At 72.7% G+C, this 56,164-nt stretch carries 52 protein-coding genes, 1 tRNA gene and 1 pseudogene (1 of these 54 cut by a window edge); 31 read left to right on the top strand and 23 right to left on the bottom strand.

From position 1 onward, the window contains the following. The 6 genes from glp to AB0G74_RS03625 all read left to right on the top strand — a co-directional run. On the top strand, positions 1-478 hold the 3' portion of the coding sequence (gene glp / locus AB0G74_RS03650; RefSeq protein ID WP_361140434.1) for a gephyrin-like molybdotransferase Glp. It extends 845 nt beyond the left edge of the window; the window shows 478 of its 1,323 coding nt (coding positions 846-1,323); its start codon lies off the left edge, out of view; the stop codon is at positions 476-478. Positions 479-625: 147 nt separating this feature from the next. Then, positions 626-1,108, top strand: coding sequence for a cyclic pyranopterin monophosphate synthase MoaC (gene moaC, locus AB0G74_RS03645; RefSeq protein ID WP_361140165.1), 483 nt, complete (start codon positions 626-628; stop codon positions 1,106-1,108). Then, entirely contained in the window at positions 1,105-1,761 is a 657-nt protein-coding gene (locus AB0G74_RS03640) for a MogA/MoaB family molybdenum cofactor biosynthesis protein (RefSeq protein WP_361140162.1), read from the top strand. The genes moaC and AB0G74_RS03640 overlap by 4 nt, the downstream gene beginning before the upstream one ends. Next, positions 1,758-2,381, top strand: coding sequence for a GNAT family protein (locus tag AB0G74_RS03635; protein WP_361140432.1), 624 nt, complete (start codon positions 1,758-1,760; stop codon positions 2,379-2,381). Before AB0G74_RS03640 ends, AB0G74_RS03635 begins: the two co-directional genes overlap by 4 nt. A gap of 139 nt (positions 2,382-2,520) precedes the next feature. After that, positions 2,521-3,648 (top strand): gephyrin-like molybdotransferase receptor GlpR, encoded by a 1,128-nt coding sequence (glpR, locus tag AB0G74_RS03630; protein ID WP_361140159.1) that lies wholly within the window; start codon positions 2,521-2,523, stop codon positions 3,646-3,648. A 61-nt stretch (positions 3,649-3,709) separates the two neighbouring features. Then, positions 3,710-3,783, top strand: a tRNA-Ala gene (locus AB0G74_RS03625). Here AB0G74_RS03625 and AB0G74_RS03620 read toward each other — a convergent pair. The 3 genes from AB0G74_RS03620 to AB0G74_RS03610 all read right to left on the bottom strand — a co-directional run bounded on the left by AB0G74_RS03620 (position 3,775) and on the right by AB0G74_RS03610 (position 6,360). Continuing rightward, the gene (locus tag AB0G74_RS03620) at positions 3,775-4,329 is read right to left on the bottom strand and encodes a hypothetical protein (RefSeq protein WP_361140156.1); all 555 of its coding nucleotides are present in this window, start codon (positions 4,327-4,329) and stop codon (positions 3,775-3,777) included. The two genes, AB0G74_RS03625 and AB0G74_RS03620, sit on opposite strands and share 9 nt — an antisense overlap. A 16-nt stretch (positions 4,330-4,345) precedes the next feature. Next, positions 4,346-4,672 carry a hypothetical protein gene (locus tag AB0G74_RS03615; RefSeq protein ID WP_361140154.1) on the bottom strand — a complete coding sequence of 109 codons (327 nt, stop codon included), beginning with the start codon at positions 4,670-4,672 and terminating at the stop codon, positions 4,346-4,348. Positions 4,673-5,445: 773 nt separating this feature from the next. Further along, on the bottom strand, positions 5,446-6,360 hold the full coding sequence (locus tag AB0G74_RS03610; protein ID WP_361140151.1) for an aminoglycoside phosphotransferase family protein: 915 nt from the start codon (positions 6,358-6,360) through the stop codon (positions 5,446-5,448). A 436-nt stretch (positions 6,361-6,796) separates the two neighbouring features. On the opposite strand from AB0G74_RS03610, the gene AB0G74_RS03605 reads away from it, so the two are divergent. Continuing rightward, positions 6,797-7,237 carry a hypothetical protein gene (locus tag AB0G74_RS03605; protein WP_361140148.1) on the top strand — a complete coding sequence of 147 codons (441 nt, stop codon included), beginning with the start codon at positions 6,797-6,799 and terminating at the stop codon, positions 7,235-7,237. 83 nt (positions 7,238-7,320) lie between these two features. On the opposite strand, the gene AB0G74_RS03600 is transcribed toward AB0G74_RS03605, so the two are convergent. Further along, on the bottom strand, positions 7,321-7,455 hold the full coding sequence (locus AB0G74_RS03600) for a hypothetical protein (RefSeq protein ID WP_361140458.1): 135 nt from the start codon (positions 7,453-7,455) through the stop codon (positions 7,321-7,323). A gap of 55 nt (positions 7,456-7,510) precedes the next feature. Beyond that, positions 7,511-8,479: a LysR family transcriptional regulator gene (locus AB0G74_RS03595; protein ID WP_361140145.1), complete on the bottom strand. Its 969-nt coding sequence runs from the start codon at positions 8,477-8,479 to the stop codon at positions 7,511-7,513. 96 nt (positions 8,480-8,575) lie between these two features. Between AB0G74_RS03595 and AB0G74_RS03590 the strand changes: the two genes are divergently transcribed. Further along, the gene (locus tag AB0G74_RS03590) at positions 8,576-9,742 is read left to right on the top strand and encodes a nuclear transport factor 2 family protein (RefSeq protein ID WP_361140142.1); all 1,167 of its coding nucleotides are present in this window, start codon (positions 8,576-8,578) and stop codon (positions 9,740-9,742) included. Positions 9,743-9,802: 60 nt separating this feature from the next. Here AB0G74_RS03590 and AB0G74_RS03585 read toward each other — a convergent pair whose 3' ends face one another. The 4 genes and pseudogenes from AB0G74_RS03585 to AB0G74_RS03570 all read right to left on the bottom strand — a co-directional run bounded on the left by AB0G74_RS03585 (position 9,803) and on the right by AB0G74_RS03570 (position 12,102). After that, positions 9,803-10,156 carry a hypothetical protein gene (locus AB0G74_RS03585; RefSeq protein WP_361140140.1) on the bottom strand — a complete coding sequence of 118 codons (354 nt, stop codon included), beginning with the start codon at positions 10,154-10,156 and terminating at the stop codon, positions 9,803-9,805. Continuing rightward, positions 10,153-10,632: a hypothetical protein gene (locus tag AB0G74_RS03580; RefSeq protein WP_361140137.1), complete on the bottom strand. Its 480-nt coding sequence runs from the start codon at positions 10,630-10,632 to the stop codon at positions 10,153-10,155. The genes AB0G74_RS03585 and AB0G74_RS03580 overlap by 4 nt, the downstream gene beginning before the upstream one ends. Positions 10,633-10,909: 277 nt before the next feature. Beyond that, positions 10,910-11,404 (bottom strand): annotated as a pseudogene (locus AB0G74_RS03575) (S1 RNA-binding domain-containing protein); the annotation flags it as partial. A gap of 311 nt (positions 11,405-11,715) precedes the next feature. Then, positions 11,716-12,102, bottom strand: a complete 387-nt coding sequence (locus AB0G74_RS03570) for a MerR family transcriptional regulator (RefSeq protein WP_361140134.1) — start codon at positions 12,100-12,102, stop codon at positions 11,716-11,718. Between the two features lie 98 nt (positions 12,103-12,200). Between AB0G74_RS03570 and AB0G74_RS03565 the strand changes: the two genes are divergently transcribed. Further along, positions 12,201-13,055, top strand: a complete 855-nt coding sequence (locus AB0G74_RS03565) for a polysaccharide deacetylase family protein (protein WP_361140131.1) — start codon at positions 12,201-12,203, stop codon at positions 13,053-13,055. A 12-nt stretch (positions 13,056-13,067) separates the two neighbouring features. On the opposite strand, the gene AB0G74_RS03560 is transcribed toward AB0G74_RS03565, so the two are convergent. Beyond that, positions 13,068-13,907: an aminotransferase class IV family protein gene (locus AB0G74_RS03560; RefSeq protein ID WP_361140128.1), complete on the bottom strand. Its 840-nt coding sequence runs from the start codon at positions 13,905-13,907 to the stop codon at positions 13,068-13,070. A 43-nt stretch (positions 13,908-13,950) separates the two neighbouring features. On the opposite strand from AB0G74_RS03560, the gene AB0G74_RS03555 reads away from it, so the two are divergent. Then, on the top strand, positions 13,951-14,403 hold the full coding sequence (locus AB0G74_RS03555; protein WP_361140125.1) for a MerR family transcriptional regulator: 453 nt from the start codon (positions 13,951-13,953) through the stop codon (positions 14,401-14,403). 162 nt (positions 14,404-14,565) lie between these two features. Here AB0G74_RS03555 and AB0G74_RS03550 read toward each other — a convergent pair whose 3' ends face one another. After that, on the bottom strand, positions 14,566-15,552 hold the full coding sequence (locus tag AB0G74_RS03550) for a methyltransferase (RefSeq protein WP_361140429.1): 987 nt from the start codon (positions 15,550-15,552) through the stop codon (positions 14,566-14,568). A gap of 324 nt (positions 15,553-15,876) precedes the next feature. Beyond that, positions 15,877-16,362 (bottom strand): GNAT family N-acetyltransferase, encoded by a 486-nt coding sequence (locus tag AB0G74_RS03545; protein ID WP_361140123.1) that lies wholly within the window; start codon positions 16,360-16,362, stop codon positions 15,877-15,879. A gap of 83 nt (positions 16,363-16,445) precedes the next feature. Between AB0G74_RS03545 and AB0G74_RS03540 the strand changes: the two genes are divergently transcribed. From AB0G74_RS03540 to AB0G74_RS03530, 3 genes are all read left to right on the top strand, one after another. Then, positions 16,446-17,246: an exodeoxyribonuclease III gene (locus AB0G74_RS03540; RefSeq protein WP_361140120.1), complete on the top strand. Its 801-nt coding sequence runs from the start codon at positions 16,446-16,448 to the stop codon at positions 17,244-17,246. 242 nt (positions 17,247-17,488) lie between these two features. Next, the gene (locus AB0G74_RS03535; protein WP_361140117.1) at positions 17,489-19,114 is read left to right on the top strand and encodes an NAD(P)/FAD-dependent oxidoreductase; all 1,626 of its coding nucleotides are present in this window, start codon (positions 17,489-17,491) and stop codon (positions 19,112-19,114) included. Then, positions 19,111-20,013: an alpha/beta hydrolase gene (locus AB0G74_RS03530; RefSeq protein ID WP_361140114.1), complete on the top strand. Its 903-nt coding sequence runs from the start codon at positions 19,111-19,113 to the stop codon at positions 20,011-20,013. Before AB0G74_RS03535 ends, AB0G74_RS03530 begins: the two co-directional genes overlap by 4 nt. Positions 20,014-20,022: 9 nt before the next feature. Here the strand turns inward: AB0G74_RS03530 and AB0G74_RS03525 are convergent, their stop codons facing one another. Both AB0G74_RS03525 and AB0G74_RS03520 read right to left on the bottom strand, forming a co-directional pair. Beyond that, a complete protein-coding gene (locus AB0G74_RS03525) occupies positions 20,023-20,904 on the bottom strand; it encodes a TIGR03620 family F420-dependent LLM class oxidoreductase (RefSeq protein ID WP_361140111.1) in 882 nt (293 codons plus the stop codon). Positions 20,905-20,932: 28 nt separating this feature from the next. Further along, positions 20,933-24,610 carry a S41 family peptidase gene (locus AB0G74_RS03520; RefSeq protein WP_361140108.1) on the bottom strand — a complete coding sequence of 1,226 codons (3,678 nt, stop codon included), beginning with the start codon at positions 24,608-24,610 and terminating at the stop codon, positions 20,933-20,935. A gap of 332 nt (positions 24,611-24,942) precedes the next feature. On the opposite strand from AB0G74_RS03520, the gene AB0G74_RS03515 reads away from it, so the two are divergent. Continuing rightward, positions 24,943-25,518, top strand: a complete 576-nt coding sequence (locus AB0G74_RS03515) for a TetR/AcrR family transcriptional regulator (protein WP_361140105.1) — start codon at positions 24,943-24,945, stop codon at positions 25,516-25,518. 383 nt (positions 25,519-25,901) lie between these two features. Further along, positions 25,902-28,133 carry an MMPL family transporter gene (locus AB0G74_RS03510; protein WP_361140102.1) on the top strand — a complete coding sequence of 744 codons (2,232 nt, stop codon included), beginning with the start codon at positions 25,902-25,904 and terminating at the stop codon, positions 28,131-28,133. Positions 28,134-28,216: 83 nt separating this feature from the next. On the opposite strand, the gene AB0G74_RS03505 is transcribed toward AB0G74_RS03510, so the two are convergent. Next, entirely contained in the window at positions 28,217-28,651 is a 435-nt protein-coding gene (locus AB0G74_RS03505) for an SsgA family sporulation/cell division regulator (RefSeq protein WP_361140099.1), read from the bottom strand. A gap of 473 nt (positions 28,652-29,124) precedes the next feature. On the opposite strand from AB0G74_RS03505, the gene AB0G74_RS03500 reads away from it, so the two are divergent. The 5 genes from AB0G74_RS03500 (at position 29,125) to AB0G74_RS03480 (ending at position 33,249) form a co-directional block, all read left to right on the top strand. Beyond that, positions 29,125-30,309 carry a serine hydrolase domain-containing protein gene (locus AB0G74_RS03500; protein WP_361140427.1) on the top strand — a complete coding sequence of 395 codons (1,185 nt, stop codon included), beginning with the start codon at positions 29,125-29,127 and terminating at the stop codon, positions 30,307-30,309. Positions 30,310-30,406: 97 nt separating this feature from the next. Beyond that, positions 30,407-31,183 carry an SDR family NAD(P)-dependent oxidoreductase gene (locus AB0G74_RS03495; protein WP_361140096.1) on the top strand — a complete coding sequence of 259 codons (777 nt, stop codon included), beginning with the start codon at positions 30,407-30,409 and terminating at the stop codon, positions 31,181-31,183. A gap of 185 nt (positions 31,184-31,368) precedes the next feature. After that, positions 31,369-32,568, top strand: a complete 1,200-nt coding sequence (locus AB0G74_RS03490; protein WP_361140093.1) for a helix-turn-helix transcriptional regulator — start codon at positions 31,369-31,371, stop codon at positions 32,566-32,568. 161 nt (positions 32,569-32,729) lie between these two features. Then, entirely contained in the window at positions 32,730-33,020 is a 291-nt protein-coding gene (locus AB0G74_RS03485) for a hypothetical protein (RefSeq protein ID WP_361140090.1), read from the top strand. Then, a complete protein-coding gene (locus tag AB0G74_RS03480; RefSeq protein WP_361140087.1) occupies positions 33,013-33,249 on the top strand; it encodes a hypothetical protein in 237 nt (78 codons plus the stop codon). Before AB0G74_RS03485 ends, AB0G74_RS03480 begins: the two co-directional genes overlap by 8 nt. A 194-nt stretch (positions 33,250-33,443) precedes the next feature. Here the strand turns inward: AB0G74_RS03480 and AB0G74_RS03475 are convergent, their stop codons facing one another. From AB0G74_RS03475 to AB0G74_RS03460, 4 genes are all read right to left on the bottom strand, one after another. Next, complete coding sequence (locus AB0G74_RS03475; protein ID WP_361140085.1) at positions 33,444-34,742, bottom strand: penicillin-binding transpeptidase domain-containing protein; 1,299 nt, start codon at positions 34,740-34,742, stop codon at positions 33,444-33,446. Positions 34,743-34,836: 94 nt separating this feature from the next. Then, positions 34,837-35,970 (bottom strand): NADAR family protein, encoded by a 1,134-nt coding sequence (locus AB0G74_RS03470; RefSeq protein WP_361140083.1) that lies wholly within the window; start codon positions 35,968-35,970, stop codon positions 34,837-34,839. 91 nt (positions 35,971-36,061) lie between these two features. Continuing rightward, positions 36,062-37,123 carry a DUF5954 family protein gene (locus AB0G74_RS03465; protein ID WP_361140080.1) on the bottom strand — a complete coding sequence of 354 codons (1,062 nt, stop codon included), beginning with the start codon at positions 37,121-37,123 and terminating at the stop codon, positions 36,062-36,064. 277 nt (positions 37,124-37,400) lie between these two features. Further along, positions 37,401-38,417 (bottom strand): MarR family transcriptional regulator, encoded by a 1,017-nt coding sequence (locus tag AB0G74_RS03460; RefSeq protein WP_361140077.1) that lies wholly within the window; start codon positions 38,415-38,417, stop codon positions 37,401-37,403. Between the two features lie 336 nt (positions 38,418-38,753). Between AB0G74_RS03460 and AB0G74_RS03455 the strand changes: the two genes are divergently transcribed. Together AB0G74_RS03455 and AB0G74_RS03450 are read left to right on the top strand one after the other, a co-directional pair. Continuing rightward, a complete protein-coding gene (locus AB0G74_RS03455; RefSeq protein ID WP_361140424.1) occupies positions 38,754-39,641 on the top strand; it encodes an ABC transporter ATP-binding protein in 888 nt (295 codons plus the stop codon). After that, positions 39,638-40,528, top strand: coding sequence for an ABC transporter permease (locus AB0G74_RS03450; protein ID WP_361140074.1), 891 nt, complete (start codon positions 39,638-39,640; stop codon positions 40,526-40,528). The genes AB0G74_RS03455 and AB0G74_RS03450 overlap by 4 nt, the downstream gene beginning before the upstream one ends. 116 nt (positions 40,529-40,644) lie before the next feature. Here AB0G74_RS03450 and AB0G74_RS03445 read toward each other — a convergent pair whose 3' ends face one another. The 4 genes from AB0G74_RS03445 to AB0G74_RS03430 form a co-directional block, all read right to left on the bottom strand. Next, positions 40,645-41,046 carry a helix-turn-helix domain-containing protein gene (locus AB0G74_RS03445; RefSeq protein ID WP_361140071.1) on the bottom strand — a complete coding sequence of 134 codons (402 nt, stop codon included), beginning with the start codon at positions 41,044-41,046 and terminating at the stop codon, positions 40,645-40,647. Further along, complete coding sequence (locus AB0G74_RS03440) at positions 41,030-41,530, bottom strand: YbaK/EbsC family protein (RefSeq protein WP_361140069.1); 501 nt, start codon at positions 41,528-41,530, stop codon at positions 41,030-41,032. Before AB0G74_RS03440 ends, AB0G74_RS03445 begins: the two co-directional genes overlap by 17 nt. A gap of 678 nt (positions 41,531-42,208) precedes the next feature. Further along, complete coding sequence (locus tag AB0G74_RS03435) at positions 42,209-43,867, bottom strand: penicillin-binding transpeptidase domain-containing protein (RefSeq protein WP_361140066.1); 1,659 nt, start codon at positions 43,865-43,867, stop codon at positions 42,209-42,211. A 199-nt stretch (positions 43,868-44,066) separates the two neighbouring features. After that, positions 44,067-45,794, bottom strand: coding sequence for a phospholipid carrier-dependent glycosyltransferase (locus AB0G74_RS03430; protein WP_361140063.1), 1,728 nt, complete (start codon positions 45,792-45,794; stop codon positions 44,067-44,069). A 616-nt stretch (positions 45,795-46,410) separates the two neighbouring features. On the opposite strand from AB0G74_RS03430, the gene rsmI reads away from it, so the two are divergent. From rsmI to AB0G74_RS03385, 9 genes are all read left to right on the top strand, one after another. Continuing rightward, a complete protein-coding gene (rsmI, locus tag AB0G74_RS03425) occupies positions 46,411-47,283 on the top strand; it encodes a 16S rRNA (cytidine(1402)-2'-O)-methyltransferase (protein ID WP_361140060.1) in 873 nt (290 codons plus the stop codon). 665 nt (positions 47,284-47,948) lie between these two features. After that, positions 47,949-48,422: a hypothetical protein gene (locus AB0G74_RS03420; protein ID WP_361140057.1), complete on the top strand. Its 474-nt coding sequence runs from the start codon at positions 47,949-47,951 to the stop codon at positions 48,420-48,422. 180 nt (positions 48,423-48,602) lie between these two features. Next, on the top strand, positions 48,603-49,475 hold the full coding sequence (locus AB0G74_RS03415) for a TatD family hydrolase (RefSeq protein ID WP_361140054.1): 873 nt from the start codon (positions 48,603-48,605) through the stop codon (positions 49,473-49,475). A 152-nt stretch (positions 49,476-49,627) separates the two neighbouring features. Beyond that, positions 49,628-50,827: a ubiquitin-like domain-containing protein gene (locus tag AB0G74_RS03410; RefSeq protein ID WP_361140051.1), complete on the top strand. Its 1,200-nt coding sequence runs from the start codon at positions 49,628-49,630 to the stop codon at positions 50,825-50,827. Between the two features lie 883 nt (positions 50,828-51,710). After that, positions 51,711-52,544: a 16S rRNA (adenine(1518)-N(6)/adenine(1519)-N(6))-dimethyltransferase RsmA gene (gene rsmA / locus AB0G74_RS03405; protein ID WP_361140421.1), complete on the top strand. Its 834-nt coding sequence runs from the start codon at positions 51,711-51,713 to the stop codon at positions 52,542-52,544. Between the two features lie 11 nt (positions 52,545-52,555). Then, positions 52,556-53,455 (top strand): 4-(cytidine 5'-diphospho)-2-C-methyl-D-erythritol kinase, encoded by a 900-nt coding sequence (locus AB0G74_RS03400; protein ID WP_361140419.1) that lies wholly within the window; start codon positions 52,556-52,558, stop codon positions 53,453-53,455. Between the two features lie 217 nt (positions 53,456-53,672). Next, positions 53,673-53,942 (top strand): hypothetical protein, encoded by a 270-nt coding sequence (locus tag AB0G74_RS03395; protein ID WP_358826807.1) that lies wholly within the window; start codon positions 53,673-53,675, stop codon positions 53,940-53,942. Positions 53,943-54,174: 232 nt separating this feature from the next. After that, a complete protein-coding gene (locus tag AB0G74_RS03390) occupies positions 54,175-54,642 on the top strand; it encodes a hypothetical protein (protein WP_361140048.1) in 468 nt (155 codons plus the stop codon). Positions 54,643-54,757: 115 nt separating this feature from the next. Beyond that, on the top strand, positions 54,758-55,633 hold the full coding sequence (locus AB0G74_RS03385; protein WP_361140045.1) for a glycosyltransferase: 876 nt from the start codon (positions 54,758-54,760) through the stop codon (positions 55,631-55,633). Positions 55,634-56,164 lie beyond the last annotated feature (531 nt).

Below are 56,164 nucleotides of genomic sequence, written 5' to 3'. Positions count from 1 at the left end.
CTCGGACGTCGGCGCGGACGGCGCGGACGGCTCCGGCGACGGCGGCGACTCCGTGGCGTCCGGCAGCGGGGTCGACTTCCGCACCCTCGCGATGCAGCCGGGCAAACCGCAGGGGTTCGGCACGGTCGGCCCCGACCACACGCCCCTGCTGGCCCTGCCGGGCAATCCGGTCTCCTCCTATGTCTCCTTCGAGCTGTTCGTCCGGCCCGTGGTGCGGACCCTGATGGGGATGGCGGAGATCCACCGGCCCCGGGCCCGGGCCCGGCTGGCGGCGGACGCGCCCCTGCGCTCGCCGGAGGGCCGCCGCCAGTTCCTCCGGGGCGCGTACGACCCCGGGGCGGGGACGGTCGCCCCGGTCGGCGGCGCCGGTTCGCATCTGGTCGCGGCGCTGGCCCACGCCGACTGTCTGATCGTGGTGCCGGAGGCGGACACCTCCGTGGCGCCCGGGGACGAGGTGGAGGTGGTCCTCCTCGGCTGACCCGCACGTCCGGGGGGTACGGTGGCTGCGCACACGCGCCCGTACGGGCCGTGACGAAGTTCTTACAGGTGCTTACGGGTTCTCACGGGTGGCACGGTCCTGCGGACCGCCGCCCGGCCCGGAGCGGACCGGAGCGGCGAGCGGCGGATGAGTACAGAAGCGGGCGGACTGACGCATATCGACGAGGCGGGGGCGGCCCGGATGGTCGACGTCTCGGGGAAGGACGTCACCCGGCGGACCGCACGGGCCACCGGCCGTGTCCTGGTGTCGCCCCGGGTGGTCGGACTGCTGCGGGGCGAGGGCGTACCCAAGGGGGACGCGCTGGCCACCGCGCGGATCGCCGGGATCATGGGCGCCAAGAAGACGCCCGAACTGATTCCGCTCTGCCATCCGCTGGCGCTCTCCGGGGTGAAGGTCGACCTCGCGGTCGCCGACGACGCCGTGGAGATCACCGCGACCGTACGGACCACGGACCGTACGGGGGTGGAGATGGAGGCCCTGACCGCTGTGACGGTGGCCGGGCTCACGGTCGTGGACATGGTGAAGGCGGTCGACAAGGCGGCGGTGATCACCGACGTACGGGTGGAGGAGAAGACGGGCGGGAAGTCCGGCGACTGGAGCCGCCCGTGAGCCGCGGCGGCGAAGTCCACAGCCATACGCACGGCGGCCCCGCTCCCGAGGACGGCCCGGCCGCCCCTGCGGCGGCGGCCCACACGGGCGCCCCGCCGCCCTCCGGACCGGCCATCGGCCGCGCCCTGGTGATCACGGCCTCCAACCGGGCATCGGCGGGCGTCTACGCCGACCGGGGCGGCCCGCTGCTCGCCGAGGGCCTGACCGCCCTCGGCTTCACCGTCGAAGGCCCCCTCGTCGTCCCCGACGGCGACCCGGTCGGCGCGGCACTGCGCGCGGGCGTCGCCGCCGGATACGACGTGATCGTCACCACCGGCGGTACGGGCCTGTCGCCCACCGACCGCACCCCCGAACAGACCCGGGCCGTCCTCGACTACGAGATCCCCGGCATCCCGGAGGCGATCCGCGCCCACGGCGCCCCGAAGGTCCCCACGGCGGCGCTCTCCCGGGGCCTGGCCGGAGTCGCGGACGGCACCCTGGTGGTGAACCTCCCCGGTTCGCCCGGTGGCGTACGGGACGGACTGGCCGTCCTCGCCCGGCTGCTGCCGCACGCGGTGGACCAGCTGCGCGGCGCCGACCACGCCCCCGCCGGGGAACCCGCCCACCGGGACGGCACCGGGCGCGGACCCGGATCCCCGGGGAGCCCGAACTGAACGCCCCCTGGCCGGTGGTCCTGGCCGACGGAGATGTGGTCCTCCGCCCGATAAGGCTGCGCGACCAGCGGGCCTGGCGCGAGGTGAACCGCCGCAACCGCGACTGGCTGCGCCCCTGGGAGGCCACCATCCCGCCCCCGGCGCCCGGCGCGCCGCCCGCGCAGCGCCCCACGTACCGCCAGATGGTCCGCCATCTGCGGGCGGAGGCGAACGCGGGCCGGATGCTGCCCTTCGTCATCGAGTACCGGGGGCGGCTGGTGGGTCAGCTCACGGTCGCCGGGATCACCTGGGGCTCGATGTGCTCGGGACACGTCGGCTACTGGGTCGACCGGGAGGTCGCCGGGCGCGGGGTGATGCCGACCGCCGTGGCGCTCGTCACCGACCACTGTTTCCGAACCGTCGGACTGCACCGGATGGAGGTCTGCATTCGGCCCGAGAACGGGCCGAGCCGCCGGGTCGTGGAGAAACTCGGATTCCGTGAAGAGGGCCTGCGTCCTCGATATCTCCACATCGACGGCGCATGGCGCGACCATCTGGTGTTCGCCCTGACCGCGGAGGAAGTCCCCGAGGGCCTGCTCCCCCGCTGGCGGCGGGCCCGGCCCGAGACCCCACAGAAATAAGAAATATGTTCGAATACTTTCCCCATGGTCATGTGATGATCGGAACAATCGCAAAAAAAGTCCGTCATATCAGCGGGATCGGGCGACACACCGGCCCAATTGGCGGATGTCCTTGCGAGAATCCCTCTACGGTGTGACCGTGAGCAGCAGCGGCCTCATCTACGCAGTCATCGTCGGGGCCTGGGCCGCCTACCTGGTGCCGATGTGGCTCCGCAGGCAGGACGAGCTGAACGAGGCACGTCCGACGGAACGCTTCTCCACCGCCATCCGGCTGTTGTCCGGCCGTGGCGCGATGGAGCGCCGATACGCCAAGGAGCTGCGGGATCGCGACCCGGAGCGGCCCGACTCCGACATCGACCCGGACGCCGTCACGGAGCATCTGAGCACCGTCGACGTCCGGGCCTTCGCCGCGCCCCGCACGGAGGTCCGCCCCCCGGACCAGGTGCGCGCGCCCGCCCCGGCCCGCCCCGGCCCCGGCGGTACGGCACACGGCCCGGCGGCGCCCGGAACCGGCACGGCCCAGGCCGAACCGCCCGCCCCCGGCTCGCTCCGGCAGCGCCGCCAGCGCCCGCGCCCCGGCGGCACGGCCGCCGAGCGGGCCCGCCGCAGCAAGGTGCTGGCCCGTCGCCGCCGTACGACGGTGATGCTCTTCCTCACCTTCACCGCGGGCTCCGTGGTGGCCGCGGTCGGCGGCCTCGGCTTCCTCTGGGCCCCCGCGGTACCCGCCGTACTCCTCAGCGCCTACATCGCCTATCTGCGCGCCCAGGAACGACGGCGCTTCGTGGTCGTGATGGACCGCCGCAGGGCGGAGGCGGCCGCGGCCCGGCTCCGGGAGACCCGCCGCCGCCCCGCGCCCCCCGCGCCCCGCCCGGAACCCGCCGCCGAACGCCCCGACCCCCTCCCCGAGCCCGAACCGGCCCCCGTCTCCCCGCAGGAGGCCGGCCGCCGCGCCCTGGTCGAGCAGACGGACCACGCGGAATGGGTCGACCAGCAGCGCGACCGCGGCCCGGCCTCCGGCGACAGCTGGGACCCCGTCCCGGTCCCCCTCCCGACCTATGTGACGGCCCCGGTCGCTCCCCGCGCCACCAGCGGCATCGACATGAACGACCCGGAGACCTGGAGCTCGGCCCGCTCGTCCGCGGCGGACCCCACCCCGCCCCCGCCCCGCCAGTCCCCACCCCCGCGCCGCACCCCCCGCGACCGCGGCCGCACCCCCCTCTTCGACCAGTACGCGGACGAGGACCGCCCCCGCGCCGCCAACGAGTGACCTGCGCCGGAACGGATTAACGGGCACTCCGGCCGAGGTGCTAAAGTTTCACTCGTTGCAAGGGCCTGTGGCGCAGTCCGGTAGCGCACCTCGTTCGCATCGAGGGGGTCAGGGGTTCGAATCCCCTCAGGTCCACAAGCAGCTCAGAGCCCCTGGCGGGGATTCCCGCCAGGGGCTCTTTGGCTGTGCAAGCCGCAAAGTACAGCAACTACTTCGGATCTTGAGCGCGCCCAGGTGTTTACCGAGCCGCCGGAGCGCCCGGCTCGTCTCCTGTGACGGCACGTGGGTGTACACCTTCATCGTCACCGCGATCTTGCTGCTGTGCCGGAGGATCTGCATGGCCACCCGGGGATGCACACCCAGCGCGCCAAGCAGTGGTTCGCAGGTGTGCCGGGTGTCGTGGAGCCGGATCGTTCGTACGCCCGCGCGAGCGCAGGCAGCGGCAAAGGACCGGTTGAGTTCCGCGGCTCGACCGGTGCCCCGTAGCACGTGGTGAAGACGGAGTTCCGACACCGTCCACAGATCCCCGATGGTCTGCCGAGTCGCCGCCTGAAGCTGTTGCCGCAGCCGCAGCGCCGTGACGGCGATCTCGGGAACAGGAAGCGTGGCAACGGAGGCTTCCGTCTTCGCGCCGTCGTGCACCAGCCGCCGCTTCAAACTGTCAGGATCGCTGATTCCCAATCTCAGGTCCCGTCCCTTATTCGAGCGCGAAGCCCGCAGATCGGTCGAGGTGGAATGGGCGGCCCGGAACGGTTGGGACCCACCCCGCACCGAGGGCCAGTCCAATCGCCTCGGCAACATCGGACGGCAGTACCGGCTCGGCGCCTCTTCCCAGCCAGTTGCTCGGGTGGGGTTGGTCGGTGGTAACCACGAGCGTCGTGCCTGGGGCGTCCGCGTGCTCGACTGCGAACGTGCACGGAGACCAGAGCAACCCTTGGGAGTACGTGGGTCGGCCGCGCAGCCGCCAGCGGTAGGCCGTGCCGTCGACAACGATGCGTCGTGATCCCTTGCGGACCATTGCCACGACTCCCCCTCAACAAGGTTGACGCTGATGAGACCGGCCCAAGGCGGCCCGTCTCGGTTTCCTCTCATCCAACGCCGTTCACGGCCTTTCAGACGAGACCCAAGACGGTATTCGCTCCCACGCCCGAACGGCCATGAACACAGGTGGACGCCCCCGCACACCCCCACCAGCCCGCCAGCAGACTTGGAAAGAGTGTTGGCGACGCAGAACTTCAGCCACCATCTGCGGGTGCCGAGCGCGGCCGTGTCTGTCGAACGCCGGTACACGCAACCAGTGCGCTGCCGCCCTCGTCGAGGAACAGGACGAAGACCCACGATCCGTCGGCAGCCCTGATCTCGCCCAGTCGAACCGGTCGGCCGTGCAGGTCGAGGCGTTGCACGGCCTGGGCCAAGCCGGAAGTCTCGGTGCCTCTCCGAAGAGTGAGGCGGAGTCGGCGCCCGTAGATCTTCGCAAGTGACTCGGCCGGCGCCGTCCCGTCCCAGACGATGTGAGAGGCGCCAGAGCGGAGAGCAGACAAGGCAGCCGACGAAGTTTCGTCGCCATTGCTCAGCAGCCGTTCGAGCTGTTCCCGCTCCATGGCCTCACCCCTGGTCAGGATCCTGCTGTACAGCAGGGAAGCACAGCAACCCCAGCCCCTGGCAGCGTCCAATGCCACCACAAGTGACCCTGCCGCAGCCCGTACGACCGATCTGGCTAGAGCTACGGACCTGAGGGTCACGAGCTGGCCGTCGAAATCCGGCTCTGGCGCGAGGCAGCGGGCACGGGGTGAGCGGTCAGAACGCCTGCCAGTCCTTGCGGCTTCCGCCAGTGCGCAGGGCATGCACCCGCCGGGCGAACTCTTCCGCCGCCGTTCCGCTCGTGGTGGCCTGATGGCCGATCCACAACGTCATCTTCAGCTCTCGCAGATCTGCGAGGACCGGGTAGCCGGGCCAGTTCATCAGATCGAAGCCGTAGTGGTGGACGAACGACTCGTACTCGGTACGGGTGTGCCAGCCGAACCGCTCGTAGTAGAGCGACGTCAGTACGAGGTCCCATTCGCGCTGCCCCAGGGAGAAGCCGTCCAGGTCGATCAGCAGCGGCTGGCCGTCCCGGTTCCGGATCGCGTTACCGACGTTGGCATCCCCGTGGATCATGCCGAAGTCGAGTACCCAGTCCAGCCGGTCGTACTCCTTCTGTATCCGCTCCGCCCGCTCGTTCAGAAACGCCACATCGTCGCCGGAAAGGTCCCCCAGAGCGCGGAGGGTGTCCCACACCTCCTGGAACGGGTCGTAGTAGGGAAGGGCCAACGAACCCGGCTCCTCCAACCGGTGCAACCGTCGGAGCAGGTCACCCAGTTCGCGCGGGTCGGCGTAGACCACCGCGTCCTGCGCGCTGACCCAGAACGTCACTACCCGGCCGTCGACCAGGAGCGGCTGCTCCAGTCCCGCAACCACCCGCGTCGCCGCGAACCCCTCACCCTCCAGCCACCGGGCCACCCGCACCGTACGCGTCATATCCGCCAGCGAACCGGGATCCCGGGCGATACGGACGATCACCGGTGAGCCGGCCAGCCGGTATACGGCGTTGGACCCGAGGCGCAGCAACTCCGCGCCAACTGGATCGAATCCGGCCGTCCGGCACGCCGACACCAGGACCGCCTCCGCCGCTTCCTCCGTGAACACACCGCCAACGACCGCGCCCGAAGTCATACTCCGACGCTACAGGCACCATCCACGCGGTCTGCCGTACAGCGACGAAGTACAGCAACCAGCCCGATCGGTGCCGATCTGCGGAGACCCTGGGCACCCCTCTGGCCAGGTGCGGAGACGATCGCGAGCGTATGGCCTGTAGTTCGTATCGAGGAGGTCAGAGACATCTCCCGCCCGGCCCGTCGAGCACGGCGTGCGGTGGGCGGGCATACGCGTCCCGGCCGCACCACTCGTGTCGGGACAGCTGTCCGCGCATGCGTATTCGGCCTCAGCCGCGGGCGAGGGATGGCGGATAACCGACTTCGCGGCGGCCACCCCTGCCGCCACCATCGAAGGGCAGCACTCCAGGCACACCACGCAACCGGATCCAACCGTCCGGGCAACCGCATGCCCACCTGCCGGGGGCGGATCCGCCTACCCCCGAAGGGCTCACTTCATGGCCGGGACCACGCACAAGTTCCTCCTGCCCGCGGTGCTCGCGCTGGCGGCCATCGCGCTGCCGGCACCCGCCACCGCCGCACCCGCCGAGTCGACGGCCCCCCTGGCAGGCAGGTGCCTGGCCGAGAGCAATCTCGGTGAGGTCTACGTCAACACCTGCATGGACACCGGCAAGCAGCGCTGGACCATCGAGGGAGAGAAGATCAGGCGCTCCGGCAGCTCCTGGTGCCTGGCCGAAGGGAATCTCGGCGCGGTCGTCGTCAATACCTGTATGAACACGGGCAAGCAGCGCTGGACCATCGAGGGAGAGAAGATCAGGCGCTCCGGAAGCTCCTTGTGCCTGGCCAGCAATGGCACCTCGGCCGGCCTCAACACCTGCATGAACACCGGCAAGCAGCGGTGGCTCATCCAGGGGGAGAAGATCATCCTCAACAACTGACCGCCAGGCCCGGCGGCCGATCCCACTACGCACGCCGTCGGCAACGGGCCGGGAAGGGCTGGCCGACCCCTCCCGGCGGGCCGTCACGCTTTCGGGCCCACCTTCGACAGGCCGTTGATCATGCGGTCCATCGCGTCGGAGCCGGTCGGATCGGTGAGATCGGCCAGCATTTGCCGACCCGACCGTCGGGGCGTCAGCAGGCCAAGGGCGAGGGCCACAAGGACACTTGCGAAGGACACAACCAGCGGACACCGGATCACTTACGGTCGCCTCTCATACCGTGGGGCGTTGGCCGACGGGCGCGGGGGGTTGGGCGGTGCTCGTGCCGTCCGGCTGGTGGGCGGGCTGGGCCGGACAGCCCGACGCGAACACGCTGGCGAGCTGGTCGTGCAGAGACGCTGCGCGGGGGTGGGCATCGCGGCGTGGTGTGATCGTGTAGATGCCGCGGGTCGGCGGATCCACAAGGCCGATCGTGGTGACATCGGCCCGCAGCGCGCTCGTCAGTACCCCGGGGATCAGCGCGATGGCATGACCGGTGGCGACCAGGGCCAGCTTGCCGGGCAGATCGGCCGCGGTGAGGTCGATACGGGCATCGGCTCCGGCGCGGGCGGCGTGCCGGCGAAGGAGCGCCGCGGAGCCGTCGTTGTCCTCGGCCCAGGTCTCGTCGGCCAGCGCCTCAACGCGTACCGGCCCGCACCCGGCCAGGGGATGGCCGACGGGCAGTACGACGACCATCTCGTCCAGCCCGAGGAACCGCCGGTCGACCCGCGGGTCGACGGCCAGTCCCGGCGGAGCGTCGGTGACGACTGCGATATCGAGATCGCCCGCGATCACTCGGCCGTGCAGCTGTGCGCTCAGGCCGGGGAGCAGGCTCCACCGGAGGGATCCGGCCTGCCTCAGCAAGCCCCGGACAGCCTCAGGGACCATCCCGGCCGCGAGGGACGGCGTCGCTCCGATGGCCAGGGGCCGATCAGACACCCCGTCGCGAACATCCCGTACCGCGCGAACGGCGCGGTCGGCCTCGTTGAGCGTGGCCAGCGCATGGCGCCGGAACACCTCACCGGCCGGTGTCGGACGCACACCACGCGCGTGCCGCTCCACCAAAGGCACGCCGAGCTGCCGTTCCAGCCCGGCGATCTGCCGCGAGACGGCCGACTGCGTGTGATTCAGCTCGGCTGCCGCCGCCGACAGCGAACCGACCCGGCACACCGTCACGAAGGCCCGCCACACGGTCAGATCCATGGCGGGCAGTATGCCCAGTCGATATGCGAGTCCCGCAGGGCGGGCATGCCGAATCTGCGCTTGTCGCAGTCATCGCGGTGCGCCACTGTGGCGATCATGACCACACCGCAGACAATCGCCGTACTCGGTCTGGGGCGCATGGGCGGCGCGATCGCGAACCACCTGGCCACCCAGGGCTGGGACGTCGTCGGCTGGACCCGCTCAGGGCGCACAGCAGGCACCGTCAAAACGACCGGCGACCCGAAGGAGGCGGTGGCCCGGGCGGACCTCGTCCTGCTGGCACTGTTCGACGGCCCGGCCTGTCAGCAGGTCCTCGACGACGTCCGTGACTCGCTGCGCACCGACACGATCGTGCTCAACACCAGCACCATCGCCCCCGCCGAAGCGGCGAGGCTGGCCCGGCAACTCGGCCCGTCGTACGTCCACGCGCCCCTGCTCGGCTCGGTGTCGGCAGCCGCCTCCGGCGCCCTGCGGATCCTTGCCGCCGCCGACCAGGACGCACTCGACCGAGTCCGGCCGGTTCTGGAAACGCTGGGAACCGTACGGCTCGCGGACGACGCCTCCACCGCCGCCGCCCTCAAGCTGATCGCCAACAGCAGCCTCGCCGGAGCCGTCCTCGCGCTGCGTGACTCACTGCGGCAGGCCGACGCCCTCGGCCTGCCCCGTACCCAGACGCTGGACGTACTCGAACTCGGCCAGCTCGGCGCCCTCGTGACCCGCAAGCGACGCTTCCTCCTCGACGAGCCGACCGACGCCATGGCCGCCATGGCCGAATTCACGATCGGCGCGCTGGCCAAGGACATGTCGCTGCTGGCCGCCGCGTCGGACGCCCCCTTGCGCAGCGCGACCGGCCTGACCGACCCTTCGGCCGCCCCCGAGGCCGATATCGCCGTCGCCGCCACGGTCCCCGCCGCGAACGACGCCGTACTCGAACCGCTCCGCGCCTATATCCGCGGGCACGCTACCGGCGACTCCACCCACTTCCGCGACGCGTTCCTTCCCACCGCCCACATCGAAGGGATCCGGGACGGCGCATTCGTCTCCTGGCCCTTGGACGAGTACTGCACCCTCTTCCGAGGCCGGCCGGCCCCCGACGAACCGACCCGCACCCGCCGCATCGACACCATCGACATCCACGGCACCGTCGCGACCGCCACCATGACGCTCTCGCACGGCGCGGACACGTTCACCGACATCTTCCTGCTCATCCGCGCCGACGACGGATGGCGCATCGCCAACAAGGCGTATCACCGCCACACCTGAGATCGGGAACCGATTCCCGTCCCCGGGGGACGATCACTACCCGGCTGTACGGGTTCAGCGTCAATCCGTGGCTCGCGGATGCCCCGTACCTGCGAAGGTGATCCAGCAAGTCTCCCGGGCGGTGTCGAGGAGGTACCAGATACGACCGCCGCCGGTCACTTCGATCTGCCACTGCTCGCAGGTCTGCCCGCGGTGGGTGCCGTGCGCCAGACCGCCCTTGAGGCGGTGGTGCCGGGGAGTCCCGGTGGCCGGTCTGGGGGCGGTGCGCATGGTGATCCAGGCGCGGTAGGTGTTCTCCCGGGCCTGCTGCGCGAGGCTCTCCCAGCCCTTGGCCGCCGCTGCGTCGGCGAAGCGGACCTCCCAGTGGCCGTCCGGTGCCGGGGGTGCGGCGCGGTCGCCGCGACCCGTGGTCATACGGCGTCCCGCGGGTCGGGCGCCGGGCCGTAGTCTTCGCCGTGGTCATGGGTCAGTGCGGCCAGAAGCTCGGGGTCGGAGTAGACCTCGGCGGTGTGCTGCCAGGCGATGAGCAGTTGGGCGACGGACGCGCTGTTGCCGAGGGAGTCGGCGGCACGCATGGTGTCGACCAGTTCGACGGCGAAGGCGTGCAGATCGGGCTCGGGCAGGAAACGGACCCACGGGAACGCGTCCGGCAGTATGTCCAGGAGCAGCTCCATGCTCCCGGGTTCCCGTCGCGCCATCGCCACCAGCATCCGGGTGGCTGCCGACACCACGGTCTGGTCCTGCTCCGCCCGCACCGCGGTGGTGAGGACCAGATCCTCGCCGTCTCTGCGGTGCAGGAGCAGTCTCGGCGATTCCTGGAGCCGGGCAAGCGTCTGCTTGTTCTTGTTCACCAGCTCGGAGAAGTTCACGGCGGCGCTCTCGGTACCCATGACTTTGAAATTACTTCGAAACTCACCCCGGGCGCTATCGCCCGAAAGGGGGGCGCGGGGCAGTGGGTCGGCTACTCGCCTCGCGAGTGGCCAGCGGCGGCGACCGGTTCCGTTCTGGAGGCTGGGGGACGATCTTCGACACCGCGAGGAACGATCTTCAGGGCCTCTTGTCGGCGCAAGCTCATCAGTACTCGTGCACACCCCCGGCCCCAGGACTCGGCTTCCGTCTGGGAATCCTTCTGGCTGCTGGACGATCGCGAGCGGACATAATTCTTCACCGCCTCAGGGCCAATGAGACCCTACGAAGCGAGAGGTTGATCCCAGTGATCTCGACGACGACTTCGTCGCCCACCTGCAACTCATTTCTGGGTGTGCCGATGGCCTGCTCGATGAGCTGGGATGAGTGGATCAGTCCCTCGATGCCGTCCTGAACGCGGACGAACACCCCGAACGGAACGCGCTTGGTTACTCGGCCCGGCAGCACCCTGCCAAGATGTGTATGGGCGAATCCCTTGAAGGGGTCGGGCTGCAGAGCCTTCAAGGAAAGAGACACGCGCTCACGGTCAAGATCGACGTCCAGTACCACGACGGTGACTTCGTGCCCCGTCTTCACCACTTCCGTCGGGTGGTCATAGCGCAGCCAGGACAACTCTGCCGCGTTCACCAGACCGTCGACGCCTCCGCCAATGTCGATGAAGGCGCCGAAGCCGACGACGGAAGAGACCACCCCGTTGCGCACCTCACCTCTCTCCAAGGTCTTGAGAAAGGCGCGGAGTGGATTGCCGGTTGCGTCGTCCGTACTGCTCATCCTGTCCCTCCCGTTCATATCTGCCGCAGGTTACTGCCCGGGTGGATCGCCGCCCTTTTCACGCCGTTGGTTCGTCCTGGATCGTGTAGCCGAGGTTTCGGGCCTGCGAGGCAACCCATTGGAAGTCCGCAGTGGCGGACAGCGACGCGACCGTTCCACGGGTCAGTCTGGGTCGAACACCACTGCGTACTGGTCGCCGGAGCCGTCGGCGCAGGGCCGACGGGTGTCCACCCGTGCAGTCCGGCTCGGCGGAATGGCCGCGCCGACCGGGCGGTTCAGTCCTCCGGCGGGGCGGGGATCCGGGCGCGGGTGCGGACCGTGGTGACGTAGGTGGAGATCGCGTCGCGGTTGCGGGTGAGGACCTCGATGCGGGTCGTCATGCGGTCGCGTTCGTGTTCCAGGGTGGCCAGCATCTCCGGGGTGGGGTTGGGGAAGTAGATCGTGGTCGGCTGGTCCAGGCAGGGGAGGATCTGTTTGATGATGCGGGTGGGGAGGCCCGCGTCGAGGAGGCCGCGGATCTGGCGGACGCGGGCGACGTTGCGGGGGTCGTAGTCGCGGTAGCCGTTGGGGGTGCGGGCGGCGGCGATCAGGCCCTGGGTCTCGTAGTAGCGCAGCAGTCGGCGGGATGTCTCGGTGAGGCGGGAGAGTTCGCCGATACGCATGTGATCCACCTCATGTCGGGGCGCGTTGACCCTCACACAGATGTGAGGGTTCGAGTCTAGGAGGGCCGAGTCGGCGGATCACACGAGGGGTTATGACGATGGATCAGACGCTCTACGACTACAGCCCGATCACCGAGCGGGAGCCGCTGCGGTGGCCCGGTGGGGCGAGGGTCGCGTTCTATGTGGGGCTCAATGTGGAGCACTACCGGGTCGACAAGCCGTCCACCAGTACGTTCGCCGGGACGGCCGGGCTGACGCCCGATCCGCTGAACTACGGGTGGCGGGACTACGGGCCCCGGGTGGGGATCTGGCGGGTGATCGAGAGCCTGGACCGGTACGGCGTACGGGCCAGCGCGCTGCTGAACTCGGCCGCTGGGGAGCGGTATCCGCAGATCGTCCGGGCCGGGCGGGAGCGGGACTGGGCGTGGCTCGCGCACGGGCGGGACAACTCGACCTTTCAGGCGGGGATGGAGGTCGAGGAGGAGCGGCGGTATCTGACGGAGGTGGTGGAGTCCATCGAGCGGACCACCGGGCAGCGACCGCGCGGCTGGATGGGCCCCGCGCTGACCGAGACGTTCCGGACGCCGGAGCTGCTGGCCGAGCTGGGGCTCGGGTACGTCCTCGACTGGACCAACGACGACCAGCCGTACCGGTTGAACGTCCCCGGGGTGATCAGCGTGCCGTACTCGGTGGAGCTGAACGACATCGGGATCTTCGTCGGCAAGGGCACCACCGGGCCCGACTTCGTGCGGATCGTCAGGGATCAGCTCGACCGGCTGTACGCCGACGCCACACCCGACAGCGGGCGGGTGATGGCGCTGGCGCTGCACCCCTTCGTGATCGGGCAGCCGTTCCGCAGCCGCTATCTGGACGAGGCGCTGGAGTACGTGACCAACCACCCCGGGGTCTGGGTGACCACCAGCGACGAGATCGCCGGGCACTACGCGGGCTGAGCCCGCCGGGTCTCAGGGGGCGACCGGGGGTTCCGTCGCGTGGGCGCGGTGGAGTACGTCGAGGAACTCCGGGGGTGTGGGGATCCCGGTGGTGTCCACGCGGTGGACCGCGACCCCGGGGGTCCAGGAGTTCAGTACCGCGACGCCCGTCAGGGACGGCAGGTCGGCGGGGGTGACCTCGCGGTCCTCCTGGGGGATGCCCAGCCTGGTCAGGCCCCGGCGGACCGTGCCCATCATGGTGCCGCGCAGTATCTCCGCCACCGGCCAGATCACGGTCCGGCCGTCCCAGAAGACCAGATTCCAGATCGACGCCTCACTGAACCGGCCCGCGCGGTCGACGAAGGCGACGTCGTCGAAGCCCCGGGCCGCGAGCTGCCGGGGGTAGTACGTCTTGGCGATCTCGCCGACGTGCTTGATGCCCGCGACGGGTCGCTCGTAGGGGACGACCGCCAGGGACAGCGGGCCCTCGGGGCCGGTCGCGGGCGGGGCCGTGGAGATCAGCAGATCGAGGGTGGCTTCCGGGTCGGCGGGGGTGAACTCGCCGTCCCGGGAGTAGACCGTCGCCTTCAGCGACAGGTCGGCGGGGCCCGCCGCCAGGGCGTCCCGCAGGAGTTCGCGGATCCGTTCGTCGGGCAGCGCTCGGCCGAACAGCTCGTCCGACGCGTGGCGCAGCCGGTCCAGATGGAGGTCCAGGCCCCGGATCCGGCCGTCGCGGACCTGGATGGCGGTGAAGTGGGCATAGCCCGCGAACGCGAGCGGGGCCAAGTCGTCGGCGCCGGCCGGGTGTCCGTTGAGCCGGGTGATATACGGCGAGGCCGGGGCGGGGGTGGAATGGTGGGGTGCGGTGGTCATGTTGGGACCGTAGGACCTCACATCGGTGTGAGGTTCAAGTGTCGTGGCGGACGTCACACAGGGCCGCGCGGGCGGGGGCGTAGAGGGGATGGATATGGGTGCGGGGATGCGGATCGGGGAGCTGGCAGGGGTGACCGGGGTCAGTCCGAGGCTGCTGCGCTATTACGAGGAGCAGGGCCTGCTGACTCCGTACCGGGTCGGGACCCATCGCCGTTACGGTGCTGACGCGCCCGCCGTCGTCGGCCATATCCGGACGTTCCTGGACGCCGGGCTGCCCACCCGGGTCATCCGTGAGGTGCTGCCCTGTGTGGAGGGGCCCGGGCCCGCCTTGAACGAGTGTGTCGCCCGGACCCTGGAGGAGCAGCTGCGCGAGCTGGACGACCGGATCGCGACGCTGCGGTCGAGCCGGAGCGCCCTCGCCGGGCTGCTGGCCTCCGGCCGCGGTGAGCGGGTGGGGCGGGTGGGGCGGGTCGAGCGGGTGCGGGGGGCCGCCTGAGCCGTGTGCCCGGGCGCGGGCGTGACATGCGCTCGGGCGGGCGGGCGGGCGGGCGGCCTCGGCCCCCCGGCCCCCGTCTGCTCGGCGGTCGGCCCGGCCCCCGTTTGAACGTGTGCCCGTGGCGGCCGGACCCCCGGCCCGGCCGCCCGCTGAGCCCGCGGGTCAGGCGGTCGCCGTCTCGATCAGGCTGAACGGCGGTGCCTGCGGAAGCGGGGTGACCGAGATGACGGCGAGCCCCGCCCGGCCGCAGACCTCGTCGAAGTCCGTCCGGGTCCGTTCCCGGCCGCCCACGTTCACCAGCATGTTGAGATCGCTGAGATAGGGCGTACCGGCCGCCGGGTCCACGACCTCCGGGAGGATCGGCTCCACGATCAGGATCCGGCCCTCGGGCGGCAGCGCCGTACGGCAGTGGGTGAGGATCGTGACGACCTGGTCGTCGGTCCAGTCGTGCAGCACGCTCTTCAACAGATAGAGGTCGGAGCCCTCGGGGACCGTACGGAAGAAGTCACCGGTCAGCAGCTCGCAGCGGTCCCGGACGCCCCGCTCGGTCAGATTGCGGTCCGCGTCGGCCAGGCCCTCCGCCGTGTCGAGGACCGCGCCGGTCAGTCCGGGGTGGCCGGTGAGGACGGCGGCCAGCAGGGTGCCGTCGCCGCCGCCGACGTCGGTGACCCGGGTGAAGCGGCCGAAGTCGTAGGCGCCGGGCAGGACGGCGGCCGTGGCCTTGCTCGCCTGGCTCATCGCCGCGTTGAAGTCGGCGGAGAGTTCGGGGTGGCGGGCGAGATGGCCGAAGAAGTCCGTCCCGAAGATCTGGTCGAACGCGATCTCGCCGGTACGGACGCTGTCGTCGAGCCGCTCCCAGGCCCGGGTCATCAGCGGATCGGTGAACGTCCGGACGAAGGCGGTGAGGGATTCGGGGTGCCCCGGGTCGAGGAGCGTGCCCGCCGGGGTGACCGAGAAGACGCCGGGGGAGTGCTCCCGCAGCAGGCCGATGCCCGCGAGGGCGCGCAGCAGCCGGAGTGTGGGCTGCGGCGCCGTTCCGGCCTCGGCGGCGATCTCGTCGGAGGGGCGCGGCTTGTCGCCGATCAGCTCCACCACCCGCAGCCGGACGGCCGCGCGCAGGGTCTGGGCCGCCATGCTGCCGAAGCCCATCCGGGCGATCAGGAAGCGGTCGGCGGGGGTGGGGGCGGCGGAAGCGGCGGGGGTGTCGGGTGCTCCGGTACTTGTCGTACCGGTGTCGGCCACACCTGCGTTTGTCGTACCGGAGCCGGGCCCGCCGGAGCCCGTCGTACCGGCGCCGGTCGTACTGGCGTCAGTCGTACCCGCGTCAGTCGTACCGGCGTCGTCGTCACTGGTGGTCATACGCGATGTCCTCCTCGGCCGGGCGGTTCGCCCGGCAACGGCGGTGGTGGTCGTTCGCGCGGTTCCTCGGTCCCCCGGAGGGGGCGGGTGACGGGACGGGTCCGGGGGAGGGGGCTACAGGGCTTTGGCGAAGCAGCGGACGTCGTCGTGGTGGCGGTAGTGGCCGAAGGGTGTCGCCGGGGCGTAGCCCGATGACGCGTAGAGCGCGATCGCCTCTGGCTGGGCCGAGCCCGTCGACAGCACCATGCGGTCCCGGCCCGCCGACCGGGCGTCGTCCTCCAGGGCGGCCAGGATCAGCCGGGCCAGGCCCCGGCCGCGGGCCCTCGGGACCACGTACATCCGCTTGAGTTCGGCGTCCCCGTCGGCGTACCCCTCGGGGTTGTCCTCCTGGGACCGCCAGCCGCCGGTCGCCAGCGGTTCGCCCGTTTCGCCGTCGTAGGCGATCAGATAAATGCCGTGCGGCGGGTCGAACATGGTGGCGTCGAGCGGGGTGGCGTCGCCGCCGTCCTCGGGGCCGTAGAGCTTGATGTATTCGAGCCGCACCTCGTCGTCGAGCTTGACGGCGTCGGGGTGGTCGAAGGCGACCCTGCGGATGTCCATGCAGTTCATCGTACGGTTCCGGGGTTCGGTGACGGGCCGCCGCCGTCCGGTTACCGGTCCCCGGGGCGGGTTAGGCTGCCGGGATGCTGACCGTGACTTCCGTGAACGTGAACGGGCTCCGCGCCGCCGCGAAGAAGGGCTACGTCGAGTGGTTCGCCGCGACCGCGGCCGATGTGGTCTGCCTCCAGGAGGTACGGGCCGAGCCGGGGCAGCTGCCGGAGTCCCTGCGGGAGCCGGAGGGCTGGTTCGCCGCGCACGCGCCCGCCGCCGCGAAGGGCCGGGCCGGGGTGTCGCTGTACACCCGGCGGGAGCCCGACGCGGTACGGACCGGGTTCGGGTCGGCGGAGTTCGACGACAGCGGACGGTATCTGGAGGCGGACCTTCCGGGTGTGACGGTCGCCAGTCTGTATCTGCCGTCGGGTGAGGTCGGCACGGAGCGGCAGGACGAGAAGTACCGCTTCATGGACGAGTTCCTGACCTATCTGGTCGCCCTGCGCGCCCGGGCCGCCGCAGCGGGCCGGGAGGTCGTGGTCTGCGGCGACTGGAACATCGCCCACCGCGAGGCCGATCTCAAGAACTGGCGGGCCAACCGCAAGTCCTCCGGCTTCCTCACCGAGGAGCGGGAGTGGCTCTCCAAGGTCTACGACGAGGCGGGGTACGTGGACGTGGTCCGCGCCCTCCACCCGGACCAGGAGGGTCCGTACAGCTGGTGGTCCTACCGGGGCCGCGCCTTCGACAACGACACGGGCTGGCGGATCGATCTCCAGGTCGCCACGCCGGGACTGGCCGGACGCGCCGCCAAGGCCGTGGTGGAGCGGGCCGCCACCCACGGCGAGCGGTGGAGCGACCACGCGCCGGTGACGGTGGTGTACGAGCAGGGCTGACGGGGCCGGGGTTCCGGCGGGCCGGGCGGCCCGGCGGTGACACGGCCGGGGTCCGGCGGGCCGGGCGGCCCCCGGCAGCCCCCGGGGCGGCCTTCGTCACTTTCCGGGGTCACGCCCTACCAGTCGGTAGGGAACTGTCCTAGGCTCGGATCGCGCCGGTGAGGGACGGCGGGCGCCATCGCGTCCCGCCCGGACCCGCGGCGCGTTCCCATCCGTACCCGTCGGGGATCCCGGGAGGCGCCATGAGCCCACAGCGGCAGCCGGACGGCGGTCCGGACGCCCCGAACACCCCCGAGCACGTCCGGGTCGCCGTCATCGGCGCGGGCTTCGGCGGACTCGGCGCGGCGATACGGCTGCGCCGGGAGGGCGTCACCGACTTCGTGATCCTCGAACGGGCCGGTGCCGTCGGCGGCACCTGGCGGGAGAACGACTACCCGGGCGCGGGCTGCGACGTACCCTCGCACCTCTACTCGTTCTCCTTCGCACCCAACCCCGACTGGAGCCGGGTCTTCTCCGGGCGGGACGAGATCCGGGCCTATCTGGAACGGGTCACGGACGACTTCGGCCTCCGGTCCCGGCTCCGCCTCCACCACGACGTGCGGATGATGACCTGGGACGAGGACGCGCTCCTGTGGCGGATCGAGACGACCGGCGGCGATCTCACCGCCGATGTCGTGGTCTCGGCCGCCGGTCCCCTCACCGAAGGCCGGATCCCGGACATCCCGGGCATCGACGGTTTCCCCGGCGAGATCTTCCACTCCTCCCGCTGGAACCACGGCGCCGAACTGCGCGGCCAACGGATCGCCGTGGTCGGCTCCGGCGCCTCCGCCGTGCAGATCGTGCCCAGGATCCAGCCGGAGGCCGCCCGGCTGATGGTGTTCCAGCGCACCCCGAGCTGGGTTCTGCCCAAGGGCGACCGGCCCGTCACGGCGGTGGAACGGTGGCTGCACCGCCGTGTTCCGGCCACCGCGAAGGCGCGCCGCGCGGCGCTCTGGGCCGTACGGGAACTCCTCGTCGGCTCCTTCACCCGGCACCCCGGCCGGATGCGGCGCGGCGAGGACATCGCCCGCGCCCAGCTGGCCCGGCACGTCCGGGACCCGGAGCTGCGGGCCGCGCTCACCCCCTCGTACCGGATGGGCTGCAAGCGGATCCTGCTCTCCAACGACTTCCACCCGGCCCTCACCCGGCCCAATACGACCCTGGTTCCCTCGGCGCTGGCGGAGATCCGGGGCTCGACCCTGATCGCGGCCGACGGTACGGAGACCGAGGCGGACGTCATCGTCTTCTGTACCGGCTTCCGGACCGCCGGGATGCCCGTCGCCGAGCGGATCCGGGGCATCGGCGGCGTACTGCTGGCGGACCACTGGAAGGGCGGCGTACGGGCGCTGCGCGGCACGGCCGTGGACGGATTCCCCAACCTGCTGACGGTCATCGGGCCCAATACGGGCGTCGGGAACACCTCCATGGTGCTGATCATCGAGGCGCAGCTGAACTATCTCGCCGACTATCTGCGGCGGTTGTCCCGGCTGGGGCCGGGGCGGGCGCTGGTCGCCAGGGCCGGGGCCGTCGCAGCCTGGGGGGAACTCCTCGACCGGCGGATGCGGAAGAGCGTCTGGACCACCGGCGGCTGCGACAGCTGGTATCTGGACGAGTCCGGCCGCAACACGACGCTCTGGCCCGGGTCCGCGACCGGGTTCCGGCGGGCGGTGCGCGAGGTCGACCCGGGGGAGTACGAGATCCTGCGCCGCGCGCCCGCCGAACCGGCGCCGCCCGCCGCGCGGGCCACGCCTGTTCAGGACCCGCCCGCAGAGAAGCCCCCGCCTGCCGGGGAGACCGCCGGGGAGACACCCGAGGAGGCCGCCGTATGAGCGAGGGCGCCCGCCGCCGGTACCGTACGGCCGAGTCCGCCGACGGCACCCCGCTTCATGTCGAGGTCCACGGCCCCGACGACGCGCCCGCCGTGGTCCTCTCCCACGGCTGGACCTGCTCGACCCGCTTCTGGTCCGCGCAGATCGCCGCGCTCTCCGCCGATCACCGCGTGATCTGCTACGACCAGCGGGGCCACGGCCGCACCCCGATGGGCCGGGTCGGTACGGGATTCCTCGCCGACGACCTCGAAGCCGTACTGCGCGCCACCCTGGCCCCCGGTGAACGGGCCGTCGTCGCCGGGCACTCGATGGGCGCCATGACCATCATGGCGGCGGCCGGCCGCCCCGCCTTCACCGCGCACACCGCCGCCGTCCTGCTGGCCAGTACCGGCTTCGCGCGGCTGGTCGACGAGTCCACGGTGGTGCCGGGGACGGTCCGGGGGCCGCTGCGGGGCCGGATCACCCGGGCGGTCCTGCGGTCCGGGGCGCCGCTCGGGCCGGTGAACCCGCTCGCCCGCCGTCTGCTGCGGTACGCCGCCCTGAGCCCGGCCGCCACGGCGGCCCAGGTCGCCGAGTGCGCCCGGATCGTCCATGCCTGCCCCAGGATCGTCCGGGCCTGCTGGGGGCGGGTACTGGACACCCTCGACCTGACGGCGAACGTGGCGGAGCTGACCGTACCCGCGATCGTGCTGGCCGGTACGGCGGACCGGCTCAGCCCGCCCGTACACGCCCACCGGCTGGCGGCGCGGCTGCCCGACTGCCGGGAGCTGGTCCTGCTGCCCGGCGCCGGACATATGACCCCGGTCGAGACGCCGGACGCCGTCACGGCACAACTGCGGACACTGGTACGGACGTTCCTCGGACCCGGGGACCGCGGCCACGCCCCGCTCCCCGGCTGAGGAGTCCCGTCAGGAGAGTTCCAGCGCCGCCGCCAGATCACGCCACTGACGGCGGGGCAGGCCCTGATCGCCCGTCATCACATTGAGGGCGACATGGTCGGCGCCCGCCGACCGGAACTCCTCGATCTTCCGCCGGGCCCGGTCCACGTCACCGAGGGCGAAGACCGCGTCCAGCAGCCGGTCCGAGCCGCCGTCCACGAAGTCCGGCGCCGAGAACCCGGCCCGCTCGAAGCTGCGCAGATAGTTCGGCAGTTCCAGATAGAAGGAGAGGTTCTCCCGGGCGATGCTCCGGGCCCGGTCCAGGTCCGGTTCGAGCACCACCTTCAGATCCGGGGCGATCACGGCATCAGGGCCCAGCAGCTCCCTGGCCTCGGCGATCTGGCCCGAGGTCACCAGATAGGGGTGCGCGCCCCCGGCCCGGTCGGCGGAGAGCCGCAGCATCTTCGGGCCGAGCGCCGCCAGCAGCCGCCGCTCAGCCGGGACGGGCACGGGGGCGGTGTCCAGACCGTCCAGATACGCCACCATCGCCCCGTACGGCTTCGCGTACCCCGGGGTGAACTTCTCATGGCTGACGCCGAGTCCGAGGAAGAACCGGCCGGGCGCCGACTCCTCGAGCCGGGCGACGTCCGCCGCCACGTCCGCCGCGTCGTGCTGCCAGATCGACAGGATGCCCGTCGCCACCTTGATCCGGCGGCCCGCCGCCACGACCGGCGCGACCTCGGCGATCGAGGGGCTGCGTCCGATCCAGAGCGTGTCGAATCCCAGCTCGTCCAGCTCGGCGACGGCCTCGGCCGTCTCCGCCGTCAGCTCCGAGGAGTCCGGCTCGGCCCGGATGTCCAGGGTCCAGACGCCGATCGGGCCGAGCCTGCCATGGTTCGCAGAAGAGGTCATGGCCGTACAACGGGCTTGTCCCGTACGGCTATTCCGGCTTTCCGCCTCTCTTTCGGGTGACCTTCGCGGTTGATTTACGGGTGCCCCGGGTGCCACTCGCGCGCTCTTTCGGCCCGGAGCCGGAGCCGGAGCCGGAGCCCGGCCGGGGCGGCAGCGGCGGGCGGCTGAGGTCGGGTACGCGGTCGTACCCCGGCGGAACCTGTGCCGGGTTCTTCTCCAGCATCTCCAGCGCCACCCGTACCGCGTCGTCCAGGCCCGCGTACCGGCCCTCCGCCCAGTCGAGGGGCGTCCGCAGCGCCTCCAGATCGGGCTCGACCCCGTAGTTCTCCACGGACCAGCCGTACTCGTCGAACCAGGCCGCGTTCATCGGCACGGTGATCGCCGTACCGTCGATCAGCCGGTGGCTGCCGCTGATCCCTACGACCCCGCCCCAGGTCCTGGTGCCCACCACCGGCCCGATGCCCAGCAGCTTGAACGCCGCCGTGATCATGTCGCCGTCCGACGACGTCGCCTCGTCCGCGAGGGCGACCACCGGGCCGCGCGGCGCGTTGGAGGCGTACGAGACGGGCCGCGCGTCCCGGGTGAGGTCCCAGCCGATGATCCTCCGGGTCAGGTTCTCCACCACCAGCTCGCTGATATGGCCGCCCGCGTTGCCCCGGACGTCCACGATCAGCGCCGGACGGGACACTTCGAGCCGCAGATCCCGGTTGAACTGCGCCCAGCCCGAGCCGCCCATGTCGGGGATGTGCAGATAGCCGCACCGCCCGTCGCTCAGCTCCCGGACCACCTCACGCCGTTTGGCCACCCAGTCCTGGTAGCGCAGCGGCCGTTCGTCGATCAGCGGGACGACCGCGACCCGCCGGGCCGCGGGAGCCGTACCCGTACCGCCGTCGGCGGGTCGGAACGTCAGCTCGACCGTCGTACCGCCCGCCGCCGACAGCATCGGGAACGGACCGGCGACCGGGTCGACCGGGCGGCCGTCGACATGGGTGAGGACGGCGCCCTCGCGGATGCCCGTACCGGCCAGCGGGGAACGGGCCTTGGAGTCCGACGAGTCGCCCGGCAGGATCCGCCGGACCGTCCAGCCGTCGTCGCGGCGGACCAGATTCGCCCCCAGCAGGCCCATGGGCCGCTGATAGTGCGCGGGCCCCTCGTTGCGGCGGGCGGGGATCACATAGGCGTGCGAGGTGCCCAGTTCGCCGAAGACCTCCCGCAGCAGATCCGCGAACTCGTCCGGGGACGCCACCCGGTCCAGCAGCGGCCGGTACTGGTCGAGTACGGCCCGCCAGTCGACCCCGCTCATCCCCGGGTCCCAGAAGTACGCCCGGACCAGGCGCCCGGCCTCCGCGTACGCCTGGCGCCACTCGGCGGGCGGCTCCACCTCGTGATGGATCCGGCGGAGGTCGATATAGACCGTGGCGTCGCCGTCGCCCGACTCGGTGGCGGGCTGGGCCCGCAGCTCGCCCTCGTCGACCACGACCAGCCGGCTGCCGTCGCCGCTGACCGCGAACCAGTCGAGATGGTCCACGAGTTCGTTCCGGCGCGCCTTGGTGATGTCGAAGTGCTCCAGGGTGGGACGGCCCGAGGTGTCGGCCGGGTTGGCGAAGGTCTCGCCGAGGGCGCCCGAGATCGGCCAGCGCAGCCAGACCAGACCGCCGCCGCTGACCGGATGGAGCGCCGAGTACTTCGACGCGGCGACCGGGAACGGGGTCACCCGGCTCTCCAGGCCCTCCGTCTCCACGACGACCGTACTGCCGCCTCCACCCCCGCCGGTCGGGCCGCCGCCCGTGCCGTCGGCCGCGGGCTCCGGCTCGTCCAGCGGATCGAGCCCACCGGCGGCGGGCCGCCCGTCGGGCAGCAGGGCGAACGGCGACGGTGTCGCCGACGACAGCGGTACGAGATAGGGGCGGCAGCCCAGCGGGAAGGAGAGATCGCCGGTATGGACGTCGTAGACCGGGTCGAAGCCGCGCCAGGAGAGAAAGGCGAGATAGCGGCCGTCGCTGGTGAAGACCGGGTTCTCGTCCTCGAACCGGCCGTTGGTGACGTCCACGACCGTACGGTCCTTTATCCGCGCCATGCGGATCTGGCGCAGGGTGCGGCCCACCCCGGGCTGGGACCAGACGAGCCAGGCGCCGTCGGGCGAGAAGGCGAGATCGGTGACGGGGCCGTTGAGGGAGCGGAGCAGCTGGACGACACCGCCGTCCGCCTCGTCCGTGCCGCCGGTGCCGTCCGTTCCGGTTACCGCGCCGGTGACGGTCGGGGCGGCCGTCGTCTCCGCGGCGGCCGTCTTCGTGTCCTTCGTGTCCTTCGCGGATTTCTTGGCCTTTCCGGTCTTGCCCGCCTTGGCGGTCTTCCCGGCCTTCGCCTCCTTTTCTGCCTTCTCTGCCTTCCCTGCTTTCTCTGGTTTCTCTGCTTTCCCGGGCTTCTCCGCTGCCTCCGCTCCGTCCGTGGCCTCTGCTGTCTCCGCTGTTTCCTCTACGGACAGCAGCAGCAGGCGCCCGTCGTGCGAAGCCACCGCGAGCCGCTTCCCCTGCGGGTCCGACACCATCTCGCGGACCACACCCAGCTCGCCCGACGCCAGCCGTCTCGGCGCCCGCTCCCCGGTCGCCCGGGGCAGATACGCGATCTCCACCGCGTCCGCGCCGTCGGCGTCCGTCACATACGCCACCCGGCCGCCGGTCCCCAGCATCACCGGCATCCTGACCCGGACCCCGGGGGTGTCCGCGATGGTCCTGGCCGGTCCGTCGCGGTGGGTCAGCCAGTACAGACTGCCCCGCACCGAGACGGCGCTGGCCCGCCCGGTGGCGTCCACGGAGATCCCGTCGACATGGTCCGAGGCCGGGATCTGATACGTCCGGCGGCCGGTGCGCGGCCCTCCGAGCCGTACGCCGATCCGGCGCGGCACCGCGTCCGGCACGGTCAGGTCGTCCACGATCCACAGCTCGCCCGCGCACTGGTAGACCACCCGGGTGCCGTCGCCGGCGGCGTGCCGGGCGTAGAAGGCGTCGTGGTCGCTGTGGCGCCGCAGATCGGAGCCGTCGGGCAGACAGGAGTAGAGATTGCCGACGCCCTCGTGGTCGGAGAGGAAGGCGATCCGGCCCCGGACGAACATCGGACAGTCCAGATGCCCCGCCAGCTCCGGCAGCAGCCGCTTCCCGTGCAGCCAGAGCCGTCCCATGGCCCCGCCCCGGTACCGCTTCCAGGCGGCGGGCTCGTGCGGCGGCTTGCCGGTCAGCAGCAGGGTCTGCCGCTCCCCGGCCACATCGGCGACCGCGATATCCGATACGGGCCCCCAGGGCAGCCGGCCGCCGGGCTCGCCGTCCAGGGGGACGCTGTACGCCCAGGAGAAGTACGAGAACGGCTGGCCGTGCGAGGAGACGGCGAGGACATGTCCGTCGGGGGCCCAGCCGCAGACCCGGGTGTCGTACGAGCCCCAGTAGCTCAGCCGCCGTGACGTGCCGCCGTCGACCGGGACCACATGGATCTCCGGGTCGAGGCTCCGCCAGGTCGTATAGGCGATCCGGCTGCCGTCGGGGGAGAACCGGGGGTGGCCGATCCGGGTCCGGTCCACGGTGAGCCGCCAGGCCCGGCCCGGGGGTTCGCCGTCGCCGGTGAGGGGGGCGACCCAGAGGTCGTCCTCGGCGGCGAAGCACACCAAGTCGCCGTGGAGATGCGGATATCGGAGGTACGCCGCGTCGTCGCTCACCCCCCAATGCTTTCCATCCGGGCGGGCCGAGGCAACTCGTGCGCGGTGACGAACTCATTTCGGAGGGGGAGGGTTGAGTCCGGCACGGGTGAGGAAACGCACAGTCGAAACGGGATCGTTTCGCTTTGACCGTGGCCTACTCTGGACGGGTACGAAACCGTTTCGTTCGGAAGCGGTCGTGGGAGAGTGCGGTAGCCGCCCGGAACGGGGGGTCCGCGCCCCGGCGGCCGACCCCGGCGAAACGTCCGGTGGAAGGCCCGTACGGCGCCGTAAGGCCCGGCGTGGCCGGAGCCGACCCGACCCGACGCGATCCGAGGAAAGGGGGCCGACCGATGTCCCGCAGCCGACTGACACCCGAGCGCGAGGCCGAGCTGTTCGAAGCCGTGCTCGAACTGCTGCGCGAGGTCGGATACGACTCCCTGACCATGGACGCCGTCGCGGCCAGGACCCGTTCCAGCAAGGCGACGCTCTACCGGCAGTGGCACAACAAGCCCGAGCTGGTGGCGACCGCCCTGCAGCACACCTCGGGCCACGCCGCCGACGAGGTCGACACCGGCAGTCTCCGCGGTGACTTCCACGCGCTGGTGATGCGGACCGACGACTGTCAGCTGGAGAAGGACTCCGCCCTGATCCGGGGGCTGGTCCAGGCGGTCCACACCAACCCGGATCTCTTCGACGCGCTGCGCAAGAAGGTTCTCGAACCCGATATGGCGGCGCTGCGGACCGTGGTCGACCGGGCGGTCGACCGCGGTGAGGTGGGTGCGGAGAACCCGGCCAGGGACTTCGTCCCGCATATGTTGTTCGGCCTCTTCTTCGCCATCCAGATGATCGAGGACCGGGTCCCCAACCGGGATTTCCTCACCCGGTACGTGGACGCGGTGGTCCTGCCGGCCCTGGAGGCGCGATGACGCGCCCCGGAACGCCGGTGGCCAGGATCGGCCGGGAACGGCCCCGGCGGGTGCCGGACCGGGGGCTGCCCCGGGCCGGGATCCCTCAACGGGCCTCCTGTTAGCGCCGGATCCCGTCCCCACCGGATCCCCTCCCACTCCCCGTCGTGGCTCCGTCCCGGCCCGTCCAGGACGTCCGCGGCACCGGTCCCCCCACCCGGCCCGCTGCGGATCGAGCCCCGGCCCCGTCCCACCCGGACCCTTCCCCGGTCTTCCCCACCCCCGCTCACGTACCACCAGCACCATCCGCACCATCAGCACGACCCGTACCTGACGCGCGCCGCTCACGTCGTCGGGCCGACTCCCCCTGCCCTGTTCGTCTCACCAAACGGGAGAACGCCCTCGTGGCCACGTTCCTCTACAAACTCGGGCGGTCCGCCTTCAGGCGCCGCAAACTAGTCGCCCTGATATGGGTGGCGCTCCTCGTACTCGCGGGGGTGGCGGCCTCCTCCGCGGCCACGCCCAAGGACCCCGGCTTCGCCCTTCCCGGCACCGAGTCCCAGAAGGCGTTCGACCTGATGGAGGAGCGGTTCCCGGGCGCAGGCAGCGCCGACGGGGCCGTCGGCCGGATGGTCTTCAAGGCACCGGCCGGTCAGAAGATGACCGACCCCAAGAACAAGGCCGAGGTCAACGAGGCCATCGCCGACCTCAAGAAGGGCTCGACCGAGATCTCCGCGGTCAAGAACCCCTTCGAGGCGGACGCGGTCTCCGAGGACGGCTCCACGGCCTACATCGTGGTCGAGTACAAGACCAACTCGATGGAGCTGAGCGACAAGAGCAAGGAGTCGCTCACCGACGTCGCGAAGGACGCCCGGTCCGCCGGTCTCGCCGTGGAGCTCGGCGGTGACGCCAGCATGGTCGAGCACGACGCCGCCTCCAGCGAGATGATCGGCATCCTGATCGCCGCGATCGTGCTGGTGATCACCTTCGGATCGCTGATCGCCGCCGGTATGCCGCTGCTGACCGCCATCATCGGCGTCGGTGTCGGCATCTCCACCATCACCGCCCTGGCGAACGTGCTCGACCTGGGCACCACCACCTCCATGCTGGCGACGATGATCGGCCTCGCGGTCGGTATCGACTACGCCCTCTTCATCGTCTCCCGCTACCGCTCCGAGCTGGCCGCGGGCCGGGAGCGCGACGACGCGGCGGGCCGGGCCGTCGGCACCGCGGGCTCCGCGGTCGTCTTCGCCGGTCTGACGGTGGTCATCGCCCTCGCCGGACTCGCGGTCGTCAATATCCCCATCCTCACCAAGATGGGCTTCGCCGCCGCCGGAACCGTCGTCATCGCCGTGGTCATCGCGATCACCCTGATCCCGGCGCTGCTCGGGTTCGCGGGCGACAAGATCCTCGGCCGCAAGGTGCGCAAGGCCCGCAAGGCCGGGGTGGACATCGGCCAGGGCGTCCCCGGCGCCAAGCCGAAGGCGGGGGTCCGCTGGGCCCAGTTCGTACTGCGCCGTCCGGTCGCCGTACTGGTCACCGCGGTCGTCGGCCTCGGCCTGATCGCCGTCCCGGCGGCGTCGCTCCAGGTGGGTCTGCCGGACGAGGGCTCGTCCGCGCCCGCCTCCACCCAGCGCAAGGCGTACGACATGCTCGCCGACGGCTTCGGCCCCGGCTTCAACGGTCCGCTGACGATCGTGGTCGACGCCAAGAAGAGCGAGAACCCCAAGAAGGCGGTCGACGACGTCGCCGCGTCCGTCGAGAAGATGGACGGTGTGGCGGCGGTGGTCCCGGCCGGGCTGAATCCGGCGGGTGACACCGGTCTGATCACCGTGGTGCCCGAGGACCGGCCGTCGTCCCCGGACACCGAGAAGCTCGTCGAGAAGATCCGCGGCGAGGGCAAGACGTTCAAGGCCGACTCCGGAGCCGCCGTCTTCATCACCGGCGCCACGGCCCTGAACATCGACTTCTCGCAGATGATGAACGACGCCCTGATCCCGTATCTGGCGCTCGTCGTCGGCCTGGCGTTCCTGCTGCTGGTCCTGGTCTTCCGGTCGATCCTGGTCCCGCTGAAGGCGGCCCTCGGCTTCCTGCTCTCGGTGGTGGCGGCGCTCGGCGCGGTCGTCGCGGTCTACCAGTGGGGCTGGCTGGCCGATCTGTTCAATGTCGAACAGCCCGGCCCGATCATGTCGATGATGCCGATCTTCATGATCGGTGTGGTCTTCGGTCTCGCCATGGACTACGAGGTCTTCCTCGTCACCCGGATGCGGGAGGCGTACGTCCACGGGGAGCGGCCCGCCGAGACCATCGTCACCGGCTTCCGCGACGGGGCCCGGGTGGTCACCGCCGCCGCAGTCATCATGATCGGCGTCTTCGCGGGCTTCATCAGCTCCGGTGAGCAGATGGTCATGATGATGGGCTTCGGCCTGGCGATCGCGGTCTTCTTCGACGCGTTCGTGGTCCGGATGGCGATCGTCCCGGCGGTCCTGGCCCTGCTGGGCGACAAGGCGTGGTGGCTGCCGCGCTGGCTCGACAAGGCGCTGCCGAATGTGGACGTCGAGGGCGAGAAGCTGCAGAAGCAGCTCGCCGACCGGCCGCAGGACCCGGACGAGGACCGTCAGCTGGTCCGCGTCTGACCTGCCGCTGATCGTCCCTGGTCTCAGGGCGACGGGCCGCACCCCACTGTGGGGTGCGGCCCGTCCGCGCGTTCGGGTGCGGCTTAGGCCATCCGGGGGGTGGCGCCGTCGGTTCCCGTCCCCGTCAGCGGGCTCACGGCCGGGGTGGTGGCCGGGGGCGGGGTCGCTTCCGGCGGGGCCGCCGGGTCGGTGGAGGCGTACGTATGGCGGAGGAACCGGGTCAGCGCCGTCGAGTCGAACTGGACGACCGAGACCCCCTCCGGCGAGTGGAACTCCACCACCGCCTGGGCCCGGCCGCACGGCCAGATCTCCACGTCACCGCTGCGAACCGGGCCCCGCAGGCCGCTCTCCAGCAGCTCCCGGGGGAAGGTCCACCCCGTGCCGCCGGGGAAGGCGAACCGCACGGCCCCGGGGTCGTCGGCGGGTTCGTACGACATCGAGACGCGGACCGGACGGTACTGGGGGGCATCGCTCACGACCCGGGCCCAGGCGTGGTCCTCGACGGTGGTGGGGGACATCGGCCGCTCCTCACAACGTCTCCTTTACCCTCTAATGTCCCATATTTTGGGGGAGGGCTCGATCGCGCTTTGCTCTCTTCTGGGAGTGCGACGCTCTTGCGCATCATGTGCGGAGGAGCACAATCAATGCCGCCGCCGTACGTTCGCCCCGCACGCCGCTCCGGCCCGCCTCCGCCGCATTCGCCGCCTCCGCCGACCGCTCCCGGGTCTCCCGGCCTGTACCGGCCCCGCCCGGCCCTTGATCCTTCCCGTCTTTCCTGTTCGGTCGTCATCGCCATTCCGATCGCCTTACCGATCCGGAGCCCGCCATGCATGTACCCGACGGATTCAACGATCTGCCCGTGTCGGCTGCCGCCGCGGGGGTGGTGGCCGTCGCCGCCCGTCCCGACTGACCTGGAAGTCAGCGCCCTCCCCGGACGTTGCACCATGGACGGATGCACGGAAGCGGGAACAAGGGGACGGAGGGGGCTGTGGTGGAGATTCACGGCACGGTGGCGGACGGTTTCGAGCCGGTACGCGACGCCTTCGTCCGGAACTTCGAACAGCGCGGCGAACGGGGCGCGGCGGTCACGGTCTACCGGGACGGCCGCCAGGTGGTGGACCTGTGGGCGGGGTCCAGGGACGCCGATCCGGATCCCGGTACGACCTCGCCCGCCCCGCCGTGGACCGCGGACACGGCGCAGATCGTCCGCTCGGCGACCAAGGGCGTCACGGCCGCCGTCGTGCTGCTGCTGCATCAGCGGGGCCGGATCGACCTCGACGCGCCGGTGGGCACGTACTGGCCGGAGTTCAAGGCGGCGGGCAAGGAGCGGGTGCTCGTACGGCAGCTGCTGGCGCACCGCGCGGGGCTCCCCGCCCTCGACCGGCCGCTGACCCCGGCCGAGGCGGTCGACCAGGTCAGCGGCCCGGCGGCGCTGGCGGCCCAGCGGCCCGCGTGGGAGCCCGGCACGGACCACGGCTACCACCCGCAGACGTACGGCTGGCTGCTCGGCGAACTGGTTGCCCGGGTCACCGGCCGGACCGTGGGCCGCTGGGCCGCCGAGGAGATCGCCCGCCCCCTCGGACTCGACTTCTGGATCGGGCTCCCGGCGGCCGAGGCGCACCGGGTGGGCCGGATCGGGCCGGTCGCCGAGCCCCCGGCGGCCGAGGGCGGCGGCCTGGCGCTGCGACCCAAGCGGTCGGTGGCGGACGCGTACCGGGACCCGGATTCGCTGACCCGGCGCGCGTTCGGGGTGATAGCCCCGCTGCCGGACGAGAACGACCCGGCGTACCGGGCCGCCGAGATGCCCGCGTCCGGCGGTATCGCGACCGCCCGCGCGCTGGCCCGGTTCTACGCCGCGACACTCGGCCCGGTCGACGGCGGCCCGCGGCTCTTCGCACCCGCGACACTGACCCTGGCCAGGACCGAGGAGGCCAAGGGCCCGGACCGGGTCCTGGTCGTCCCCACCCGCTTCGGCCTCGGCTATATGCTCCACGGCCCGGCGTCGCCGCTGCTGGGCCCCGGCTCCTTCGGCCACCCCGGCCGGGGCGGCTCCCTCGGCTTCGCCGACCCGGACAGCGGTATCGGCTTCGGCTATGTCACCAACGGCCTTCGCAAGGGCGTCACCGCCGACCCCCGGGCCCAGGCCCTGATCCGGGCGGTCCGCTCGGCGCTCTGACCCGGCGGACCGGCCGCCCGGCGGGCCGCGTACGGAATCCGATCACGGCCCCGCCCGGGACTGCCGGACGCGGCGATCAAGAAGGTACGTTCGGCCCATGAAACGCTTCGAGGGTTACGGGGTCCTGATCACGGGCGCGGCCCGCGGTATCGGCGCGGCGACCGCGCGCCGACTGGCGGACGAGGGCGCGCGGGTACTGCTCACCGATATCGACGGGCCCGCCGTCGAGGCCGCGGCGGCGGCGATACCGGGCGCGGAGGCGGCCCTCTGCGACGTCTCCGACCAGGCGCAGGTCGACGCCGCCGTCGACCGGGCCGTCACCGCGTTCGGCACGCTCGACGTCGTCGTCAACAACGCCTTCGCGTCCGCCTGGGACGCCGATATCGCCGCCGACTCCGACGAGGTGTGGCGCCGCGACCTGGACGTCACCCTGATGGGAGCGGTCCGCACCGCCCGCGCGGCCCTGCCCCATCTGGCGGCCGGCGGCCGGGGCGCGATCGTCAACATCGGCTCCGTGAACGCCGAGGCGGACTTCGGCAACCACGCCTACAGCGCCGCCAAAGCGGGCCTGGCGTCCCTGACCCGCACCCTGGCGGGCGACGCGGCCCCGCGCGGCGTCCGGGTCAACCAGATCAACCCGGGCACGATCCGCACCGGCAACTGGGACGGCCGCGAGGCACTCCTCGACGCCCTCGCCGAACGGGTCTACCCCCTGGGCCGGGTCGGCGAACCGGACGACATCGCGGCGGCGGTCGCCTTCCTCGCCTCCCGCGACGCGTCCTGGATCACGGGCACGGTCCTGCGGGTCGACGGCGGCCTGCTGGCGGTCCACCAGGCGTTCGCGGCGATCACGGCGGGGCCGGAGCCGGAGTAGGCGCCGCCGGTACGGGGGTGGTCCGGGGCCGCTCCCGTACCGTCCCCGGGCCGGTACCCGGCACGAGCCCCCTTCGGTCCGCGCCGGGGTGACCGTTGTCCACAGGCCCGGATACGGGGCGGGCGACCGGCGTACCGTGGAAGACCGACCTTCCGACGGGGGTGGCGGTGTCTTTCGAATCGGGCATGGGCGACCGACTGGCCGAGCTGAGACTGCGGCGCGGGCTGACGCAGGAGCAACTCGCCGAGCGGGCCGGGCTCTCCATCGATGTCGTACGGAAACTGGAGCAGGGGCGGCGGCGAACGGCGCGGCTCTCCAGCATCAACGCGCTGGCCCGGGCCCTCGATACGGAACCGAGCCATCTGGTGGGCCAGCCCGGCACCTTCGAGGCGTCCGGGGCGGCCGACCCGGAGGGGTCCCCGTCGGTCCTCGCGCTCCGGCGGGCCGTCTCCCCGGTGACGGATCTCCTGGGCGACGAGCCCGACCCCGAGGACCCGCCGGGAATCGACGCGCTGCGGGCGGCCCTGCGGTCGACCGAGGCGGTGCGGCGCGAGGGCCGGATGGGCGAGATCGGGGTGCTGCTGCCACCGCTGATCCGTGACGCCAGGGCCGCCGCGCACGCCTTCGACGGGCCGGCCGCCGCCGCCGCGAACTCCGTGCTGGCGGAGGCGTATCAGATCGCGGCGACCACACTCACCGCCCTCGGCAAGGAGGACGCCGCCTACACCGCGATGGAGCGCTCCCTGGCCGCGATCCGCCGGTGCGACGATCCCGGTCTGGAAACCCTGGCGGTCTCCACCCTGGCCTGGGTCCTCACCCGGCAGGGGCGGCTGGCGGATGCCGAGCGGGTCGCCCTCGGCCGGGCGGACCGGATCGAGCCGGGATTCCGGTCGTCCGCGCGGGAGCTGGCGCTCTGGGGCATCCTGCTGCTGCGGGCCGCCACCGCGGCCGTACGGCGGAAGGACCACGGGACGGTCCACGATCTGCTCCGGCTGGTCAACGGTGCCGCCGAGAGCATGGGGAAGGACATCCTGGTGTACGCCACCCCGTTCGGGCGGACGAACGCGGGAGTCGCCACGGTCAACTTCCTGGTGGAGATGGACCGCGGTGAGGAGGCGCTCCGGACCGTCCGGACCATCCCCGACCTGTCTTCCATGCCGCCGACCTGGCGGGCCCGCTTCCATGTGGACCGGGCGCTCGCCTACGCGGACCTCGGCCGCGACCGCGCGGCCGAACAGGCGCTGCTGCGGGCGGAGACCGAGGCGCCGGAGTGGATGCGGTACCACTCCACGTCCCGCCGACTGGTCTCGGACCTCCGGGAACGGGCCCCGCGCCGTGACGCGGAGATACTGCGACTGGCCGACCGACTCGGGCTGACCCGGTAGGACGCCCTGTCCCAGGCGGATACCCGCCGGGGGCGGTACGGCCCTGGGGCCGGTGGCCGGGAGCTTCTAGCGTGCCGTGTGCCCGGCCCAGCACGGCCCACGACGGCACTCGCCGTCGTGGGCCCGTGTCGGGGCACCGCACTCCCGAAGGACACGACGCCATGGTGGCTTCGAAGGCGACCGCGCATTTTCCGGCGGTCTTCCGGCCGACGCTGGATCCCCCCAGCCCGGTGCCCGGTTGCACCCTGTGCGCGGCTCTGGTCGTCCGGCGCGGCAGGGCCCGCGCGGCCGGTGATCTGTCGCGGGTCACCGACTGCGATGTGCTGTTGCGGCGCCATCCCGGGCACGAGCCGTTCGGGCAGTCACTCGCGGACTCCGGCCCCGTCGCCGACGGTTCGGTCAGGAGCCGGGGCGGTGCCGCGGTGGACGGGGAGCCGGACGCCGATGCGTGACCTCGTACGACGCCTGCTGCGCCGGGCCCCGGACCGGCCGAGGTCATCCGGGCTCCCGGCGGGGCCGCCGCCCGACCCCTGGGCGCGGCCCTGGACCGGGCCCACCAAGGAGGAGGCCGCGGAGATCTTCCGGCGTGAGGCGGACGAGCGGCGGGCGCGGCGGAAGACGCTGCTCGTGGTGGACGGCGGGATCTGGCTGCCGGGCCCGTACGAGGGGCCGGGGCGATGACCGTGGAGGGGCTGACCGGCCCGCCGCCGCAGGCGTTGTCCGCCGTGTGCTGTGTCTGCGGACGTACGACGACCGCGCCGGTCGAGGTGGCATACATCGAGCGGGCGAGTGGGCCGGGGCGGGTCGTGTATGCCTGTCCGGAGGATGTCTCGATCCCCACTCCGGGGCCGGGGCGGGACGGGGCGTAGAGGCGGCTATCCGGCGGTGACGCGGTGGGCGATCGCCGTGGCGGCCGCCGTGGTGTCGGCTGCGGTGTCGTTCGTGGCGGCGAGGGTGACGACGACCGCGAGGGTGCGGCCCGACGGGGTGTGGGCCGTCGACAGGGACCAGGTCGTGCCGGTGGCGGGGACCCGGGCCGTGAGGGGGGCGGACAGGGCGCCGGAGAGTTGGACCGCCGTACGGGGGGAGAGCGCGCGCCGGGTGTCGGCGGGGGCGTCGGGGGTGGCCAGCAGGCGGGGGGCCGGGCGGGCGCCGGCGTTGGAGAGGGTGGCGAGGAGCAGTGCCAGCTGGATCGGGGTGGCCGTGACGTCGGCGAGTCCGTTGGCCGTCAGCGCGAGGTCCGCCCGGGACGGGGGATCGCTCGGCCAGACGCTCTCGGCCGCGCGGACGGGGGTCTTCAGGTTGTCGTCGTTGAAGCCGAGGGCTCGCGCCGTGGACTCCAGGGGTCCGGCGCCCAGATCGGCGGCGAGCGCCGCGAAGACATTGCCGCAGCCGTGCTTGAGGGCGATCCGCAGGTCGGCGTTCTCGCACCGGGGCGAGGGGCCGTTGATACGGGTGGTGGTGCCGGGAATGGCGTAGGCCAGTGGGCTGCGGGTGGGGGTGTCGACCGAGCGGACCAGGCCCTTCTCCAGCGCCGCCGCCGCGACCACCAGATGGGCGGCCCCGCCCGGGTTCTCGGCTTCCCGTACGGCCCGGTTGAGCAGGGGCCGGGGTTCGGCCGATTGCAGCCGCCGCCACATCTCCGCGTCGGCCCCGGTGTTCCCGGCGAAGGATCCGGGGTCGTACGAAGGGGCGCTGACCAGGGCCACGATCTCCCCGGTCCGGACGTCGACCGCGATCGCCGCGCCGGTGCGGCCGCGCAGTCCGTCGAAGGCGGCCCGCTGGGCGGCGGGGTCGATGGTCGTGGGGACGTCCCGGCCCGCGTCGAGTTCGGTTCTGCGGATGCTCTCCACCCCGGCCGCCCCGAAGCTGAGGGACCGGTAGCCGGTGACGGAGGCGTAGACCTCGCCGTCGGTGTACGTACGGCGGAACGGGGCCTTCGGGATGCCGGACGGTTCCGATCCGGTGACCGCCCGGCCCGCGACGAGAATGTCACCCGGCCCTCCGGCGGGTTTCGGCTCCATCCGGCTCGCCCCGGGTGACACGTCCGGCGGGACGGGCGACACGTCGTCCGAGGTACACCCCGTCAACGACAAGGACGACAGCACCACGAGGGCGACGAGTACGGGGCCGGAGACGGCACGACGAAGGGCACGAAGGGGTGCGGTGGGCATCGCCACATCCTAGGACGCGAGGCACCAACTGGTCTGGTCCACTGGCGAGTTGGCAGAGGTCTGTTCCAAACCTCTCACGGTCCCCGCCGGTCCCTCACTTCGTCCGGTCCTCAGGCGCCGAAGGTGCGGGTGCGGCGGGCAGGCTCGCGCGGGTGAGTTCCAGCAGCCGTCCCAGCCAGTTGCGGCCCCGGCCCCCGTTGTCGCCCCAGAAGTCGGTGTCGTCGTACTCGTCGTAGAGGATCGTCTCGTCCCCGGTGGCCAGCAGGATCGCCGCGAGGGCGGGGTGCTGGGCGAATTTGGCGTCGAGCAGCCGGGCCATCACGGCGGGCCGGGTCCGGTCCCAGTCCACCGGGCGCGGGGCGTCCGCGGTCAGCCGCTTCGCCCGGCCCGGGGTGTCGGCCGCGGCGGCGGCGGCCCGGATCGCGGGGTCGGTCGTCGACAGGGCCAGGAACGCGTGGGCCACCGTGGGGTAGGTGGTGCCCTCGTAGTCGAAGGACGCCGGATAGGTGATCCGGAGGGCTTCCTTCCCCGGGTCGTCCGAACCCTGCGGGTAGGAGTGGGGGATATGGACGGAGGAGAACCGTCCGGCCGTGCCCTTCCCGGCGGTACGTTCCCCGGCCGGGGCGGGGCCCCACCGGCCGATCGCCGCGAAGTAGCCGATCGCCTCCTCGTAGTCCTCCCGCGTGACGGTCTCGTCGATTTCCTCGTCCCGGCCGCCGACACCCGCCGCGAGCACCCTCAGGGGCTGGTCCTTGAGGTCCATGTCGCCCAGCGCGTACCGCCGTGTCGTCTCCGGTATCGCGAGATAGGCGGCGCGGACGGCGAGCCGGTTGGCCTCCGTGCGGTCGGCCATGAAGACATCGATCAGCGCCCGGCACCGGCCGGTCGAGTCGGGGCGGCCGTTCAGCTCGTCGATGGTGTCGCGGACCTCGGCGAGCAGCAGTTCCGGCGTGTACCAGGTCTGCGGCTCCTGGAACCGCCATGCCGCCAGATGGTGCGCGGACGCCCGGCCGCCCTCCGGCAGGGACGTCGCCACCCAGCCGGATGCCAGCTTCCGCTCGAACTCGGCGAGGGTGAGCAGCCCCCACGCGTCCACGATGCCGTCGGCGTAGACGTACAGCTCGGTGAGGAAGTGGGTGCCGCCGTTGCGGATGAAGGCGGGGCGCCAGGTGCCGCGGATCAGCCGGCCGTCGGCCTTCCGGTGGACGATCTTGTTGCTGGGGATCATCCCCGTATTCTGCGCCGTGCTTCCCCCGGGCCGGTACGCGGCGGTCGTCGCCGCCGCGCCATCGGTGCCGTACCGCGTACGGCCCGGACGCCTATTCGTCGTCGTAGTGGAGCGTGCCGTCGTCGTCCATCGTCGGGTGCAGCTTCATCGGGCCCCAGCCGTCGGGGTCGGAGGGGCGCGGCGGTTCGGGCCCGTCCGGGCCGCAGCGGAGCGCGCGTTCGATCCGGCAGACCCGGTAGAGGGAGTCGCCGACCCTGGCCTCGTCGGCCCGGCCCGCGGCCTTGAACTCCTCGGCGACCCGGGCGTACTCCGCGCGCTCCTCCTCGTCGAACTCGTACAGCATGGGCCAGAACTCGTTCATCCCGTCGAAGAGACTGCGCCGGGCGTCGTGCGGGGACGGCAGCAGGATGCCCCGGGTGGTCCACCGGCCGTCCGCGAGTTCGACGACGCTGAAGCCGACCGGCAGCAGCGCGATATCGGGGTAGCGCTCGGCCGCCAGCTCCGAATCGCGGCGGACGTGGTCGGGGAAGAGGGGACCCGAGTACGAGAAGGAGCGCAGCCCCAGCTTCATCGCCCCCGCCATCAGACCGTCCTCCCGGTCGGGGTCGATGTCCAGCCCGACCTCCGGCCAGACCCGGTCCCGGTCGCCGTCCCACGAGTGGTCGTTGCCGGGCTCGGGGTCGGTGGGGCGGGGCGGTTCGAGCCCGTCGTCGCCCCGGCGGGCGAACTCGTCGGCGCGCACCACCCGGTAGCGGCAGCCGAGTACCTCGATCTCGTCGGCGGGCTCGTTCTCCAGCACGGTGACGGCGTCGAGCAGCCTGCGGCGGAGCCGGGGGTCGTCGGTGTCGTCCTTGGCGCGGAACCAGAGGAAGGAGTTCAGACTGTCCCTGGCCTCCTGTGGGGAGCCGCTGATCAGGGGTTTCAGTACGCGCCACGCGCCGTCGTCGCCCCCGTCGCGCCAGGGGCCGAGGGCCGGGTCCCGGCCGCCGGTGTGCTGGGCGGCGAGCCCGAACACCGGTCCGCGGACCAGGAGATCCGGATAGCGGTACGAGGACTCGACGGCATCGGCCTCGGTCACCCAGGCCGCCGGGTCGTCGCGCCGTACCAGGTTCTCGTGCAGCCGGTCGATCCGTCGCTTCCAGTCATCAGCCATGCGCACATTGTTGTGGTGTGGGATCGTTCCGCGTGCTGAGGGGACTTCAACTGGCCGGAAGAGTACGTTTCGCACGGGAAACGTCGAACGCCCGCTCCTCGGTGGGGAGTTGATGGGTGTGCGTGTTCGAACGGGGGTGGCGCGGGTGATGGCGCCGGGGGTGGCGTGGGTGGCGTGGTGCGACTCGTGGGGTGGGGGTGGTGGGGGCCGTGGCCGGTTGTGAGGCTGCCGAGCCGAGCCGAGCCGAGCCGGGCGGGAAGCGGGGGCAGGAGCGGTGTCAGGGATGCGGGGTGTGTACCGGGCCGGGCCCCGGCGTCCGTCCGGCCGCCGTGAGGGCCGCCCGCCGGGCCGGTCCGAGCCGGTCCGGCCGGGCCGCCGCCGTGTACGTACCGGACGCCGCCCGCAGCGGTGCGACGGGATCCGTCAGGCCGGGATGCCGCTCCGCCGTTCCGATCGCCCGGACCACCCGCTCCCCGGTCCAGCCCAGCGCCGCCGCCAGCGCGTCCGCCGTCAGCGGGGCGCCCGCGTGGACCAGCGCCGCGAGTACGGTCAGCGCGTCCTCGCCGTCCGCCAGGTCCACCGGGCCGGTGTCCATATCGGCGGCGAGCCGGGAGAACAGCGACGCCATCCGGTCCAGCCGGACGCCCGCCGGGGTCCCGGCGCCGACGATCCCCGTACCGCGCCGCGCGGTTTCCGCCCAGAGGGTGATCGAGCGGGTGCTCGATGCCCAGGCCCCGGTCCACATGTCGTCGTCCAGTACGTACCGTTCGCGCCGCCGCCCCGGCTCCCGTTCCCGCCGGACCGCGCCGAGCGGCGCCAGATAGCCGACCGCCTTGGAGACCGACGCCGGGCTGACCCGGAGCCGCCGTACCAGCTCCGCCGAGGTCAGCCCGTCGGCATCGGCGAGGAACAGTTCGGTCAGGACGCGGGCCGCCATCCGGGGCAGGCCCGTACCGACCATCAACGCGGCGAACTCGGCCCGGAACGCCGGCACATCGGGGCCGCCCGGGCCGGTGGCCGAGTCGGTGTCCTCCGGGCCGTCCGGGTCGTCCGGGCCGCCGGGGTCGCCGGGGTCGCGGGGTCCGCCGGGTCCCGAGCGGCGGGCCCGCCAGGCCGTGGCCCGGTGGGCGTACTCCGCGCGATAACCGGAAGGCCCGCCGTTACGGGCCACCTCACGGCTCACCGTGGACGTCGGCCGCCCCAGCCGCCGGGCCGTCGCCGCGTACCCCAGGCCCTCCGCCAGCGCCTCCGCGATCAGCCGCCGCTCGTCCCGGGTCAGCCTGCCACCGGGCATCGTGCCCCTCCTTCCCCGCCGGTCTTCACCGTCAGCCCATTGCAACGGACGTCCGACGGCCGCCGAAGCGTTCACCATCAGCACCGTTGCAACAAACGGCCGTCTCCCCGGTGGAACATGGCGATCCGGCCGCTGTATGGCTGTTCGCCGAATGGCACCGCACCCTAGCTTTCACGGCACCGTGAAGAGAAGGGCAGTGCGATGAACGATTCCGGCGCCGACGTCCGGCCGCCGTGGGAGCCGGGGCGGAACCCGGCTCCCGGCCCCTGTACCCCTCCCGGCCCCGGCCCCGACCCCGGCTGTGGTCCGGTCGTGCTCGACGTCGCGGGGCTGCGGATGCGCTACGGCACCCGCGACGTCCTCCGGGACGTCACCTTCCGCGCCCACCGGGGCGAGATCCTCGCCCTGCTGGGACCCAATGGCGCGGGCAAATCCACCACCGTCGAGATCCTCGAAGGCTTCCGGACCCGGTCGGCGGGGACGGTCGAGGTCCTCGGCACGGACCCGGCCCGCGGCGACGAGGCGTGGCGCGCCAGGACCGGGGTCGTCCTCCAGTCCTGGCGCGACCACGGCAAATGGCGGGTCCGGGAACTCCTCGCCCACCTCGGCGCCTACTACGCGCCCTACGGCACCCCCGGCACGCCCCGCCCCCGGGACCCCGGCGAACTGATCGCCGCCGTCGGCCTCACCGACCGCGCGGACGCCCGGATCCGAACCCTCTCCGGCGGGCAGCGCCGCCGCCTCGACATCGCGGTCGGCGTGGTGGGCCGCCCCGAGGTCCTCTTCCTCGACGAACCGACCACCGGCCTCGACCCCGAGGCACGGGCCGCGTTCCATACGCTGGTACGGCGGCTCGCCGCCGACGAGGCCACCACGGTCCTGCTCACCACCCACGACCTCGACGAGGCGGAACGGCTCGCCGACCGGATCCTGGTCCTCTCCGGCGGCCGGATCGTCGCCGACGGCACCGCCGCCGCGCTGGCCCGGGAACACGCCGTCCCCGACGAGGTCCGCTGGACGGCCGGAGGCCGCCGCCGGACCGCGGCCACCGCCGACTCCACCGGGTTCGCCCGGGAACTCTTCCGCCGCCACGGCGACGGGCTGCGCGAACTGGAGATCCGGCGGGCGTCCCTCGCCGACACCTACGCCGCGCTGCTGGCGAACGGCGGGGACGCCGGTGAGCCCGGGGAACGGGCCGCCGCCGCGCGGGGAGCCGTACGATGACCAGCCGTACGACGCCCGCCGTCGCCACCGACATCGGCCGTACGGGTGGACGCCCCGTCCTGCGCGCGGGCGTCGGGCGCGGGCTGATCGAACTCCGCCAGTCCTTCACCAACGGCGCCGATCTGACCTCGCACTTCCTCTGGCCGACCCTGTTGCTGATCGTGCTCTTCCTGCTCCGGGACCGGGAGTTCGGCTCGTCCGGGCTGCCGTTCGGCACCCTCGTCCTGCCCGGTGTGCTGGGCATGAACATCGCCATGGGCATGGTGATGATGAGCCAGCACCTCACCGCCGACCGCGAGGACGGCACCCTGCTCCGGGCCAGAGCCACCCCGTACGGCATCCGCGGCTATCTCATCGGCAAGGTCGTCGCCGTGGGCGGCGGACTCCTGATCGACCTGGCGATCTTCCTCGTACCCGGGGCGCTGATCGTGGACGGACTCGCCGTCGAGGGCGCGACCGCCTGGGCGACCCTCGGCTGGGTCGTCGTCCTCGGCATCCTCGCGACCCTGCCCGTCGGCGCCGTACTGGGGTCCCTGATCTCCTCCAGCCGCGCCCAGGGCCTGGTCCAGCTGCCCGTACTCGCGACCATCGCGGTCTCCGGGATCTTCCACCCGGTGACGGCGCTGCCGGGCTGGGCCCAGGGCGCGGCCGGGTTCACCCCGGTCTACTGGCTCGGCCACGGTACGCGCTCCGCCCTCCTCCCCGACGGGGCGGCGGCGGCCGAACCCGGCGGCTCCTGGCGGCTGTGGGAGGCCGCCGGGGTGCTGGGCCTGTGGGCGGTCGCGGGCCTGGCGCTCGCCCCTCTGATACTGCGGCGGATGGCCCGCCGGGAGTCCGGTTCGGCGGTCTCGGCCCGCCGGGAGCGGGCCCAGCGGCGGACCGGCTGACCCGGCGGGCCGGCTCGGCGTACGGACTGAACAGTCGGGTCGGCGTACCGGCTCGGCGTACGGGCTGAACGGGCGGGCCGGTCCTGCTGGCCGGTGCGCCCGCCGGTTCGCGGCGGTCAGCCGTCGAAGCGGCGGCGGGCCTCCTCGATATCGCCGAGGAACCGCTGCGTCCAGCCGCACATGGCGGAGACCGTCGCCCGCAGGGCCCGGCCCGGCTCGGTCAGCGCGTACTCGACCTTCGGCGGCACCGTGGGATGCGCCGTCCGCTCGACCAGCCCGTTCCGCTCCAGCATCCGCAGATTCTGCGTCAGCATCTTGTGGCTGACGCCGTCGATCTCGTTCCGCAGCTCCCCGAACCGCAGGGTCCGGTCCCCCAGCGCCTCGATGATCAGAAACGCCCACTTGTTGGCGACGTCCGAGAAGATCTCCCGCGCCAGGGAATCGGACCGCCGCAGATCGGCGGCCTCGGGCAGACCGGCCGAAGAACTGTGGGCCGCCACCTCAGGCCGTGCGCTCACGGACATCCACGACCGTCGCGCCCGCATGCTTGACCAGGGACTCCGGATCGAGAGGGAAGACGGTATGCGGGGTACCGGCCGCCGCCCACACCACGTCGTGGGCGAGCAGCCCCCGGTCCGCGAGAACCCGGGTCCGGGTCAGATGACCGAACGGGGGTACGCCCCCGATGGCGTACCCGGTCGTCGCACGGACCAGATCGGCGTCCGCCCGCTTGACGGCCCCGGCACCCAACTCGGCCCTGACCCGCTCGACGTCGACCCGGGACGAGCCGTCCATCAGCACCAGCACAGGCACACCGTCCGCCGTGAAGATCAGCGACTTGACGATCTCGCTCACATCGCACCCGATGGCGGCAGCGGCCTCGACGGCGGTCCGGGTCGCCTCCGGAAACCCCCGGACCGGCAGGTCGAGCCCCGCCTCGGCGAGCGCGGCGGCGAAGCGGGGATGGGCGGCGGGGGCGGGGCTGCTGTTGTTGGCACTCATACGAGGTGACGGTAGCGGGACGGGCCGCGGGGCCGCGACGCGTTTGCGCTCCGGGGAGTGTGGCGCTTTCCCGGGTGCGCCGCCTCCCGGGGGTCCTCAGCGCCTCGGCCCTCCTGGTTGCCGGGTCGCACCCGGGCCGCGCGCCCGGCAGCTTGGTGTTGTTCGCGGCCCGCACCACCGTCGTGGCCGTTCGCGCAGTTCCGCCCCCTATGCCTTCGGCAATGGGGGGACCCCCAGCGCCTTGGCCCTTCGGGTGAGGCCCACAACCCCGGGTCCCGCCCAGCGGCCTGATGTAGTTCGCGGTCTGCGGACCGTGGCTGGCTGGTCGCGCAGTTCCGCCCCCTATGCCTTCGGCGATGGGGGGACCCCCAGCGCCTTGGCCCTTCGGGTGAGGCCCACAACGCCGGGTCTCGCCCAGCGGCCTGGTGTAGTTCGCGGCCCGCGGACCGTGGCTGGCTGGTCGCGCAGTTCCCCGCGCCCCTAAAAGATCTTCCCCGGCCCCGCCCCTGAAAAGGGGGCCCGTGTCGCCACGAGGGCGACGAGGAGGGCAACCCAGGGGCTCGGGGAACTGCGAGACAAGCCACAGGCGGTCCGCAGACCGCCGACAACGGCAGGGCGCCGGGCGCGGCCCGGGAAAGGCGAGGGGCCCGGGACCCCGAAGCGGCTCCGGCCCCCGGGTCATCGTGCCGAGAGGACCGCCGCTACGACCGGGCCCGCCGCCTCGCCGCCGCGGCCGCCGGACTGGACCGCCGCCGCTGCGGCGAGATCCTCCGCGTACCCGGCGAACCACGCGTTGCTGGTCTCCTGGCCGCCCATCTCCGCCGAACCCGTCTTCGACCCCTTGTCGCCGCCGACGCGGGCCATCGCCTTGCTGCCCGAGCCGGTCGTCGCGTCGGCCCGCATCAGGGCGCGCAGGGTGGCCGCCATGGACGCGGGCATCGGCTGCGCCGTCGCGAAGTCCGCGTCACCCGCGTCACCCGCGCCCCCGCCACCCACCGCGCCCGCCGCGAGGATCGTCGGCTGCTTGAACGCGCCGTTCTTCACCGTCGCCGCCACCGACGCCATGTTCAGCGCGTTCATGGTGATCCGGCCCTGGCCGATGTACGACGCCGCCGTCTCCGTACCCTCCGAATCCGGCACGCTGCCGTCGTACGTCGATACGCCCGTCTTCCAGTCCAGTCCGAGACCGAAGTACTTCCGCGCCGTCTCGCCCAGCGCCGACCCCGCCACGCCCTTCTCCGTCAGCGGCTTGATCGCCTTGATGAAGGTGGTGTTGCAGGAGCGGGCGAACGCCTGCCGGAAGGTGGCGTTCGGCACCTCGAACCGCTTCAGGTTCTCGAAGGTCCGGCCGTTCCACTGCACGGTCGCGGGACACTCGACCGGGCTGTCCGCCCCGGAGACGAGCCCGTGCTCCAGCATCATCGCCGCCGTCACGATCTTCATCGTGGAGCCGGGGGCCTGGGTGCCCAGCAGCGCCGTGTTGTAGCCGCCCGGCGGGTTGTTGGCGATCGCCCTGATCTCCCCGGTACTGGGCTTGACCGCGACGACCGACGCCTTCGGCGTCTTCGCCACCGCCCGTTCCGCCGCGGCCTGCACCCCGGCGTCGATGGTGGTCTTCAGCTCACCGGGCTCCCCCTCGGTGAGGGTGAGGAGCGTCTGGTCGGGCGCGGACTCGTTCGAGGAGGTGAGGACCAGCTCGACGCCCGGCTTGCCGCCCGCGGCCTCGCCGTACTTCTTCCGCAGCCCGTCCAGCACCCCCGCCAGGGACGGGTACTTCTCCCGTGTCAGCTCCCGGCCCGCCCGGTCGAGCGCCTTCACCGGCGGCGTACCGGCCGGTCCCGTGGACAGTTCGGTCGTCGCCGTCAGCTTCGGATGCAGCACCGAGGGCCGCCAGTCGACCAGCGCCCGCCCGGTGGACTCACCGCGCACCACGGTCAGTTCGGAGGTGTACGTCCACGGCTTGCTGCGGCCCTCCCAGGTCACCGTCGCCTTCACGGTGAACGGCACCTTCGGGCCGACGGCCGCCGCCGGGGTGATCTCGGCCGCCGACACCTTCGCCGTCGAGCGGTAGCCGCCGAGCAGCGGCCCCGCCGCGACCGGGTCGTCGGTGAGCTGCGCCGCCGCGTCCGGCTCGCCCCCGGCCCAGGCCGTCAGGAAGTCCCGGGCCGTCCGCTCGACCTCCTCGGCCGTCGGCGGCCCCGTCTTCTTCTCCGCCAGCCCGTTCTCCCGGTTGCCGCCGGTCATCCCCTCGTAGAGGTTGTAGCCGCCGTACGCGACCCCGCCGGCTACGACCAGGAAGACCCCGCCGACTACGGCGACCTTGACTCCACTGCGCATGACACGCGCCCCTCCCCATACGGGGCCCGCCGTCCGGCGGGCCCCGCGAAACCTCTTGACCTGGCCGGGCGTCGTCCTCCGGCCGTACGACATCCGACCCGCCCAGCCTAGGACGGGCCACCGACAGCCAGGCGGGACCGTTACGGGACCGGGACCCCCGGGGCCGGTGACACCACCGATCCGACCCAAAAGATGCTACTTACACCCAGGTATCGAGCCACATACGGTCCTGCCACTCGCTCAACGGAATCACCGTGCCCGTGTACAGCGGATGGAAGTAGATGAAGTTCCAGACGATCAGCAGGACGAGGACGCCCGCACCGATCGCCCCCACCGCCCGCCGGGTCTCCGACGCCCCCGGCGGCCCCAGGATCGCCCCCACGAGCATCGCCACCGCCAGACAGAGGAACGGTACGAAGACCACCGCGTAGAACACGAAGATCGTCCGCTCCTGGTAGAAGAACCAGGGCACCCAGCCCGCGGCGACCGCACAGGCGATCGCGCCCGCCCGCCAGTCCCGGCGGAAGAACCACCGCCACAGCACGTACACCAGCGCCGCGCACCCCGCCCACCACAGCATCGGCGTCCCCAGCGCCAGCACCTCCGAGGCACAGCCGCCGCCCGCGCTGTCCGCCGCGCAGCCGCCGCTGCCCGGCTTCAGATCCTTGTAGTAGTAGGAGACCGGGCGGCCCATCACGATCCAGCTCCACGGATTGGACTGGTACGTGTGCCCCGACGTCAGGCCCACATGGAACTCGTAGACCTCCGCCTCGTAGTGCCACAGACTGCGCAGCCAGTCCGGCACGAACGGCCAGGCCGTCTCCCGGCCCGGCCCCTCCGACGCCCAGTTCCGCAGATGCCCCCGGTCCGTGAAGATCCAGCCCGACCACGACACCAGATACGTCACCAGGGCCACCGGCACGATCGCCGTGAACGCGGGCACCAGATCACGGCGGAACACCGCCCGGTACGGGCGCACCGCGCCCGACGTCCGGCGGGCACCGACGTCCCACAACACGGTCAGCAGCCCGAACGCCGCCATGATGTACAGGCCGTTCCACTTCGTCCCGGCCGCCAGACCCAGCATCACCCCCGCCGCGATCCGCCACGGACGGGCCCCCAGCCGCAAAGTCTCCGCGACCGTCGTATCCGGCCGCAGCAAACCGTCCGCGTCCACCGGCAGCGCCCCCGCCAGCCGGGCCCTCGCCCGGTCCCGGTCGATCAGCAGACAGCCGAACGCCGCCACGACGAAGAACATCAGCACCAGATCGAGCAGCGCCGTCCGGCTCATCACGAAATGCAGCCCGTCCACGGCGAGCAGCAGCCCCGCGACACAGCCCAGGAACGTCGAACGGAACAGCCGCCGCCCGATCCGGCAGATCATCAGCACCGAGATCGTGCCCAGCAGCGCGACCATGAAGCGCCAGCCGAACGGCTCGAACCCGAACAGCTTCTCGCCGAGACCGATCACCCATTTGCCGACCGGCGGATGCACCACATAGCCCGGATCGGCGGGGATCGGTACCGCCGACGGATCCGCCAGGATCTTCTTGTCGACATCTTTGGGCCAGTGGCCCTCGTACCCCTGGTTGATCAGGGCCCAGGCGTCCTTGGCGTAATACGTCTCGTCGAATATCACCGCGTTCGGCTTGCCCAGGTTCCAGAACCTGAGCACCCCCGCGAACAGCGCCACCAACAAGGGCCCCGCCCAGGCGGAGACCCGCAACAGCGGCCCCACCCGGTGCGCGGGCACCCCGAGCACCGGCCACAACCGCTCCGACGGCCTGGTGTACGGCGGTACGAGCCGCTCCCGCAGCCCGATCTCCGCCCGGGGTACGTATCCGAATCGCCGCAGACGCGCGGGCCAGGCGGGCGGCGGCGGGTCGTCGTCCCCCCGCTTGAGGGGCGAAGGCGCGGTACTGGTCACCGCGCCATCGTAGGGACATCCCCCACGTGCCCGATGCCTTTGCCGCCGGGGGACCGCGAGCGCCCCGGCTTTCCGACCGGCCCGCCGCACGTTTCGGGCGGCGCGATGTTGTTCGCGGCCCGCGCCGCCGCATGTGGCTGTTCGCGCGGTTCCTCCCCTTGTGCCTTCGGCGATGGGGGGACCCCCAGCGCCTTGGCCCTCCCGGGTCGCGCCCGGCCGCCTGATGCTGTTCGCGGCCTGCGGACCGCCTGTGGCTTGTCTCGCAGTTCCCCGAGCCCCTGGGTTGCCCTCCTCGTCGCCCTCGTAGAAGGCGGGCCCCGTCTTCCCATCGGCGGGGCCGGGGAGAGGCTTTTAGGGGCGCGGGGAACTGCGCGAACAGCCACGACGGTGGCGCGGACCGCGAACAAGCTTCCGTCGCCGGGCGCGGCCCGGGGTTGTGGGCCTCAGCCGGAGGGCCAAGGCGCTGGGGGTCCCCCCATTGCCGAAGGCACAGGGGGCGGAACCGCGCGACAAGCCACCCACCGGCGCGCGGTCGGCAAGGCCCGGTGGGGACCTCCGCGGACTCCGAGGAAAGGCGGCGGCGAGATCTCCGCGGGCGCGGGGGAGAATGGGGCGCGTGAGTCAGACGCCCCCCAACACCACCCCCGGCGGAGTCCTCGTCCTCGCGGGGACGCCCATCGGCGACCCCCGCGACGCCCCGCCCCGCCTCGCCGACGAACTGCGCGCCGCGGATGTCGTCGCCGCCGAGGACACCCGGCGGCTGCGGCGCCTCGCCCAGGCCCTCGACGTGACGCCGGGCGGCCGGGTCGTGTCGTACTTCGAGGGGAACGAGTCCGCCCGCACCCCCGAACTGGTCGACGCCCTGACCGGCGGCGCCCGGGTACTGCTCGTCACGGACGCGGGAATGCCCTCCGTGTCGGACCCCGGCTACCGGCTGGTCGCCGCCGCCGTCGCCGCCGACATCCGGGTGACCGCCGTCCCCGGGCCCTCCGCCGTCCTGACGGCCCTGGCGCTCTCCGGACTGCCCGTCGACCGCTTCTGCTTCGAGGGCTTCCTGCCCCGCAAGGCGGGCGAGCGGCTGGCCCGGCTCCGCGAGAACGAGCAGGAGCGCCGCACCCTCGTCTACTTCGAGGCCACCCACCGCATCGAGGAGACCCTCCAGGCGATGGCCGAGGTCTTCGGCCCCGACCGCCGGGCCGCCGTCTGCCGGGAGCTGACCAAGACGTACGAGGAGGTCAAGCGGGGCGGCCTGGCCGAGCTGGCGGCCTGGTCGGCGGACGGCGTACGAGGCGAGATCACCGTCGTCGTCGAAGGCGCGCCCGCCCCCGGCCCCGGGGATCTGACCCCGGCGGAACTCGTGGCCAGGGTCCGGGCCCGGGAGGAGGCGGGGGAGCGCCGCAAGGAGGCGATCGCGGCGGTGGCGACGGAGGCGGGGCTGCCGAAGCGGGAGGTCTTCGACGCGGTGGTCGCCGCGAAGAACGCGCCCTAGCTTCCGGGGGCCTCGCGCCCCGCGCCCTTCCGTTGTTCGCGGTCCGCACCACCGTCTTGGCTGGTCGCGCAGTTCCTCCCCCTGTGCCTTCGGCGCTGGGGGGACCCCCAGCGCCTTGGCCCTCCGGGTGAGGCCCACAGACCCGGGTCTCGCCCGGTGACCTGGTGTTGTTCGCCGTCTGCACCACCGTCGTGGCCGTTCGCGCAGTTCCCCGCGCCCCTAAATGCTCTCCCCGGCACCGCCCCTGGGAAGTAAGAGGCCCGCCTCCCTACGAGGGCGACGAGGAGGGCAACCCAGGGGCTCGGGGAACTGCGAGACAAGCCACCCACGGTCCGCAGGCCGCGAACAGCATCAGACCGCCGGGCGCGGCCCGTGGAGGGCCGAGGCGCTGGGGGTCCCCCAGCGCCGAAGGCATAGGGGGAGGAACCGCGCGAACAACGCCACGCGGCCGGGCGCGGCCCGGGGAGGGGTGAGGCGCTGGACCCCCCAGCGGGAGGCGTCCGCGCGGCCCCGTGGAGGGTAAAGGGCTAGCCTGGAATGCAAAGCCCTGACCGGGCCCGAGGGCTTCCCGGCATGGGAAGTGCCAAGACCACACCATGTTTCTCCAGGCGCTGTCGCGCTCCCGCCGGAATGGGCGTCCACTGGTTCAGTGGAGAGGAGCTGGCATGAGTGAGATCACCGGCGCGGCGAGGGTCCACGAGGCGTACGCCTTCGCGTGTATGCGTTGCGGGCACGGCTGGGAGCAGGCGTACGAGATCGAGCATCACGTCGACGCGGAGGGGCGGCAGTACGTGGTCTACCGGGCCGACGGCACCCGGGTGCCGTCCCCGTTGTCCAGTCCCACCTGCGCCAACTGTGGGGGGCATGTCGTCAGGATCATGCGCGCGGGCCAGGTGTCGTCCGTGCTGAACCGGGCCGTCAGAAACGGCCGTAGCGGCCGGGTCGTGGAGGAGCGGCCGGTCCCGATCGCCGGGCCCATCGGCGCGACGGACTACCGGCTGGAGGAGGACGGGGACCCGGCGGGCGCGCCGGATGTGGCCCCGGCGGCGGCTTCGGCCGCGGTGCCGGACGCCCGGGAGCCCCGGCACCACTGGCATCTGTCGGATCTGCTGCACCCCTTCCAGCACCGCCGCCACTGAGTCCCGGCGCGTCCGGAGGGCAGGTCTCCGGGCGCATGGTCCGGGTCCCGGGCGGGGTGCGGTACGTGTTCACTCCGTCCGGCCCGCGGCGTATGGCACCGGCCCGCTCGCCAGCCTCCCGCGAGCGGGCCGGCGCCATGCCCGCCACCCGGCTCCCCCGGGGTCCGTAGGATCGCGGGCATGAGTTCGAAGTCCTCGCCGCCGCCGCTGCCGGAGCCCCTGCGGGTCTCCGTCGCCGACTCGCATACCCATCTCGACATGCAGGAGGGGACCGTCGACGAGGCGCTGGCCAGGGCCGCGGCCGTCGGGGTGACGACCGTCGTCCAGGTCGGCTGCGACATCGAGGGCTCCCGCTGGGCGGCCCGTACCGCCGCCGCGTACGACGCCGTGCACGCGGCCGTGGCCCTGCATCCGAACGAGGCGCCCAGGATCGTCCTCGGGGACCCGGGGAACGGCGGGCCCCGGCAGTCGGTCCGGCCGCCCGGCGGGGACGGCGCCCTGGACGAGGCGCTCGCGGAGATCGACGCGCTCGCCGCCCTGCCGCACGTCAAGGCCGTGGGCGAGACCGGTCTCGACTACTTCCGTACGGGTGAGGAGGGCGTCGCCGCCCAGGAGCGGTCCTTCCGCGCCCATATCGAGATCGCCAAGCGGCACGGCAAGGCGCTCGTCATCCACGACCGGGACGCCCACGCGGACGTGCTGCGCGTCCTCGCCGAGGAGGGCGCGCCCGACCGTACGGTCTTCCACTGCTACTCCGGCGACGCCGACATGGCGAAGATCTGCGCCGACGCGGGCTACTACATGTCCTTCGCGGGCAACGTCACGTTCAAGAACGCCCAGCCGCTGCGGGACGCCCTCGCGGTCGCGTCGCGCGAACTGGTCCTGGTGGAGACCGACGCGCCGTTTCTGACGCCCGCGCCGTACCGCGGACGGCCCAACGCCCCGTATCTCATTCCGGTCACGCTGCGCGCGATGGCGGCGGTGAAGGGGCTGGACGAGGACACGCTGGCCGCGGCGGTCGCGGCCAACACGGCGGAGGCGTTCGGCTACTGAGGGGTCACGGGGCGATAACGCCCCGTGGTCCGTCCGGGCCCGCCGGGACCGGCGTCCGCGACACGGCGTGACCGAATGGCTTTGGAGAGTGACAGTCGTTCGGCTACCGTCCCGGCCCACCACACAGTGGGCGGCGACGGACGGAGCGCGGCGTGAGCGTGAGCGATACGGACGAAGAGGGCGCGGCGGGTCCGGGTCCGGCTCCGGCGGGGCCCGGTGCCTGCCGGGGCGTACGGCGGCGTACGGCCCCGCCCCGTGCCGCCCCCTCCGACCTGCTGCGGCGCCTCCTGCCGCAGGCCCTCGTCGTCGCCTGCCTCGCGGGCGGCACCTCCGCCTTCCTGATCAGCGACAAGGCCGTCCTGCTCACCGTCGACGGCGTACCCCGCACCCTGCACACCTTCGCCGACGACGTCGGCGAACTCCTCGCGGCGGAGGGCGTCGCCTTCGGGGCCCATGACATCGTCGCGCCCGCCCCGGCCGCCGCGCTCGCCGACGGCGACGAGGTCGTCGTCCGCTACGGCCGCCCCATCGCCCTCACCCTCGACGGCACCCGCCGCACGGTCTGGACCACCGCCGACACCGTCGACGGCGCCCTGCGGCAGCTCGGGGTCCGGGCGGAGGGCGCCCGGCTGTCGGCGTCCCGGTCGGCCGGGATCTCCCGGGCGGGCCTCGCCCTCGACGTCCGTACGGAACGCGCCGTCACCTTCCTCGCCGACGGCCGGGCCCGCACCCTGCGCACCAACGCTGCGACCGTCGCCGACGCCCTCGCGGAGGCCGGGATCGTCCTCGGCCGCGAGGACACCGCGTCCGTACCGCTCGACGCCTTCCCCCGGGACGGCCGGACGATCACGGTCACCCGGATCAGCGGCTCCCGCCAGGTCCGGGAGGAACCGGTGCCGTACGCGACCGTGCGCACCCCCGACCCCGACGCCTTCGTGGGAACGGAGACCGTGGTCACGCCCGGCCGGGCGGGCACCCGCCGGGTCGTCTACACCGTGCGGACCGTCGACGGTGTGCGGGAGGAGCCCCGCAAGGCGGGGGAGCGGCTGATCCGGCCGCCCGTCACCCGCGAGATCCACTACGGCACCCGCCGCCCGCCCCGGTCGGTCGCGGGCGCGGACGGGCTGAACTGGGCCGCGCTGGCCCGCTGCGAGTCCGGCGGCCGTCCGGACGCGGTCGACCCGTCGGGCACCTACGGGGGCCTCTACCAGTTCGACCCGCCCACCTGGCGGGCCCTCGGCGGCACCGGGCGCCCCCAGGACGCGCCCGCGTCCGAGCAGACGTTCCGGGCGAAGAAGCTCTACGTCCAACGGGGCGCATCCCCCTGGCCCCACTGCGGCCGCCTGCTCTGACCCGGGGCGGTTGCTGCTGCCTGGACTCCAGGCCGCGCCCGGCGCCCTGCCGTTGTCGGCGGCCTGCGGACCGCCTGTGGCTTGTCGCGCAGTTCCCCGCGCCCCTATGCCTTCGGCAATGGGGGACCCCCAGCGCCTTGGCCCTCCACAGCACCGCCGACTACCCGGTCTCGCCGGGCGCCATCGGGTAATCCCCGGCCTGCGGACCGTGGCTGGTTGCTCGCGCAGTTCCCCGCGCCCCTGGGTTGCCCTCCTCGTCGCCCTTGTAGGGAGGCGGGCACTCTTTCCGAGGAACGGGGCCGGGGAGAGCATTTAGGGGCGCGGGGAACTGCGCGAACGGCCACGACGGTGGTGCGGGCCGCGAACCACACCAGGCTGCCGGGCGGGACCCGGGTTGTGGGCCTCACCGGGAGGGCCGAGGCGCTGGGGGTCCCCCCATTGCCGAAGGCATAGGGGGCGGAACTGCGCGACCAGCCAGCCACGGTCCGCAGGCCGCGAACCACACCAGGCTGCCGGGCGGGACCCGGGTTGTGGGCCTCACCCGGAGGGCCGAGGCGCTGGGGGTCCCCCCATTGCCGAAGGCATAGGGGGCGGAACTGCGCGACAAGCCAGCCACGGTCCGCAGGCCGCGAACCACACCAGGCTGCCGGGCGCGGCCCGGGGTTGCGGGCCTCAGCCGGAGAGCCGAGGCGCTGGAAGTCCCCCCGTCGCCGGAGGCGCACGGCGCGGCACCGTGCGACCGGGCATGGGCGGGCGCGGGGGCCGGGGCCCTTAGGGTGGAGGCGTGAGCAGCACCGATCCCGAAACCGACCTCCACGACGCGTCCGAGCCCGAAAGCAGCGACCGCAGCGACTGCAGCGACTGCGGCGACCGCGGCGACGCCCTGCTCGGTCCCGCCGACATCCGGGAACTCGCCGCGGCCCTCGGCGTACGGCCCACCAAGCAGCGCGGCCAGAACTTCGTCATCGACGCCAACACCGTCCGCCGGATCGTCCGGACCGCCGGTGTCCGGCCCGATGACACCGTCGTGGAGGTGGGCCCGGGGCTCGGCTCCCTCACGCTGGCGCTGCTGGAGGCCGCCGAGCGGGTCGTGGCCGTCGAGATCGACGACGTACTGGCCGCGGCCCTGCCCGCCACGGTCCTCGCCCGGACGCCCGCGTCCGCGCCCCGCTTCTCCCTCGTGCACTCGGACGCGATGCTGGTCGAGGAGCTGCCGGGCCCGCCTCCGACGGCGCTGGTGGCGAATCTGCCGTACAACGTGGCCGTTCCCGTCCTGCTGCACATGCTGGACCGGTTCCCCACCATCGAGCGGACCCTCGTCATGGTGCAGGCGGAGGTCGCGGACCGGCTGGCGGCCGGGCCCGGGAACAAGGTGTACGGCGTGCCGTCCGTGAAGGCCAACTGGTACGCCGAGGTGAAGCGCGCCGGGTCCATCGGCCGCAATGTGTTCTGGCCCGCGCCCAATGTCGACTCGGGGCTCGTCTCCCTGGTCCGCCGCGATCCGCCCCGGACGACGGCCACGAAGCGTGAGGTGTTCGCCGTGGTCGACGCCGCGTTCGCCCAGCGCCGCAAGACGCTGCGGGCGGCTCTGGCGGGCTGGGCCGGGTCCCCGGCGCTCGCCGAGCGGGCCCTGGTGGCCGCCGGGGTGTCGCCGCAGGCCCGCGGCGAGGCCCTGACCGTCGAGGAGTTCGCCCGGATCGCGGAGGCCAAGCAGTGACCGGCCGCGCCGTGGAGGGCGCCGTCACCGTACGCGTACCGGCGAAGGTCAACGTCCGGCTCGCGGTCGGCGCCGCCCGCCCGGACGGCTTCCACGACCTGGCCAATGTCTTTCTCGCCGTCTCCCTCCACGACGAGGTGACGGTACGGCCCGCACAGGCCCTGACTGTCACCTGCGAGGGCCCCGGCGCCGATCTCGTACCGCTGGACGGGACGAACCTGGCCGCCCGGGCGGCGACCCTGCTCGCCGCCCGCCACGGCATCGAACCCGCCGTCCACATCCATATCGCCAAGGACATCCCCGTCGCGGGCGGCATGGCGGGCGGCAGCGCCGACGGCGCGGGCGCCCTGCTGGCCTGCGACGCCCTCTGGGGGCTCGGCTCGACCCGGGCCGAACTCCTCGACATCTGCGCCGAACTCGGCTCCGACGTGCCCTTCAGCCTGGTCGGCGGGGCCGCCCTCGGTACCGGCCGGGGCGAGCGGCTGGCACCCCTCGACACCGGCGGTACGTTCCACTGGGTCTTCGCCGTCGCCGACGGCGGGCTCTCCACCCCGGCGGTCTACGGCGAGTTCGACCGGCTGACCGCCGGTACCGAGGTCCCCGCGCCCGAGGCGTCCCCGGCGCTTCTGGCGGCCCTGGGATCAGGCGACGCCACGGCCCTCGCCGCTGCCCTCGCCAACGATCTCCAGCCCGCCGCGCTCTCCCTCCGCCCGGCGCTGAAGGACACCCTCGACACCGGTCTCGCGGCGGGCGCGCTCGCCGCGATCGTCTCCGGCTCGGGTCCGACGACGGCGTATCTGGTGAAGGACGAGGAGTCGGCGCGCGCGGTCGCGGCGGCCCTGACGGCGTCGGGCACCTGCCGCACGGCCCGTACGGCGACGTCCCCGGCGGCGGGCGCGACGATCCTCTGACGGCGGGCCGGGCCCGTGTCCCCGACCGGGCCCGGCCGACCGGCGCCCCGTACCGCCGCGCCGCCCCTCCGGACACGCGTGCGTCCACGGGCCGCACCCCGCCCGATCTTTCGGGTGATCGGAGCGGTCCCCCGGTGTGTGGTGCCGTCAGCACCCGCCGCCCCGTGGTCGATTGGGGCCGAGCCCCGTCCCGATGACCGGGCTCGGAGAGGAACCCATGAAGAGCATCCTGGGCAAGGCACTGGTGACCGCCGGTGCCGCGCTGGCCCTCGCCGCCGTCGCGGCCCCCGCGCAGGCGCACGAGCCGGTGACCGCGGGCGGCGGCGGGCAGTACATCGCCTCCGCCGAGCCGCACAACATCTTCGCCGCGGGCGAGATCGAAGGCTTCGCCGAGACCGCCCACGCCTACGCCGCCGGCTTCGGTGTCGGCTGGGCCACGGACATCGCTTCCGGCGGTGGCTTCGAGGGCATCGCGGGCACCCGCTGACACCGCCGCGCCCGGACGGAGGGGACACCCCGAGGGGACACCCCGCCGTCCGGGCGCGGTCATCCGCCGCCCGCCGCCTCCGTCGACCCCGCCGACCCCGCCGCCCCCGGCGCCGTACGCGGTCGGTCGCCCCCGCCGCCGTACGCCGCCCGCCCCGGACACGGCCCGGACCGGGACCTTGCCTCGACCGGCAGTTGACGCGGTACGCACCCATGGCCAAGGATCCGGGCTCATGGCCTCCGTGAACATCGTGCTCCTGCACGGCCGCCGTGTGCTGATGGGGGCCATCGCCCTACTGCTGCTCGTCGCGGGCTCCTGGGCGTCCTGGGACTCCGCGCGCCACGTCCTCCTCGGCGGCGACCGCGAACGCGGCACGATCACCGTCGCCGCCTGCGGCGACGACACCTGCACCGGCCCGTACGTCCCCGACGACTCGGCGCCCGCCAGGACCGGGCTCACCATCGAGAAGTCCGTCGCCGTCGAGAAGGGCGCCGTACTCGCCGTCGTCCTCAAACCCGGTACGAAGGAACTCATCCGCACCGGACCCGCCGGGGCCCTGCACGCCTGGCTGCCCCTCGCGGGCGCGCTGCTGCTCGCCTCCGTGCTCGTCGCGGGCGGACTCGCCCTGCCCAAGGTCGCCGGAGCGATGGCGGTCGCGGGCGGCGCGATCACCCTCGCCACGTTCACGGCACTGCTCTGACCCGGACGCCCCGCCGTACGCGCCGTGGCCCGCTCCGGGCGCCCCGCCCCGCGCGCCCGAGCCGTCAGCGACTAGCATCCGAACGCATCACCCCTGAGGAGCGGAGAGTTCATTGGTGCGTCAACCGCGCGTCGGCGTCGCGATCCTGACCATGGGCAACCGCCCCGCCGAACTGGCGGAGCTGCTCGAATCGGTCGCCCGGCAGGACACCCCCGCGAGCCGGATCGTGGTCGTCGGCAACGGCGCCCCGCTGCCGCCGCTCCCCGACGGGGTCACCGGCGTCGAACTCCCCGAGAACCTCGGCGTCACCGGCGGACGCAACGCGGCCATCGCGAAACTCCGCGAGCTGGGAGAGGTCGATGTCGTCGTCGACCTCGACGACGACGGACTCCTCATCGACACCGACGTCTTCTCCCGGCTCGTCAAGCTCTACGAACAGGACGACACCCTCGGCGTCGTCAGCTTCCGGATCTCCGACGAACAGGGCCGCACCGCCCGCCGCCACGTCCCCCGGCTGCGGGCGAGCGACCCGATGCGGCGCGGCTACGTCACCACCTTCCTCGGCGGCGGCCACGGCCTCTCCATGAAGATGCTCGACCAGACCGGCGACTGGCCCGAGGCGTTCTTCTACGCCCACGAGGAGACCGACCTCGCCTGGCGCGCCCTCGACCACGGCTGGAAGATCCTCTACGAGCCCGAGCTGGTCCTGCGCCACCCCTGGACCTCGCCCACCCGGCACGCCGTCTTCCACCGCATGGTCGCGCGCAACCGGGTCTGGCTCGCGAAGCGGCACCTCCCGGCGCCGCTGGTGCCGCTGTACCTGGGGGTGTGGACCGCGCTCACCCTGCTGCGGACACGGTCCGCGAGCGGGCTGCGGGCGTGGTTCGGGGGGTTCGCGGAGGGCGTGAGGACGCCGTGCCCGCCGAGGAAGCCGATGCGGTGGTCCACGGTCTGGCGCATGACCCGCCTGGGCCGCCCCCCGATCATCTGACCCCCCTCCCCGGGTCCCCGCGCCCTGGGGCTCGGCCCCGTAGCGCGCCGTGTGGCCTGATGTTGTTCGCGGCCCGCGGACCGCATGTGGTTGCTCGCGCAGTTCCCCGCGCCCCTGGTTGCCCGTCTCCTGGCCCTTGTCAGGGCAACGCCCCGACTGGGAGCCCGCCTCCCACTTGTGCGGCGAGAGGGAGAGCATTTAGGGGCGCGGGGAACTGCGCGACCAGCCGCGACGGTGGTGCGGACCGCTGACAACACCAGGCCGCCGGGCGGGACCCGGGTTTGTGGGCCTCACCCGGAGGGCCAAGGCGCTGGGGGTCCCCCCATTGCCGAAGGCATAGGGGGCGGAACTGCGCGACCAGCCGCGACGGTGGCGCGGACCGCCGACAACACCAGGCCGCCGGGCGGGACCCGGGTCTGTAAGCCTCACCCGGAAGGCCAAGGCGCTGGGGGTCCCCCCATTGCCGAAGGCATAGGGGGCGGAACTGCGCGACCAGCCGCGACGGTGGCGCGGACCGCCGACAACACCAGG

Origin of the sequence: Streptomyces sp. NPDC020875 (assembly GCF_040641415.1) — a bacterium.
Lineage (GTDB): Bacteria > Actinomycetota > Actinomycetes > Streptomycetales > Streptomycetaceae > Streptomyces.
Note: the sequence above shows the minus strand (reverse complement) of the source record. Positions and strands in the feature narration are given on the sequence as shown.

What these genes read in the sequence shown, in the direction of transcription:
- moaC (WP_361140165.1), top strand. Translation starts at nt 626, where the DNA reads ATGAGTACAGAAGCGGGCGGACTGACGCATATCGACGAGGCGGGGGCG.
- AB0G74_RS03610 (WP_361140151.1), bottom strand. Translation starts at nt 6,360, where the DNA reads ATGACTTCGGGCGCGGTCGTTGGCGGTGTGTTCACGGAGGAAGCGGCG.
- AB0G74_RS03605 (WP_361140148.1), top strand. Translation starts at nt 6,797, where the DNA reads ATGGCCGGGACCACGCACAAGTTCCTCCTGCCCGCGGTGCTCGCGCTG.
- AB0G74_RS03595 (WP_361140145.1), bottom strand. Translation starts at nt 8,479, where the DNA reads ATGGATCTGACCGTGTGGCGGGCCTTCGTGACGGTGTGCCGGGTCGGT.
- AB0G74_RS03590 (WP_361140142.1), top strand. Translation starts at nt 8,576, where the DNA reads ATGACCACACCGCAGACAATCGCCGTACTCGGTCTGGGGCGCATGGGC.
- AB0G74_RS03585 (WP_361140140.1), bottom strand. Translation starts at nt 10,156, where the DNA reads ATGACCACGGGTCGCGGCGACCGCGCCGCACCCCCGGCACCGGACGGC.
- AB0G74_RS03580 (WP_361140137.1), bottom strand. Translation starts at nt 10,632, where the DNA reads ATGGGTACCGAGAGCGCCGCCGTGAACTTCTCCGAGCTGGTGAACAAG.
- AB0G74_RS03570 (WP_361140134.1), bottom strand. Translation starts at nt 12,102, where the DNA reads ATGCGTATCGGCGAACTCTCCCGCCTCACCGAGACATCCCGCCGACTG.
- AB0G74_RS03565 (WP_361140131.1), top strand. Translation starts at nt 12,201, where the DNA reads ATGGATCAGACGCTCTACGACTACAGCCCGATCACCGAGCGGGAGCCG.
- AB0G74_RS03560 (WP_361140128.1), bottom strand. Translation starts at nt 13,907, where the DNA reads ATGACCACCGCACCCCACCATTCCACCCCCGCCCCGGCCTCGCCGTAT.
- AB0G74_RS03550 (WP_361140429.1), bottom strand. Translation starts at nt 15,552, where the DNA reads ATGGGCTTCGGCAGCATGGCGGCCCAGACCCTGCGCGCGGCCGTCCGG.
- AB0G74_RS03545 (WP_361140123.1), bottom strand. Translation starts at nt 16,362, where the DNA reads ATGGACATCCGCAGGGTCGCCTTCGACCACCCCGACGCCGTCAAGCTC.
- AB0G74_RS03540 (WP_361140120.1), top strand. Translation starts at nt 16,446, where the DNA reads ATGCTGACCGTGACTTCCGTGAACGTGAACGGGCTCCGCGCCGCCGCG.
- AB0G74_RS03535 (WP_361140117.1), top strand. Translation starts at nt 17,489, where the DNA reads ATGAGCCCACAGCGGCAGCCGGACGGCGGTCCGGACGCCCCGAACACC.
- AB0G74_RS03530 (WP_361140114.1), top strand. Translation starts at nt 19,111, where the DNA reads ATGAGCGAGGGCGCCCGCCGCCGGTACCGTACGGCCGAGTCCGCCGAC.
- AB0G74_RS03525 (WP_361140111.1), bottom strand. Translation starts at nt 20,904, where the DNA reads ATGACCTCTTCTGCGAACCATGGCAGGCTCGGCCCGATCGGCGTCTGG.
- AB0G74_RS03515 (WP_361140105.1), top strand. Translation starts at nt 24,943, where the DNA reads ATGTCCCGCAGCCGACTGACACCCGAGCGCGAGGCCGAGCTGTTCGAA.
- AB0G74_RS03505 (WP_361140099.1), bottom strand. Translation starts at nt 28,651, where the DNA reads ATGTCCCCCACCACCGTCGAGGACCACGCCTGGGCCCGGGTCGTGAGC.
- AB0G74_RS03495 (WP_361140096.1), top strand. Translation starts at nt 30,407, where the DNA reads ATGAAACGCTTCGAGGGTTACGGGGTCCTGATCACGGGCGCGGCCCGC.
- AB0G74_RS03490 (WP_361140093.1), top strand. Translation starts at nt 31,369, where the DNA reads ATGGGCGACCGACTGGCCGAGCTGAGACTGCGGCGCGGGCTGACGCAG.
- AB0G74_RS03485 (WP_361140090.1), top strand. Translation starts at nt 32,730, where the DNA reads ATGGTGGCTTCGAAGGCGACCGCGCATTTTCCGGCGGTCTTCCGGCCG.
- AB0G74_RS03480 (WP_361140087.1), top strand. Translation starts at nt 33,013, where the DNA reads ATGCGTGACCTCGTACGACGCCTGCTGCGCCGGGCCCCGGACCGGCCG.
- AB0G74_RS03475 (WP_361140085.1), bottom strand. Translation starts at nt 34,742, where the DNA reads ATGCCCACCGCACCCCTTCGTGCCCTTCGTCGTGCCGTCTCCGGCCCC.
- AB0G74_RS03470 (WP_361140083.1), bottom strand. Translation starts at nt 35,970, where the DNA reads ATGATCCCCAGCAACAAGATCGTCCACCGGAAGGCCGACGGCCGGCTG.
- AB0G74_RS03465 (WP_361140080.1), bottom strand. Translation starts at nt 37,123, where the DNA reads ATGGCTGATGACTGGAAGCGACGGATCGACCGGCTGCACGAGAACCTG.
- AB0G74_RS03460 (WP_361140077.1), bottom strand. Translation starts at nt 38,417, where the DNA reads ATGCCCGGTGGCAGGCTGACCCGGGACGAGCGGCGGCTGATCGCGGAG.
- AB0G74_RS03455 (WP_361140424.1), top strand. Translation starts at nt 38,754, where the DNA reads ATGCGCTACGGCACCCGCGACGTCCTCCGGGACGTCACCTTCCGCGCC.
- AB0G74_RS03450 (WP_361140074.1), top strand. Translation starts at nt 39,638, where the DNA reads ATGACCAGCCGTACGACGCCCGCCGTCGCCACCGACATCGGCCGTACG.
- AB0G74_RS03440 (WP_361140069.1), bottom strand. Translation starts at nt 41,530, where the DNA reads ATGAGTGCCAACAACAGCAGCCCCGCCCCCGCCGCCCATCCCCGCTTC.
- AB0G74_RS03435 (WP_361140066.1), bottom strand. Translation starts at nt 43,867, where the DNA reads ATGCGCAGTGGAGTCAAGGTCGCCGTAGTCGGCGGGGTCTTCCTGGTC.
- AB0G74_RS03420 (WP_361140057.1), top strand. Translation starts at nt 47,949, where the DNA reads ATGAGTGAGATCACCGGCGCGGCGAGGGTCCACGAGGCGTACGCCTTC.
- AB0G74_RS03415 (WP_361140054.1), top strand. Translation starts at nt 48,603, where the DNA reads ATGAGTTCGAAGTCCTCGCCGCCGCCGCTGCCGGAGCCCCTGCGGGTC.
- AB0G74_RS03395 (WP_358826807.1), top strand. Translation starts at nt 53,673, where the DNA reads ATGAAGAGCATCCTGGGCAAGGCACTGGTGACCGCCGGTGCCGCGCTG.
- AB0G74_RS03390 (WP_361140048.1), top strand. Translation starts at nt 54,175, where the DNA reads ATGGCCTCCGTGAACATCGTGCTCCTGCACGGCCGCCGTGTGCTGATG.